Source organism: Kitasatospora sp. NPDC004745, assembly GCF_042873275.1.
Classification (GTDB): domain Bacteria; phylum Actinomycetota; class Actinomycetes; order Streptomycetales; family Streptomycetaceae; genus Kitasatospora.
Genome location: NZ_JBIALK010000007.1, coordinates 1 through 54470 on the forward strand (window position 1 = coordinate 1; position 54470 = coordinate 54470).

At 74.8% G+C, this 54470-nt stretch carries 53 protein-coding genes, 1 pseudogene and 1 riboswitch (1 of these 55 running past the window's edge); of the genes and pseudogenes, 27 read left to right on the top strand and 27 right to left on the bottom strand.

Annotation, left to right across the window (positions count from 1 at the left end; genetic code table 11):
• Positions 1–239, bottom strand: a pseudogene (locus ACFYUY_RS14825) (N-acetylglucosamine-6-phosphate deacetylase); the annotation flags it as partial.
• Positions 236–1183: an ROK family protein gene (locus tag ACFYUY_RS14830; protein ID WP_360222952.1), complete on the bottom strand. Its 948-nt coding sequence runs from the start codon at positions 1181–1183 to the stop codon at positions 236–238. The gene ACFYUY_RS14830 and the pseudogene ACFYUY_RS14825, both read right to left, overlap by 4 nt.
• Before the next feature lie 294 nt (positions 1184–1477).
• Between ACFYUY_RS14830 and ACFYUY_RS14835 the strand changes: the two genes are divergently transcribed.
• A complete protein-coding gene (locus ACFYUY_RS14835) occupies positions 1478–2758 on the top strand; it encodes an extracellular solute-binding protein (protein ID WP_360222949.1) in 1281 nt (426 codons plus the stop codon).
• Between the two features lie 51 nt (positions 2759–2809).
• Here the strand turns inward: ACFYUY_RS14835 and ACFYUY_RS14840 are convergent, their stop codons facing one another.
• On the bottom strand, positions 2810–3160 hold the full coding sequence (locus ACFYUY_RS14840) for a cupin domain-containing protein (RefSeq protein WP_360222946.1): 351 nt from the start codon (positions 3158–3160) through the stop codon (positions 2810–2812).
• A gap of 67 nt (positions 3161–3227) precedes the next feature.
• Here ACFYUY_RS14840 and ACFYUY_RS14845 point away from each other — a divergent pair, with 67 nt between their 5' ends.
• A complete protein-coding gene (locus ACFYUY_RS14845; RefSeq protein ID WP_360222943.1) occupies positions 3228–3488 on the top strand; it encodes a DUF3263 domain-containing protein in 261 nt (86 codons plus the stop codon).
• Between the two features lie 118 nt (positions 3489–3606).
• The gene (otsB, locus tag ACFYUY_RS14850; protein WP_360222940.1) at positions 3607–4446 is read left to right on the top strand and encodes a trehalose-phosphatase; all 840 of its coding nucleotides are present in this window, start codon (positions 3607–3609) and stop codon (positions 4444–4446) included.
• A gap of 32 nt (positions 4447–4478) precedes the next feature.
• Here the strand turns inward: otsB and ACFYUY_RS14855 are convergent, their stop codons facing one another.
• Positions 4479–5963, bottom strand: coding sequence for a trehalose-6-phosphate synthase (locus tag ACFYUY_RS14855; RefSeq protein ID WP_387900774.1), 1485 nt, complete (start codon positions 5961–5963; stop codon positions 4479–4481).
• Positions 5964–6001: 38 nt separating this feature from the next.
• Positions 6002–7027, bottom strand: coding sequence for a glucosyl-3-phosphoglycerate synthase (locus ACFYUY_RS14860; protein ID WP_360222934.1), 1026 nt, complete (start codon positions 7025–7027; stop codon positions 6002–6004).
• Between the two features lie 148 nt (positions 7028–7175).
• Positions 7176–7312, top strand: a riboswitch (SAM riboswitch).
• Positions 7313–7328: 16 nt separating this feature from the next.
• On the opposite strand from ACFYUY_RS14860, the gene thrC reads away from it, so the two are divergent.
• The 5 genes from thrC (at position 7329) to ACFYUY_RS14885 (ending at position 12111) form a co-directional block, all read left to right on the top strand.
• Positions 7329–8609 (top strand): threonine synthase, encoded by a 1281-nt coding sequence (gene thrC / locus ACFYUY_RS14865; protein WP_387900776.1) that lies wholly within the window; start codon positions 7329–7331, stop codon positions 8607–8609.
• 41 nt (positions 8610–8650) lie between these two features.
• On the top strand, positions 8651–8929 hold the full coding sequence (locus ACFYUY_RS14870; protein WP_387900778.1) for a ubiquitin-like small modifier protein 1: 279 nt from the start codon (positions 8651–8653) through the stop codon (positions 8927–8929).
• 550 nt (positions 8930–9479) lie between these two features.
• The gene (locus ACFYUY_RS14875) at positions 9480–9680 is read left to right on the top strand and encodes a cold-shock protein (protein ID WP_360222925.1); all 201 of its coding nucleotides are present in this window, start codon (positions 9480–9482) and stop codon (positions 9678–9680) included.
• A gap of 344 nt (positions 9681–10024) precedes the next feature.
• A complete protein-coding gene (gene groL / locus ACFYUY_RS14880; protein ID WP_045692318.1) occupies positions 10025–11647 on the top strand; it encodes a chaperonin GroEL in 1623 nt (540 codons plus the stop codon).
• 107 nt (positions 11648–11754) lie between these two features.
• Positions 11755–12111 (top strand): hypothetical protein, encoded by a 357-nt coding sequence (locus tag ACFYUY_RS14885; protein ID WP_360222922.1) that lies wholly within the window; start codon positions 11755–11757, stop codon positions 12109–12111.
• Positions 12112–12341: 230 nt separating this feature from the next.
• Here ACFYUY_RS14885 and ACFYUY_RS14890 read toward each other — a convergent pair whose 3' ends face one another.
• Positions 12342–13022 carry a hypothetical protein gene (locus tag ACFYUY_RS14890; protein WP_387900780.1) on the bottom strand — a complete coding sequence of 227 codons (681 nt, stop codon included), beginning with the start codon at positions 13020–13022 and terminating at the stop codon, positions 12342–12344.
• Between the two features lie 64 nt (positions 13023–13086).
• Here ACFYUY_RS14890 and ACFYUY_RS14895 point away from each other — a divergent pair, with 64 nt between their 5' ends.
• From ACFYUY_RS14895 to ACFYUY_RS14905, 3 genes are all read left to right on the top strand, one after another.
• A complete protein-coding gene (locus ACFYUY_RS14895) occupies positions 13087–13473 on the top strand; it encodes a PadR family transcriptional regulator (RefSeq protein ID WP_387900782.1) in 387 nt (128 codons plus the stop codon).
• Complete coding sequence (locus ACFYUY_RS14900; protein ID WP_360212646.1) at positions 13470–14477, top strand: hypothetical protein; 1008 nt, start codon at positions 13470–13472, stop codon at positions 14475–14477. Before ACFYUY_RS14895 ends, ACFYUY_RS14900 begins: the two co-directional genes overlap by 4 nt.
• 101 nt (positions 14478–14578) lie before the next feature.
• The gene (locus ACFYUY_RS14905) at positions 14579–15265 is read left to right on the top strand and encodes a copper homeostasis protein CutC (protein WP_387900784.1); all 687 of its coding nucleotides are present in this window, start codon (positions 14579–14581) and stop codon (positions 15263–15265) included.
• 91 nt (positions 15266–15356) lie between these two features.
• Here ACFYUY_RS14905 and ACFYUY_RS14910 read toward each other — a convergent pair whose 3' ends face one another.
• On the bottom strand, positions 15357–17408 hold the full coding sequence (locus ACFYUY_RS14910; protein WP_387900786.1) for a HelD family protein: 2052 nt from the start codon (positions 17406–17408) through the stop codon (positions 15357–15359).
• 400 nt (positions 17409–17808) lie between these two features.
• Between ACFYUY_RS14910 and ACFYUY_RS14915 the strand changes: the two genes are divergently transcribed.
• The gene (locus tag ACFYUY_RS14915) at positions 17809–17967 is read left to right on the top strand and encodes a hypothetical protein (RefSeq protein WP_360212640.1); all 159 of its coding nucleotides are present in this window, start codon (positions 17809–17811) and stop codon (positions 17965–17967) included.
• Between the two features lie 26 nt (positions 17968–17993).
• Here ACFYUY_RS14915 and ACFYUY_RS14920 read toward each other — a convergent pair whose 3' ends face one another.
• Complete coding sequence (locus ACFYUY_RS14920; RefSeq protein ID WP_360212638.1) at positions 17994–19631, bottom strand: DNA repair helicase XPB; 1638 nt, start codon at positions 19629–19631, stop codon at positions 17994–17996.
• Positions 19632–19713: 82 nt separating this feature from the next.
• A complete protein-coding gene (locus tag ACFYUY_RS14925; RefSeq protein WP_360212636.1) occupies positions 19714–20115 on the bottom strand; it encodes a hypothetical protein in 402 nt (133 codons plus the stop codon).
• A 101-nt stretch (positions 20116–20216) separates the two neighbouring features.
• Between ACFYUY_RS14925 and ACFYUY_RS14930 the strand changes: the two genes are divergently transcribed.
• The gene (locus tag ACFYUY_RS14930; protein ID WP_360212634.1) at positions 20217–20468 is read left to right on the top strand and encodes a hypothetical protein; all 252 of its coding nucleotides are present in this window, start codon (positions 20217–20219) and stop codon (positions 20466–20468) included.
• Positions 20469–20708: 240 nt separating this feature from the next.
• On the opposite strand, the gene ACFYUY_RS14935 is transcribed toward ACFYUY_RS14930, so the two are convergent.
• Entirely contained in the window at positions 20709–23210 is a 2502-nt protein-coding gene (locus ACFYUY_RS14935) for a helicase-associated domain-containing protein (RefSeq protein ID WP_387900789.1), read from the bottom strand.
• 287 nt (positions 23211–23497) lie between these two features.
• On the opposite strand from ACFYUY_RS14935, the gene ACFYUY_RS14940 reads away from it, so the two are divergent.
• Positions 23498–24430, top strand: a complete 933-nt coding sequence (locus ACFYUY_RS14940) for a hypothetical protein (RefSeq protein WP_360212630.1) — start codon at positions 23498–23500, stop codon at positions 24428–24430.
• A gap of 45 nt (positions 24431–24475) precedes the next feature.
• On the opposite strand, the gene ACFYUY_RS14945 is transcribed toward ACFYUY_RS14940, so the two are convergent.
• Positions 24476–25126, bottom strand: a complete 651-nt coding sequence (locus tag ACFYUY_RS14945) for a TetR/AcrR family transcriptional regulator (RefSeq protein ID WP_387900791.1) — start codon at positions 25124–25126, stop codon at positions 24476–24478.
• 110 nt (positions 25127–25236) lie between these two features.
• Between ACFYUY_RS14945 and ACFYUY_RS14950 the strand changes: the two genes are divergently transcribed.
• Positions 25237–25929 carry a hypothetical protein gene (locus ACFYUY_RS14950; protein WP_387900793.1) on the top strand — a complete coding sequence of 231 codons (693 nt, stop codon included), beginning with the start codon at positions 25237–25239 and terminating at the stop codon, positions 25927–25929.
• Positions 25930–25986: 57 nt separating this feature from the next.
• On the opposite strand, the gene ACFYUY_RS14955 is transcribed toward ACFYUY_RS14950, so the two are convergent.
• Positions 25987–27192, bottom strand: coding sequence for a PD-(D/E)XK nuclease family protein (locus tag ACFYUY_RS14955; RefSeq protein ID WP_387900794.1), 1206 nt, complete (start codon positions 27190–27192; stop codon positions 25987–25989).
• A gap of 211 nt (positions 27193–27403) precedes the next feature.
• Between ACFYUY_RS14955 and ACFYUY_RS14960 the strand changes: the two genes are divergently transcribed.
• The gene (locus ACFYUY_RS14960; protein WP_387900796.1) at positions 27404–27931 is read left to right on the top strand and encodes a hypothetical protein; all 528 of its coding nucleotides are present in this window, start codon (positions 27404–27406) and stop codon (positions 27929–27931) included.
• An 18-nt stretch (positions 27932–27949) separates the two neighbouring features.
• Here the strand turns inward: ACFYUY_RS14960 and ACFYUY_RS14965 are convergent, their stop codons facing one another.
• Positions 27950–28816 (bottom strand): alpha/beta fold hydrolase, encoded by an 867-nt coding sequence (locus tag ACFYUY_RS14965; RefSeq protein WP_387900797.1) that lies wholly within the window; start codon positions 28814–28816, stop codon positions 27950–27952.
• Positions 28817–28878: 62 nt separating this feature from the next.
• Between ACFYUY_RS14965 and ACFYUY_RS14970 the strand changes: the two genes are divergently transcribed.
• Positions 28879–29493 (top strand): TetR/AcrR family transcriptional regulator, encoded by a 615-nt coding sequence (locus ACFYUY_RS14970; RefSeq protein ID WP_387900799.1) that lies wholly within the window; start codon positions 28879–28881, stop codon positions 29491–29493.
• 105 nt (positions 29494–29598) lie between these two features.
• On the opposite strand, the gene ACFYUY_RS14975 is transcribed toward ACFYUY_RS14970, so the two are convergent.
• Both ACFYUY_RS14975 and ACFYUY_RS14980 read right to left on the bottom strand, forming a co-directional pair.
• Complete coding sequence (locus ACFYUY_RS14975) at positions 29599–30309, bottom strand: VC0807 family protein (RefSeq protein WP_360212616.1); 711 nt, start codon at positions 30307–30309, stop codon at positions 29599–29601.
• Between the two features lie 205 nt (positions 30310–30514).
• Positions 30515–30877, bottom strand: a complete 363-nt coding sequence (locus ACFYUY_RS14980; protein ID WP_360212614.1) for a nuclear transport factor 2 family protein — start codon at positions 30875–30877, stop codon at positions 30515–30517.
• Between the two features lie 70 nt (positions 30878–30947).
• Here ACFYUY_RS14980 and ACFYUY_RS14985 point away from each other — a divergent pair, with 70 nt between their 5' ends.
• A complete protein-coding gene (locus ACFYUY_RS14985) occupies positions 30948–31844 on the top strand; it encodes a LysR family transcriptional regulator (protein ID WP_387900800.1) in 897 nt (298 codons plus the stop codon).
• Between the two features lie 62 nt (positions 31845–31906).
• On the opposite strand, the gene ACFYUY_RS14990 is transcribed toward ACFYUY_RS14985, so the two are convergent.
• The 4 genes from ACFYUY_RS14990 to ACFYUY_RS15005 form a co-directional block, all read right to left on the bottom strand.
• Entirely contained in the window at positions 31907–32899 is a 993-nt protein-coding gene (locus ACFYUY_RS14990) for an ABC transporter substrate-binding protein (RefSeq protein ID WP_387900802.1), read from the bottom strand.
• A 180-nt stretch (positions 32900–33079) separates the two neighbouring features.
• Positions 33080–33886 (bottom strand): ABC transporter ATP-binding protein, encoded by an 807-nt coding sequence (locus ACFYUY_RS14995; RefSeq protein WP_387900804.1) that lies wholly within the window; start codon positions 33884–33886, stop codon positions 33080–33082.
• Positions 33886–34932, bottom strand: a complete 1047-nt coding sequence (locus tag ACFYUY_RS15000) for a FecCD family ABC transporter permease (RefSeq protein WP_387900806.1) — start codon at positions 34930–34932, stop codon at positions 33886–33888. The genes ACFYUY_RS14995 and ACFYUY_RS15000 overlap by 1 nt, the downstream gene beginning before the upstream one ends.
• Positions 34929–35978, bottom strand: a complete 1050-nt coding sequence (locus tag ACFYUY_RS15005; protein ID WP_387900807.1) for a FecCD family ABC transporter permease — start codon at positions 35976–35978, stop codon at positions 34929–34931. Before ACFYUY_RS15005 ends, ACFYUY_RS15000 begins: the two co-directional genes overlap by 4 nt.
• Before the next feature lie 99 nt (positions 35979–36077).
• On the opposite strand from ACFYUY_RS15005, the gene ACFYUY_RS15010 reads away from it, so the two are divergent.
• Positions 36078–36710 (top strand): HAD family hydrolase, encoded by a 633-nt coding sequence (locus ACFYUY_RS15010; RefSeq protein ID WP_387900809.1) that lies wholly within the window; start codon positions 36078–36080, stop codon positions 36708–36710.
• Here the strand turns inward: ACFYUY_RS15010 and ACFYUY_RS15015 are convergent.
• The gene (locus tag ACFYUY_RS15015) at positions 36707–36943 is read right to left on the bottom strand and encodes a hypothetical protein (protein ID WP_360212600.1); all 237 of its coding nucleotides are present in this window, start codon (positions 36941–36943) and stop codon (positions 36707–36709) included. The genes ACFYUY_RS15010 and ACFYUY_RS15015 overlap by 4 nt on opposite strands.
• Before the next feature lie 483 nt (positions 36944–37426).
• On the opposite strand from ACFYUY_RS15015, the gene ACFYUY_RS15020 reads away from it, so the two are divergent.
• On the top strand, positions 37427–37810 hold the full coding sequence (locus tag ACFYUY_RS15020) for a cold-shock protein (protein ID WP_360212598.1): 384 nt from the start codon (positions 37427–37429) through the stop codon (positions 37808–37810).
• A gap of 31 nt (positions 37811–37841) precedes the next feature.
• Here ACFYUY_RS15020 and ACFYUY_RS15025 read toward each other — a convergent pair whose 3' ends face one another.
• From ACFYUY_RS15025 to ACFYUY_RS15040, 4 genes are all read right to left on the bottom strand, one after another.
• Positions 37842–38693: a 1,4-dihydroxy-6-naphthoate synthase gene (locus ACFYUY_RS15025; RefSeq protein WP_360212596.1), complete on the bottom strand. Its 852-nt coding sequence runs from the start codon at positions 38691–38693 to the stop codon at positions 37842–37844.
• On the bottom strand, positions 38686–39435 hold the full coding sequence (locus ACFYUY_RS15030) for a futalosine hydrolase (protein WP_360212594.1): 750 nt from the start codon (positions 39433–39435) through the stop codon (positions 38686–38688). Before ACFYUY_RS15030 ends, ACFYUY_RS15025 begins: the two co-directional genes overlap by 8 nt.
• A 10-nt stretch (positions 39436–39445) precedes the next feature.
• The gene (locus ACFYUY_RS15035) at positions 39446–39976 is read right to left on the bottom strand and encodes a hypothetical protein (RefSeq protein ID WP_360212592.1); all 531 of its coding nucleotides are present in this window, start codon (positions 39974–39976) and stop codon (positions 39446–39448) included.
• A gap of 72 nt (positions 39977–40048) precedes the next feature.
• The gene (locus ACFYUY_RS15040) at positions 40049–41395 is read right to left on the bottom strand and encodes an MFS transporter (protein ID WP_387901038.1); all 1347 of its coding nucleotides are present in this window, start codon (positions 41393–41395) and stop codon (positions 40049–40051) included.
• 618 nt (positions 41396–42013) lie between these two features.
• Between ACFYUY_RS15040 and ACFYUY_RS15045 the strand changes: the two genes are divergently transcribed.
• Both ACFYUY_RS15045 and ACFYUY_RS15050 read left to right on the top strand, forming a co-directional pair.
• Positions 42014–42895, top strand: coding sequence for a DUF3027 domain-containing protein (locus tag ACFYUY_RS15045; RefSeq protein WP_360212590.1), 882 nt, complete (start codon positions 42014–42016; stop codon positions 42893–42895).
• Positions 42896–43073: 178 nt separating this feature from the next.
• Positions 43074–46370: a sacsin N-terminal ATP-binding-like domain-containing protein gene (locus ACFYUY_RS15050; protein WP_360212588.1), complete on the top strand. Its 3297-nt coding sequence runs from the start codon at positions 43074–43076 to the stop codon at positions 46368–46370.
• A gap of 114 nt (positions 46371–46484) precedes the next feature.
• Here the strand turns inward: ACFYUY_RS15050 and ACFYUY_RS15055 are convergent, their stop codons facing one another.
• Positions 46485–48935: an HAD-IC family P-type ATPase gene (locus ACFYUY_RS15055; RefSeq protein WP_360212586.1), complete on the bottom strand. Its 2451-nt coding sequence runs from the start codon at positions 48933–48935 to the stop codon at positions 46485–46487.
• A gap of 52 nt (positions 48936–48987) precedes the next feature.
• A complete protein-coding gene (locus ACFYUY_RS15060; protein ID WP_387900813.1) occupies positions 48988–49290 on the bottom strand; it encodes a DUF2530 domain-containing protein in 303 nt (100 codons plus the stop codon).
• 326 nt (positions 49291–49616) lie between these two features.
• Between ACFYUY_RS15060 and ACFYUY_RS15065 the strand changes: the two genes are divergently transcribed.
• From ACFYUY_RS15065 to ACFYUY_RS15075, 3 genes are all read left to right on the top strand, one after another.
• Complete coding sequence (locus ACFYUY_RS15065) at positions 49617–51077, top strand: NCS2 family permease (RefSeq protein WP_387900815.1); 1461 nt, start codon at positions 49617–49619, stop codon at positions 51075–51077.
• A gap of 114 nt (positions 51078–51191) precedes the next feature.
• A complete protein-coding gene (locus tag ACFYUY_RS15070) occupies positions 51192–51392 on the top strand; it encodes a type II toxin-antitoxin system VapB family antitoxin (RefSeq protein WP_360212580.1) in 201 nt (66 codons plus the stop codon).
• Positions 51389–51808 (top strand): PIN domain nuclease, encoded by a 420-nt coding sequence (locus tag ACFYUY_RS15075; RefSeq protein WP_360212578.1) that lies wholly within the window; start codon positions 51389–51391, stop codon positions 51806–51808. Before ACFYUY_RS15070 ends, ACFYUY_RS15075 begins: the two co-directional genes overlap by 4 nt.
• Before the next feature lie 25 nt (positions 51809–51833).
• Here the strand turns inward: ACFYUY_RS15075 and ACFYUY_RS15080 are convergent, their stop codons facing one another.
• The gene (locus ACFYUY_RS15080) at positions 51834–52283 is read right to left on the bottom strand and encodes a VOC family protein (protein WP_360212576.1); all 450 of its coding nucleotides are present in this window, start codon (positions 52281–52283) and stop codon (positions 51834–51836) included.
• Between the two features lie 128 nt (positions 52284–52411).
• Between ACFYUY_RS15080 and ACFYUY_RS15085 the strand changes: the two genes are divergently transcribed.
• A complete protein-coding gene (locus tag ACFYUY_RS15085) occupies positions 52412–53335 on the top strand; it encodes a DUF4231 domain-containing protein (RefSeq protein WP_387900818.1) in 924 nt (307 codons plus the stop codon).
• 181 nt (positions 53336–53516) lie between these two features.
• On the top strand, positions 53517–54470 hold the 5' portion of the coding sequence (locus ACFYUY_RS15090) for a hydrogenase maturation protein (RefSeq protein WP_387900820.1). 759 nt of this gene lie beyond the right edge of the window; only the first 954 of its 1713 coding nucleotides appear in the window; its start codon is at positions 53517–53519; the stop codon falls past the right edge of the window.

The window sequence follows — 54470 nt, forward strand, 5'->3', positions numbered from 1 at the left end:
GCGGCGTGCAGGGCCTCCTCGGCGATGCCGGAGGCGTAGGAGGCGCCGCCGCCGCCGTGGACGTGCAGGTCGACGAAGCCGGGGACGAGGGTGTGCCCGGTGAGGTCGAGGTCGCCGGGCTCGGGCTCGCCGCCGAGGCCGGCGATGGCGGTGCCCTCGACCGTGAGTCGGCCGCCCTCGACGACGCCGCCGGGCAGGACCAGCCGGGCGCCGGCCAGAGTGATGCGGTCCGCGGTCACGCGGTCACCTCCAAGGTGAGCAGATCCCAGGCGAGCAGGCCGGCGCCCAGGGACGCGGCGGTGTCTTTGAGCATGGCCGGTACGACCTTCGGGGGCATCTGGAAGGTCAGGCGCTCGGTGACCGCCGCGCGCAGTGGGGTGAGGAGGGTGTCGCCGGCCTCGGCCAGCCCGCCGCCGACGATCACCGTGGACGGGTCGAGCAGGCTCTGGGCGAGCACGATGCCGTCGGCGAGGGCGTCGACGGCGCGCTGCCAGACCGCGAGCGCGCGGGGGTCCCCGGCGTCCACCGCGGCGGCGCAGGATGCCGCGTCGGCGTCGGGGTCGCCGCAGGCCTCGGCCCAGGCGCGGGAGACGGCGGAGGCGGAGGCGAGCGTCTCCAGGCAGCCGCGGGCGCCGCAGCCGCACTGCGGTCCGCCGGGGCGGACCACGACGTGGCCGATCTCGCCGCCGTAGCCGTGCGCGCCGGCCTCGATCCGGCCGCCGATGCCGATGGCGCCGGCGATGCCGGTGCCCAGGGCGATGAACAGGAAGCGGTCGACACCGCGGCCGGCGCCGATCCGGCCCTCGGCGAGGCCGCCGGAGCGCACGTCGTGGCCGAGCGCGACGGGCATCGCGGAGCCGTCGGGGCCGGCCAGCCGCTCGCCCAGCAGGCTGCGCAGCGGGAGGTCCCGCCAACCGAGGTTGGCGGAGTAGACGGCGATCCCGTTCCTCTCGTCGATCGTGCCCGGGACGGCGACGCCGGCGGCGAGCGGGGCGACGCCGAAGCGGCTGCGCCCCTCGTCCGCGAGGTCGGCGGCGAAGTCGAGGATGGCGGCGACCACGGCGTCCGTGCCGTGCTCCCGCCCGGTCGGTCGGCGTGCTTCGAACAGCACGGAGCCGTCCTGGGCGAGCAGCGCGGCCTTCATGCCGGTGCCGCCTACATCGAGTGCGATGACGTGCTTCACGGAGGACAGTTTCCCCTGGCTGGTAGAAGAGGTCTAGTCCAGTTGTCGGATTGGTCTGGTCCAGAACGGGTGAGCTTTGTCGCAGCTGCGGGCGGTGTGCGGGGCTTTGCGCCGGGCGGCGCGCGGTCACCTCCTGTTGCGCATCGTGCAACGACCTCCGCACTTCGATAACTACTCGGCGGGCTCGGGGTAGTGGTGTGGACCACCGCCCGCTCGATTTGGCAGTGTTGCCGCCTCCCCCCTGCCGGATTCCCCCGTTCGGCCGCAGTCCTCCCCCCGAAGGCGGTACCCGCGTTGAACAGGCGCGCCCACGTTCCCACCCGTGTCCTCGGCACCGCGCTGGCCGGCGCGCTGGTGCTCACCGCGGTCAGCGCGTGCGGCGGGCAGGGCGACGGGACGGTCACCCTCAAGCTGGTCGCCGCCGACTACGGGGAGAACGCCGACACCGGCTCCAAGCGGTACTGGGACGAGGTCGCGCGCGGCTTCGAGGCGGCGAACCCCGGGATCAAGGTCGACGTCGAGGTCGACAGCTGGACCGACATCGGCAAGAAGGTCGACGACATGATCGCGGCCGGCAAGTCCCCCGACCTGCTGCAGACCGGCGGCTTCGCCGACCAGGTCGCCGCGGACCGGCTCTACCCGGCCGGCGACGTGCTCTCGATGGACACCCAGGCCAAGTTCCTGGACACCTTCTCGCACGCCGGCCAGGTGCTCGGCACCCAGTACGGCATCCCGTTCGTCTCGTCCTCCCGGGTGCTCTTCTACAACAAGGCGGTCTTCCGCCAGGCCGGCATCACCCAGCCGCCGGCCACCTGGAACGAGCTGCGCCAGGCCGCCGAGAAGATCAAGGCCAAGGTGCCGGGCGTGACCCCGTACGGGCTGCCGCTCGGACCGGAGGAGGCCCCGGCCGAGTCCATGCTGTGGACGCTCAGCGGCGGCGGCAGCCTCTCCGACGACGTCGGCAACTACACCATCGACAGCAACCAGAACCAGGCCACCTTCGGCTGGCTGAAGAGCAACCTGGTGGCCACCGGGCTGACCTACGCCGACCCGGGCAGGATGAACCGCACCCCGGTGTTCCAGGACTTCGCGGCGGGGAAGGTCGCGATGCTGAACGGGCACCCGACGCTGCTGCGGATGGCGACCGCCGGGAAGATCGACTTCGGCACCGCGCCGATCCCGAAGAAGGACGGCGTGACCAAGACCGGGAGCCTCGGCGTCGCGGACTGGATGATGGCGTTCAAGGCCAACGGGCACAAGAACGAGATCAAGAAGTTCCTGTCCTTCGCCTACACCCGCGAGTACCAGCTGAAGTTCGACGAGCAGTACAACCTGCTGCCGGTCACCCAGGACGCGTTCGCGCAGATGACCTCGGACCCGAAGCACGAGGACCTGAAGCAGTTCGCCGCCGGGCTCGGCAACGCCAGCTTCTACCCCTTCGGGGACCCGGCCTGGGGCGACGTCAGCAACCGGATCAAGGCCGGCATCGGGCAGGCCGTCACCGGGGACCCGAAGCAGGTGCTCACCGGTCTGCAGGACGCGGCGGTCAAGGAGGCGGCCCGGGTCCGCAAGTGAACCCGGGCCGGTGGGGGAACCGCCCCGCGGGCGCGGGTTCGAGGACGGGCCCTACGGGAGCGTGATGGCGTAGGCCTTCCGGAGGGTCTCGTGGACGGTCCAGGTGGTCCGGTCGCCCTCGCGCAGCACCGCACAGTCGCCCGGGCCGACCTCCAGGGTCGGGCCGCCCTCGACCTCGATGGTGGCCCGGCCGCTGAGCACCACGAACATCTCGTCGGCCTCGACGTCGGTGACCACGCCCGGGGTGATCTGCCAGATGCCGCGCAGCTGGCGGCCGTCGGGGGACTCGGCGAGGACCCTCCCGGAGACCTCCGGGGAGCCGGAGACGATCTGCGCGGGGTCGAGCGGGTCGGGTTCGAGGTCGGCGGTGGGGATGTGCACGGCGAAGCTGGGCGTGGTCATGGTGCCGACGCTATCCGGGGTGCGGGGTGCGCGGAGGACGCAGAGTGTGTCGGGGTTCCGCGCGAGAATGACACTCCGTAGTGAGGGCGGAGGTGTCCTGGTGGGCGAGCTGAGTGAGCGGGACGTGGCGGTGCTGGCGCTGGAGGGGCGGCAGTGGCGCACGGCCGGGGCGAAGGAGCGGGCGATCCGGGAGGAGCTGGGGATCTCCTCCACCCGGTACTACCAGCTGTTGAACGCGATGCTGGACCGGCCGGAGGCCCTGGCGCACGCGCCGGTGCTGGTGAACCGGCTGCGGCGGATCCGGGAGGCCCGCCGGGCCGCGCGCTGAACCTTGCGGGCCGGGCCGGGCCGCGCCGCGTCGCGCCGCGCCGGTCGCGTCGCGCCGCTCGCGGTGGGTGCCGCCGGACGGGTTGGGTGGGAGTCGGGCAGCGGGGTATGGCTCGGGCATGGGCTTCGAAGAGACGTGGACGCCGGTCACTGCGGCCGGGCGGGACGGAGTGCGGGCGATCCTGGAGGCGCCCGGGGGCGCGGTGATCGCCCTGGACTTCGACGGGACCTTGGCGCCGATCGTGCCGGACCCGGACCGGGCCAGGGCGCATCCCGGCGTGGTGGCCGCCCTGCGGGCCCTGGGCCCGCAGGTGCGGGCCGTGGTGGTGGTGACCGGCCGCCCGGCCGCCCTGGCGGTGGAGTACGGGGGCCTGGCCGGGCTCCCCGGGGTGGTGGTGCTCGGGCACTACGGCGCCGAGCGCTGGGAGGACGGCGAGGTGAGCGCGCCGCCGGTGCACCCCGGGGTGGTGCGGGCCAGGGCGGCGCTGCCCGGACTGCTGGCGGAGACGGGGGCGCCCGATGGGACGTGGGTGGAGGACAAGGGGCGCTCGCTGGCGGTGCACACCCGGCGCACGGACGCGCCCGAGGAGGCGCTGGAGCTGCTGCGCGGGCCGGTCGGCGAGCTCGCGGCGGGGCTCGGGCTGGTGGTGGAGCCCGGGCGGCTGGTGCTGGAGCTGCGGCCGCCCGGGGTCGACAAGGGGGCGGCGCTGACCGGCTTCCTGCGTGAGCGCGCGGCGCGGTCGGTGCTGTACGCGGGCGACGACCTCGGGGACGTGGCGGCCTTCGCGGCGGTGGAGGAGCTGCGCGGCGAGGGTCTGGCGGGCCTGCTGGTGTGCAGCGGCGCGGTGGGGGACGCGCCGGTGCGCGAACTCGCCGACCGGGCGGACCTGGTGGTCCCGGGCCCGGCCGGCGTGGTGGAGCTGCTCGAAGGGTTGGCCCTGGCGCTCACGGCGCACTGAGCCGGTCGCTCACGGCGCGTCGAGCCGGTCGCTCACAGCGCGCTGAGCTGGTCCAGGAACCACTGCTGCGGGGGGAGTGCGGTGGCCGCCGCCGCGAGGCGCTTGGTGCGGTCGGCGCGCTCCTCCTCCGCCATGGTGAGGCCCGCGTGCAGGGCGTCCGCGGTGGCGATGACGTCGTAGGGGTTCACCGTCAGGGCGTCCTCGGCGAGCTCGGCGTGCGCGCCGGCCTCGCGGGAGAGCACCAGGGCGCAGCCGTGGTCGGAGACCACCGGGACCTCCTTGGCGACCAGGTTCATGCCGTCCCGGATCGGGTTGACCAGGGCGACGTCGGCGAGCCGGTAGGCGGCCAGGGAGCGCGGGAAGTCGTCGTCGACGTGCAGGATCAGCGGCTTCCAGGTGTCGGTGGCGAACTCGGCGTCGATCTCTCCGGCGAGCCGCCGGACCTCGGCGGTGTAGGCCCGGTACTCGGCGAGGTCGGTGCGGGACGGGTAGGCGAAGGCGATGTGCACCACCCGGTCGTGCCACTCGGGGCGGGTCCGCAGCAGGTGCCGGTAGGCCTGGAGGCCGCGGACGATGTTCTTGCTCAGCTCGGTGCGGTCGACCCGGACGATGGTGCGGCGCCCGCCGACGGCCTCCCGCAGGACGGCCAGGCGCTCGTCCACGTCGGGGCGGTGGGCGCGCTCGCGCAGGAAGTCGGCGTCGGCGCCCAGCGCGTGGACGCCGAGCCGGGTGGTGCGGGTCTCCCCGGCCGAGGGCCCGGTGAGGGTGACGGTGAGGGCCTCGCGGTCGACGACGGCGCCCAGCAGCTCCTCGCAGCAGTCGGCGAAGGCGAGCGCCCAGCGCCGGGTGAGGAAGCCGGCCCGGTCGGCGCCCAGGATGCCGGTCAGGACGGCCCGGGCGACGTCGTCGGGCAGCAGCCGGTAGTAGTCCGGCGGCGCCCAGGGGGTGTGCGAGAAGTGGCCGATCCGCAGGTCGGGGCGGGCGGCGCGGAGCAGGGCCGGGGTCAGCGACAGGTGGTAGTCCTGGACGAGGACGGCGGCGCCGGGGGCCGCCTCGGCGGCGAGGGCCTCGGCGAAGGCGGTGTTGTACGCCGTGTAGGCGGCCCACTCGGTGCGGAAGTCCGCGTCGAAGGAGGGGGCGGTCGGGGTCGCGTACAGCAGGTGGTGGACGAACCAGAGGGTGGAGTTGGCGACGCCGTTGTAGGCGCAGGCGAAGGTGTCCGGGTCGATGTCGAGCATCCGGACGGCCTGTCCGCCGACGTCGTGCCCGGCGCGGTCGAGGCGGCCGTCCGGGGCCTCGGCGGCTGCTCTGCGGTCGGCCGCGCCGAGGGCGGCGCAGACCCAGACGGCGTTCGGGTCGTCGATGGCGGAGAGGCCGGAGACCAGGCCCCCGCCACCGCGCCGGAGGGTCAGCGTGCCGTCGTCAGCGGTTCCGAACGACACCGGTCCCCGGTTGGAGGCCACCAGGACGGGGGCGGTGCCGGTCGCGCTCGAACGTTCGGTCGTGAGATCGCCCATGGTTGGTACGTTGCCGTGGCCCCGGGGCGGCAAACCCCTCAGTGCCGGGTCGCGTACTCGGGCACGGTGTGCATCGGGGGGCGCTCGACAGCCGTCACCGGGTGGGTGTGGGCGGTGAACTCCCGGGTCCGCGGGTCCCGGGTGAACTGGGTCAGCAGCGGGTGGACCAGGTCGGCGGAGGCCTTCAGCCGGTGGGTGCGGTCGAGCCGTTCCAGGGCGGTGCGGTAGATGGTGGCGGCCATCCGGCCCAGCGCCTGGCCGTCCTGGTGCCGGTGGTGCCGGACCCCGACGTCCACCTGGGCGAGGGCGTCCAGTCCGACCGCCTCCAGTGCGTCCACCAGGAGTCCGAGCTCGACGCCGTAGCCGGTCGGGAAGGGGAGCCGTTCGAGCAGCGAGCGGCGCGCGGCGTACTCGCCGCCCAGCGGCTGGACGAAACCGGCGAGTTCCGGCCAGTGCAGGTTCAGCAGCGGGCGGGCGACCAGTTCGGTGACCCGGCCGCCGCCGGACGGCACGACGGCGCCGCCGCCCGTGGCCGAGCCGTCGAGCGACACCTCCAGCGGGCGGTCGTACATGGCCTTGACCAGCTGGATGTCCGGTTCGGTGAGCAGCGGGCCGAGGATGCCGGAGACGAAGGCCGGGTCGAACTCGCGCAGGTCGGCGTCGACGAAGCAGACGATGTCGCCGCGGGTCACCAGCAGTGAGCGCCAGAGCACCTCGCCCTTGCCGGGGACGGCCGGGATCCGCGGCAGGACGGCGTCGCGGTGCACCACCCGGGCGCCCGCCCCCGCCGCGACGGCGGCGGTGGCGTCGGTGGAGCCGGAGTCGACCACGACGAGCTCGTCGACCAGCGGGACGCGCTCCATCAGCTCGCGCCGGACGGTCCGGACGATGTCGCCGACGGTGGCCTCCTCGTCCAGGGCGGGGAGCACCACGCTGACCGTGTGACCGGTGCGGCGCTTGGCCTCCAGCAGGGTGCGCACCGGCCGGTCGGCCGCGCTCCACGAGCGGCGGCGCAGCCAGGACGCCGCCTGCGGGAGGAGCGCGGGGATCGGTTCGGCGGGCACGTGACTCTCCTCGGCGGGATCGGGTGGGACGCGTCATCTCGCGTGGCGGACGGTCCCGTTCGGCGTTGACGCCTTCGGATACAGTCTTCGTACAGCGGTCGGACCTTTGCACGCCGGGGTCACCGTTGAGCGCCACCACAATTTCACAAGCTCATCCAGAGGGACTGAGGGAACGGCCCGTTGACGTCCCGGCAACCTTCTCGCTCGGCTGTCGTCGTACAGGCCCCGGCGGGACAGGTGCCAATTCCGGCCTGTGGCGCGACCGCGCCACGGGGAAGATGAGGAGAGAGGCCTCGCCATCATGGCTATCGACACCGTCGCACCCGCATCCGTGGACCTCGGCCCCGCCGCCGCGCTGTCCTGTCGGGAGTGCGGCACCCGCTTCCCGCTCGGTCCGAGCTTCGCCTGCCTGGAGTGCTTCGGCCCGCTGGAGATCGCCTACGAGTTCGGCGGCGAGCGGGCCGAGGAGCTGCGCAAGCGGATCGAGGCCGGCCCCACCTCGATCTGGCGCTACGCCCCGCTGCTGCCGGTGCCGGCCGACGTCGCCTCGAAGCCCAACCTGAACCCCGGCTGGACCCCGCTGGTGAAGGCGGACAACCTGGGCCGCGAGCTCGGCTTCACCGCCCCGCTGCACGTCAAGGACGACTCGGGCAACCCCACCCACTCCTTCAAGGACCGGGTGGTGGCCTGCGCCATCGAGGCCGCCCGGGCCTTCGGCTACACCACGCTGTCCTGCTCGTCGACCGGCAACCTGGCCGGTGCGGTGGGTGCGGCGGCGGCCCGGGCCGGGTTCCGGTCCTGCGTGTTCATCCCGCACGACCTGGAGCAGGGCAAGGTCGTCATGGCCGGGGTGTACGGCGGCGAGCTGGTCGGCATCGAGGGCAACTACGACGACGTGAACCGCTTCTGCTCGGAGCTGATCGGCGACCCGGCCGGTGAGGGCTGGGGCTTCGTCAACGTCAACCTGCGCCCCTACTACGGGGAGGGTTCCAAGACGCTGGCGTACGAGATCTGCGAGCAGCTCGGCTGGCGGCTGCCGGAGCAGATCGTGATCCCGATCGCCTCGGGCTCCCAGCTGACCAAGATCGACAAGGGTCTGCAGGAGCTGATCAGGCTCGGCCTGGTCGAGGACCGGCCGTACAAGGTCTTCGGCGCCCAGGCGGCGGGCTGCTCGCCGGTGTCGGCCGCGTTCAAGGCCGCCCAGGACGTGATCCGGCCGGTCAAGCCGGACACCATCGCCAAGTCGCTGGCGATCGGCAACCCGGCGGACGGCCCGTACGTGCTGGACATCGCCCGGCGCACCGGCGGCGCCGTCGAGGACGTCACCGACGCCGAGGTGGTGGACGCCATCCGGCTGCTGGCCCGGACCGAGGGCATCTTCGCCGAGACCGCGGGCGGGGTCACCGTCGGCGTGCTGAAGAAGCTGGTGGAGACCGGCCAGCTCGACCCGGCCAAGGAGACCGTCGCGATCAACACCGGCGACGGCCTGAAGACCCTGGACGCCGTCGCCGGGTCCGGCATGACCGCCGTCATCCGCCCGACCCTGGCGTCCTTCCGCGACGCCGGCCTCGCGTCCGCCTGAACCACCCCCACCCGCTGGGCCGCACCCCCGCTAGGAGAGCCATGAGCGTCAACGTCCGCATCCCCACCATCCTGCGCACCTACACCGGCGGCGCCGCCGAGGTGAGCGCCGAGGGCGCCACCCTCGGCGAGGTCATCGCCGACCTGGAGAAGAACCACGCGGGCATCTCCGCCCGCATCCTGGACGACACCGGCAAGCTGCGCCGCTTCGTCAACGTCTACGTGAACGACGACGACGTGCGCTTCGCCGACGGCCTGGCGACGGAGGTCTCGGACGGGGCCGGCATCTCGATCATCCCGGCGGTGGCCGGCGGCTGCTGAGCCGCACCCGCCCGGGCCGGCCGCCCGCGCGCACGGAATTCCGCTCTCCGTGCGCGTGGGCGGCCGTGCGCATTTCGGCGGGAATATATCCCGGTGGAGTCGGAGTAGAGTGTGGCTCGGCTGGGAACAGGGATTCTCTTCATCCTCCCCCGCGATTCGCCGGACCGCCGTCCGGCCGTTGAGACCCGCTGAGCCCCGGCGCTGCGAAACATGTCAGGCCGATGTCAGAATTCGCGCGGTGATCTGTAGTAATTCGTCCGCTATGTCCGGCGTCAAATGCCGAGTTCATTCCGATTCCGCCCGCAGTGTCCCCTGGTGCGCACCCGGAATTCCCCGCAGTTGACCCTGTTGCAGAGGGCGTCGATCCGGATACATTCAGCGGCGGTCGACGTAGTCAGCCGCTCACAGGATGCCGTCAGGCGCCCCGGCGGAGGATTGCGGCGTGCACGGCTGCGCCCAGGGGGGGTTCCCCGGGCCGGCCTCCAAACCAGACCCGGGCCCGCGACCTGCGGGCGCGTGAAGGGCCAGCACAGCACTAGGGGAGTTCGGAATGGCTCAGGGCACCGTCAAGTGGTTCAACGCGGAGAAGGGCTACGGCTTCATCGCGGTCGACGGTGGTGCGGACGTCTTCGTCCACTACAGCGCGATCCAGATGGACGGCTACCGCACCCTCGAGGAGGGCCAGCGGGTCGAGTTCGAGATCTCCCAGGGACAGAAGGGCCCGCAGGCGGACATGGTCCGCTCGGTCTGACCTCTTCGGCTCCAGGAGCTCGGCGCGGCCCACGGCTGGTGACCACTCGCTTCTCGGCGGGCCCGTACGACACGCGTCGTGCGGGCCCGTCGGCGTTCCCGGGCGGGGAGTTGCGGGGGCCCCCGGGATCGCGCCGGACGGCTCGCGGGATCGCGATTGGGCTTGCACTCGACCACCCGGAGTGCTAATCATTGGCGTTAGCACTCACAGCGTGAGAGTGACAGCGGACCGGGTCGGTGAGGCCCCCGGGAGCGGTAGGGGAAAAGACCCCCGCACACCAGGGCCGTCCGTCGCGGGCACCCCTTGGTCCGAGCAGTCGACCGTGTCCCGGAGGACCACTTCTGATGGCCAAGATCATCGCCTTTGATGAGGAAGCTCGCCGCGGCCTTGAGCGTGGCATGAACCAGCTCGCCGACGCAGTGAAGGTCACGCTCGGCCCCAAGGGCCGCAACGTCGTGCTGGAGAAGAAGTGGGGCGCCCCCACGATCACCAACGACGGTGTCTCCATCGCCAAGGAGATCGAGCTCGAGGACCCGTACGAGAAGATCGGCGCGGAGCTCGTCAAGGAGGTCGCCAAGAAGACCGACGACGTCGCGGGTGACGGCACCACCACCGCCACCGTGCTCGCCCAGGCCCTGGTTCGCGAGGGTCTGCGCAACGTCGCCGCCGGCGCCAACCCGATGGCCCTGAAGCGCGGCATCGAGAAGGCCGTCGCCGCCGTCTCCGACCAGCTGCTGGCCCAGGCCAAGGACGTGGAGACCAAGGAGCAGATCGCCTCCACCGCCTCCATCTCGGCCGCCGACACCCAGATCGGCGAGCTGATCGCCGAGGCCATGGACAAGGTCGGCAAGGAAGGCGTCATCACCGTCGAGGAGAGCAACACCTTCGGTCTGGAGCTCGAGCTCACCGAGGGCATGCGCTTCGACAAGGGCTACATCTCCGCCTACTTCGCGACCGACCTGGAGCGCATGGAGGCGACCTTCGAGGACCCGTACATCCTCATCGCCAACTCCAAGATCGGCTCGGTCAAGGACCTGCTGCCGCTGCTGGAGAAGGTCATGCAGAGCGGCAAGCCGCTCGTCATCATCGCCGAGGACGTCGAGGGCGAGGCCCTGTCGACCCTGGTCGTGAACAAGATCCGCGGCACCTTCAAGTCCGTCGCCGTCAAGGCCCCGGGCTTCGGCGACCGCCGCAAGGCCATGCTCGGCGACATCGCCATCCTCACCGGTGGCACCGTGATCTCCGAGGAGGTCGGCCTCAAGCTGGAGAACGCCGGCATCGACCTGCTGGGCACCGCCCGCAAGGTGGTCATCACCAAGGACGAGACCACCATCGTCGACGGTGGCGGCGACAGCGAGCAGGTCGCGGGCCGCGTGAACCAGATCCGCGCCGAGATCGAGAACAGCGACTCGGACTACGACCGCGAGAAGCTCCAGGAGCGCCTCGCCAAGCTGGCCGGCGGCGTGGCCGTCATCAAGGCCGGCGCGGCCACCGAGGTGGAGCTCAAGGAGCGCAAGCACCGCATCGAGGACGCCGTCCGCAACGCCAAGGCCGCCGTCGAGGAGGGCATCGTCGCCGGTGGTGGCGTCGCGCTGCTGCAGGCCGGTGTCGCCTTCGACAAGCTGGAGCTGGACGGCGACGAGGCCACCGGTGCCAACATCGTGAAGGTCGCGCTCGAGGCCCCGATCAAGCAGATCGCGACCAACGCCGGCCTCGAGGGCGGCGTCGTGGTGGAGAAGGTGCGCAACCTCCCCGCCGGTCACGGCCTGAACGCCGCCACCAACGAGTACGTCGACCTGGTCGCCGCGGGCATCATCGACCCGGCCAAGGTCACCCGCTCCGCGCTGCAGAACGCCGCCTCCATCGCGGCGCTGTTCCTCACCACCGAGGCCGTCATCGCCGACAAGCCGGAGAAGGCCGCCGCGGCCGCCGGCGGCGGCATGCCGGGCGGTGACATGGACTTCTGATCCTGATCTCCTGAGATCGGATCGGTCGAATCCCGATCGTGTGGGCGGTCCCCTTCGGGGGGCCGCCCACACGGCGTTCCAGCGGCGCACTACCGGAGAATGGACAGATGGCTTCCGACGACATCGAGACCGCCCTGCACAACGCGCGGGCCCTGATCCTGGCCGACCTCACCGCGCGGGACGTGGCGGACGCCGCCGTCGTCTCCCTGGTGGAACAGGCGGTGACCCACCGCCGCTGGTGGCTCGAGCAGTGGCCGGACGGCACCGAGTACGTGCTCGGGCTGGTCGCCCAGGACGTCCAGGACGCGCTGCTGGAGGCCTACGGCCGCTGGCCGCTGTGCGCCGACTGCGCCGCCGACGGCGACCCGCACGCGCTCAGCGTGGAGCCCGAGCTGGGGCCGGAGCCGCACTGGGTGTGCGGCAAGCACGGTGCGGTGGTCGCGCCGGTCGGGGGACTCGCCTAGGGCGTGTCTTTCGGATCACGCCAGGCGGTCGCCGCCGGGGCACGCACTCCCCCAGCCTTCGGCCGGGGGTACCCCCACGCCGGCTTCTCGTCAGTCGCCGATGCTCCGCATGGACTCCCTCCTCGGCGCCGCCGATGCACGCACCCCAACGACGCCCGCTGATCCGACGTGATCCGAAAGACACGCCCTGGGGCGTGTCTTGTCGGACACGCCGTGGCCGGGTGCCGTTCTCAGGCCCCGCCGGACGCCAGCCGGTCCAGTTCGGCCGCCAGGTTGGCGCGGGCCGGGGCGTCGAAGCGGGCCAGGGCGGCCGGGGTGCGGTAGAGCGCGGGCAGCGCGAGGAGCCGGCGCAGGACGTCCGCCCGGCCGGCGCGGAAGTCGGGCTCCGGGACGAAGGCGTACTCCTCCCGGACGGCGGCCGCGTACGCGGCGTACGCCCCGGGGCTGCCGCCGAGCACGGCGAGGTCCGCGTCGCAGAGCACCTCGCCGTCGCGGTCGCCCGGCTCGGGGCGGTGCGTGACGGTGAGCAGGACCAGCCGTTCGACCTCGGCCACCCGCGCGGCGGGCAGGCCGGCGGCGGTGAGCGCGCGGACCGCCAGGGCGGCGCTGCGCTCCTCGTTCTCGGAGCGGTCGGGCCGGTAGACGGCGTCGTGGAACCAGGCCGCGAGCCGGACGGCGTCCGGGTCGGCGGCGTGCCCGGCGAGCTCGTCGACGTGCCGCAGCACGGCCCGCAGGTGCTCGGGGGTGTGGTAGCGGCGCTGCGGTTCGGCCCAGCGGCGCAGCAGCTCCCGGCCGTACGGCTCGGGGTCCTCGGTCGCGGCGCAGCGGTGCAGCAGCGCGGTCCAGTCGGCGAGCAGGGCGTCCGCGCGGTCGTCGGTGTGGTCCCCGGCGCGTTCCTCGGTGATGGGCATGGGGGCCATTCTCGCGGCGCCGTCGCACTGGACCGATAGGTAGATCGACGATATATGTAGTCACATGACTGAACGCTCGATGCAGGAGCCCACGCTGCTGCTGCTCACCGCACTCGCCGACGCCCCCAGACACGGCTACGCGCTCATCCAGGAGATCGCCGCCATCTCGGACGGCCGGGTCACGATGCGCACCGGCACGCTCTACGGCGCGCTCGACCGCCTGCTGCAGCAGGGGCTCATCGAGGTCGCGGCCGAGGAGGTGGTGGACGGCCGGGCCCGGCGCAGCTACGCCCTGACCGCCGCCGGTCGGACCGCGCTCGCCACCGAGGCCGAGCGGCTGCGGGCGGTGGCCACCGAGGCGGAGCGCCGGCTCTCGGCGGTCCGCTCGATGCTGCAGGGGAAGCCGGCGGAGTCGCCGGGGAGGTCCACGAAGAGGGGGCGTTTCGCATGACCACACCGATCCTGGGGGCGCCCTCGGCGGCGCTGCGGGCCGCGCTGCAGCTCTACCCGGCGCACTACCGCCGGGAGCGCGGCGAGGAGATGGCCGCGGTCTTCGCCGACACCACGGCGGAGGCCGGCCGCTCCGCCGTCGCCCGCGAGGTGTTCGACCTCGCGCTGTACGGACTGCGGGTGCGGCTCGGGCTCACCGGCTCCTCGGTGCTGGGGCGGGTGCTCGCGCTGGCCGCGCCGATGGTCGCCGGCGCGCTGGCCGGGGCCGGGCTGGTGCCGTGGGTGCTCGACCCGGACCGGGCCGCCTGGAAGCTGACCTGGGACCACTCGTACGGCACCTACGCCCAGACGATCGCGCCGCCGGTGGTCGCGCTGCTGCTCGCGGTGGCGGCGCTGCTGGGGCGCTGGACGGCGGTGCGGGTCATCGCGGTGGTGCAGGCCGTCATGGGGCTGGGCGTCCTGGCGCAGGCGCTCGTCCGGCCGGCGTTCGACCTCTGGTGGGCCGGGTACGTCGGGATGGCGACCCTGCCGGCCGCGGTGGCCGCGGTGCTGCTGCTGGCGGCGCCGACCGCGCTGCTGCCCGCACCCGACTGGCGCACCCGGGGCGTGGTGCTGGCCTCGGTGGCCGGGGGAGGTCTGCTGGTCGCGCTGCAGCGCTGGGACGACACGAACTTCCCGCTGGACGTCCAGTGGTTCGTGCTGCTGCTGCTCGTGCCGCTGCTGCTGACGTTCACCGTGCTGCGCGGCCGGGTGGTGCCGGCCGCGATCGGGGTCGCGGTGCTGTCGCTGACCACCTTCGCGGGCCTGTTCAACATCTGGCGCGAGGGCCGCGGGATCTCGCAGGTGCTGCCGGTCGTGGCGCCGGCGGCGGGCCTGCTGGTGCTGGTGGCGGTGGCCGTGCGTGCGGCCGGCCGTGGTGGTGGCCGGGGCGCCGGCCCCGGTGACGGCGAGGGTGGCGGCGTGGGTGGTGGCGACGGGGTCGAGGAGCGGCCCGGCCTGGCGTGACCACCGGGGGCCGGGCGGCCCCGGAGGGGGCGCCCCGGTCCCGTCGCAGGGAGGGTGCCCGGGTCTCGCCGGGGGCCGGGCGATGTGGCAGGCTGTCCGGCATGTCTAGACCAATTTTCGAAGTCATCGCGCTGACGCCCCAGGACGCCCAGGCCGCCGAGTCGGGCGGCGCCGACCGCCTCGAACTGGTCACCGACATGGCCGCGGACGGGCTCACCCCGTCCGTCGAGGACTTCGCCCGGATCCGGTCCGCGGTCGGCATCCCGCTGCGGGTCATGCTCCGGATCAGGGACGGCTTCGCCCCGGGCGACCTCGACGCGCTGGCCGCCCGGGCCGCCGCACTGCGCGCCGAGGGTGCCGAGGAGTTCGTCTTCGGCTTCCTCGACGCCGACGGCGCCGTCGACCGGGCTGCCACCGAGGCCGTCGCGGAGGCCGTCGCCGGTTGCCGCTGGACCTTCCACCGGGCGATCGACCACAGCGCCGACCGGGCCGCCCTGCGGGCCGCCGTCGGCTCGCTGCCCGGACTGGACACCTTCCTGACCTCCGGCGCGGCCGCCGGGGTGGACGCCGGGCGGGAGGTGCTGCGGGCCGAAGCCGCCCGGGCCGGCGAGCCCGGGTACGGGCAGCGGATCCTGATCGGCGGCGGCCTGCGCGCCGAGCACCTCAAGGGCCTGCGGGCCGAGGGCTTCGACGCCTTCCACGTCGGCGGCGCGGTACGGGTCGCCGGCTGGGACACGCCGGTCGACGCCGCCAAGGTGGCCGAGTGGCGGGCGCTGATCGACGCCTGAGCGGGCACCGGGTGCCCGCCGCGCGCGGGGCCGGTCCGACCGGGCGCGCACGGGGCCGGACCCGGTGGGTACCGGGGCCGACCCCGCCCCGTCAGCGCAGCTGCTCGGGCAGCGGCTCGCTGTGCAGCACCGTCAGGCCGGAGACGGCACGGGTCAGCGCCACGTACAGCCGGCGCAGTCCGGTCCGCTCGTCCGGCTCGCCGGCGACCACCGCGGCCGGTTCGTCCAGCACCACGTAGTCGTACTCCAGACCCTTGGCGAGCGAGGCCGGCACGAGGGTCAGCCGGGCCTGCTCGCTGGTCTCCTCACCGGGGGAGAGGTGCGGCAGCCCGGCCGCGGTCAGCGCCTCGGCCAGCCGCGGGATCCGGGCGTCGGCGGCGATCAGCCCGGTCGAGCCCTCGTGCTCCAGCGCCTCCCGGCAGGCCGCGAGCACGGCCTCCGTCGAGCCGTCCTCCTCGACGCGGCGCACCGCGAGGGAGCCCGGAGCCTCGCGGACGGAGGACGCCGGGGCCAGCCCCGGGGCGATCGCCGGGAGCAGCCGCGAGGCGTACGCGATGACCTCCTCGGGCACCCGGAAGCCCTTGGTCAGCTCCTCGACGTGGGCGTCCGGCTTGCCCAGGTGGCGCAGCGCGTCCGGCCAGCTCGCCGTCGCCCACGGGGTGGTGCCCTGGGCGAGGTCGCCGAGGACGGTCGCCGAGCCGGTGGTGCAGCGGCGGCCGACCGCGCGGTACTGCATCGGGGAGAGGTCCTGCGCCTCGTCCAGCACCACGTGGCCGAGCGAGGGCGTGCGCTGCACCAGGTCCGTCGCCTCGTCGACCAGGACGGCGTCGGCCGGCGTCCAGCGGGCGGTCCGCACCGAGCGGCCCGGCTTGGGCCAGAGCACCGCCAGCTGCTCCTCGGGGGTCAGCAGGCCCTCCGCGCACTCGGCCAGGAACGCCGGCTCGGAGAGGAGCCGCAGCACCAGCTTGGCCGGGTCGACGGCCGGCCAGCACTCCTTCACCACCGCCTTGACCGCGGCGTTGCGGGCCACCGCGTCCTGCACCCGGTCGTCCGGCGCCTCGCCGCCCTGCTCCATCTTCAGCAGCACCGCGTGCGCGATCCGCTGCGGCAGGGCGTCCCTGGCGGCGCCGTAGCGGATCTCGCGGCCCTTCAACTCCTCGATGATCTCCACGAGTTCGTACGCCGGGACGCGCCAGCGGCGGGAGCCGCGGACCACCACGCAGGGCTCGGTGGGCAGCGTGATCCCGGCCCGCACCGCCCGGCGCAGCACCTCGGCCAGCCGCGCGTCGCCCTTGAGCCGGGCCGCCTCCGGGGTGTCCTCGCCCCGGACCTCGACGTGCCCGACCAGCTGCTGCACGGTGGCCTGGGCGACGTCCAGCTCGCCCAGCGCCGGCAGCACCTGCTCGATGTAGGAGAGGAACGCGTTGTTCGGCCCGATCACCAGCGTGCCGGTGCGGGCCAGCCGCTCGCGGTGCGCGTACAGCAGGAACGCGACGCGGTGCAGGCCGACGGCCGTCTTCCCGGTGCCCGGGGCGCCCTGGACGCAGATGGTCCCCGTGACGTCCGAGCGGACGATCTCGTCCTGCTCCGGCTGGATGGTGGCCACGATGTCGCGCATCGGGCCCACGCGGGGCTTCTCGATCTCGGCCGCGAGCAGGGCGGAGGCCGTGTCCGTCTCGGCCGGGTCGCTCAGGTGCTCGTCCTCGTACGCGGTGAGCTCGCCGCCGGTGTAGCCGAAGCGGCGGCGGCGCTCGACGTCCAGGGGCTCCGTGCGGCTGGCCCGGTAGAACGGCTGGGAGACCGGCGCGCGCCAGTCGATCACCATCGGGTCGCCGTCGGCGTCGTGGACGTGCCGGCGGCCGATGTAGAAGCTCTCCCCGCCGCCGCCCTCGCTCAGCTCCTCGCTGATCGCGTGCAGGTAGTCCAGGCGGCCGAAGAACAGCGGGGTGTGCGCGAGGTCGGCCAGGGCGGCGATCCGGGCCTCGATCTGGTTCTGGAGGACGACGGCGGACACCCAGGTGCCGGTCACGTCGCGCAGGTCCAGTGCCTGGACGTCCTCGCGCATCGCGCGCAGCGCGGACCGGGACGCGGCCAGGTGGTCGCGTTCGCGCTGGAGGGGGTCGGTGGTGGGGGTGGCGGGCACGGCGAACCTTCCCGGCTGGCCCCGGACGGGCACAGCGGATCGATGGAGCTCACGGTGGGGACAGCCGACCGTCCCTCCTTGCCCGGCGACGGGCAAGGAGGGGCCCTTCGGACGGTCGGCGCCTCCCCCGGCTGCCTGCGCGACTTCAGCAGGTACCACGGTTCGGGAGGGGGCAGACGGACGATCTTAGACCCGCGCGCCCCGGGGTTCCAGCCCCGCAGGTCCCGGGGGTCCCAGGGGCCCCGGACCGGCGGTACCCGGGGGGCGACCCCGCCGGGTCTCAGGGGTCCGCCCCCGCAGGTCTCGGGGGCGGCCGTACACCCGCAGGACGACCCGTGACCCGGCGGATGCGGCCTTTGGAGTGATGACCTCGGCCGTTCGGGTGCCTACCGTGGAACACATGAGCACAGCGAACCGAACCCCCGCCTCCCCCGCCGGCGCGACCGCCGTCCCCGGCCGGCACCGCAACCCGCTGGCCACCGCCGTCCGCAACCTCGGCATCGCCCTGGACACCGCCGCGCGCGTGGTCTTCCTCGGGCGCGACGGTGTCCGTTACTGAGTCCCGCGGGCCCCGAGGGGCCCCGGCTACAGCACGTCGTCCGCGTCGATGATGCGGTACGCGTAGCCCTGCTCGGCCAGGAAGCGCTGCCGGTGGGCCGCGAAGTCCTGGTCCACGGTGTCCCGGGCGACCACCGAGTAGAAGTGCGCCGCGTGGCCGTCCGCCTTGGGGCGCAGCACCCGGCCCAGCCGCTGGGCCTCCTCCTGGCGGGAGCCGAACGTCCCGGAGACCTGGATGGCCACCGTGGCCTCCGGCAGGTCGATCGAGAAGTTGGCGACCTTGGAGACCACCAGCACGCCGATCTCCTTGTTGCGGAACGCGTCGAACAGCTTCTCGCGCTGGGCGTTGCTGGTCTCGCCCTTGATCACCGGCGCGTCCAGGACCTCGCCGAGCTCGTCCAGCTGGTCGATGTACTGGCCGATGATCAGCGTCTGGTCCTTCTCGTGCTTCTTCACCAGCGCCTCCACCACCCGGCGCTTGGTCGCCGTGGTGGCGCAGAAGCGGTACCGCTCCTCGGGCTCGGCGGTCGCGTAGGCCAGCCGCTCCGAGTCGGTCAGGGTGACCCGCACCTCGCAGCAGTCGGCGGGCGCGATGTAGCCCTGCGCCTCGATCTCCTTCCACGGCGCGTCGAAGCGCTTGGGGCCGATCAGGCTGAACACGTCGCCCTCGCGGCCGTCCTCGCGCACCAGCGTCGCGGTCAGGCCGAGCCTGCGGCGGGCCTGCAGGTCGGCGGTGAACTTGAACACCGGCGCCGGCAGCAGGTGCACCTCGTCGTAGACCACCAGGCCCCAGTTGCGGGCGTCGAACAGCTCCAGGTGCGCGTAGACGCCCTTCCGCTTGGTCGTCATCACCTGGTACGTGGCGATGGTGACCGGGCGGATCTCCTTCCGCGTGCCGCTGTACTCGCCGATCTCGTCCTCGGTGAGCGAGGTGCGCTTGACCAGCTCGTGCTTCCACTGCCGGGCCGACACCGTGTTGGTCACCAGGATCAGCGTGGTCGACTTGGCGTGCGCCATCGCGGCCGCGCCGACCAGCGTCTTGCCGGCGCCGCAGGGCAGCACCACGACGCCCGAACCGCCGTGCCAGAAGCCCTCGACGGCCTGCGCCTGGTACGGGCGCAGCTGCCAGCCGTCCTCGTCCAGGTCGATCGGGTGTGCCTCACCGTCCACGTAGCCGGCGAAGTCCTCGGCGGGCCAGCCGAGTTTGAGCAGCACCTGCTTGATCTGGCCGCGCTCGGACGGGTGCACCACCACGGTGTCCGGGTCCACCCGGGCCCCCACCAGCGGGGCGATCTTCTTCGAGCGCAGCACCTCCTCCAGCACCGGCCGGTCGGTGGTGGCGAGCACCAGCCCGTGCGTCGGGTGCTTGAGCAGCTGGAGCCGCCCGTACCGCCCCATCGTGTCGGCCACGTCCACCAGCAGCGCGTGCGGCACCGGGTAGCGCGAGTACGTCACCAGGGCGTCCACCACCTGCTCGGCGTCGTGCCCCGCCGCGCGGGCGTTCCACAGCCCGAGCGGCGTCACCCGGTAGGTGTGCACGTGCTCGGGCGCGCGCTCCAGCTCGGCGAACGGCGCGATCGCACGGCGGCAGTCGGCGGCCCTGGGGTGGTCGATCTCCAGGAGAAGAGTTTTGTCGCTCTGGACGATGAGCGGTCCGTCGTTCACGCGGGGGTGCCCTCCACTGGCTGACAGGCTGGACTGACGCAGACCCTCCAGTGTCGCGCATTCCGCGCGGAACGGGGACGGGCTACTTCCACTCGTACAGCACGGACCGGCCCGCGCCGGTGGGGTCGTTCTCGAACTCGAAGACGCCGACGAGGTCGTTGAGGCGCTGGAAGGTGTCGGCGCCGCTCTCGAAGTAGATGCTGCCGCGCCACCTGACGGCGCCGCCCTCGGTGAAGTGGCCGATGCCGTTGCCGTGCCAGCTGTAGGTCTCGCCCTTCTCGGTCATGCCGACGCCCTGGCCCTCGCCGAACAGCGAGCCGTCCGGCCGCAGTTCCGACTCGTAGGTGACGAACTCCCGGACCGGGACGCCCAGCAGCTGTCCCGTGCCGGTCATCGAGACCTCGACGGCGGGGCCGCCGACGGTCGCCAGGACGCGCCGGCCGGTCTCGGTGGTGGTCAACTCCGCTATCTGCTCGCCGAGCATGATGCCTCCTCTCGCCATCCCCCGGTTCCAGCCTGCGCCGGGTGTGCGCGGTGGGCAATCGCGCCGGGTGACCCGCCCGCGCATCGCTCGTTGAGCCGGTCATGAACAAGTCGAAGCGTGTCCTCACCGCCCTCGCCCTGATGGGCTCGGCCCTCGCGGCCACCGCCTCCTCCGCCGGCTCCGCGCACGCCCTCGCGGGGATCGGGGAGGGGCCCGGCGGGCCGTTGGCGGCGCCCGGCTTCCTGCTTGCGGACGTGGTCAGCGGCGGGGAGCTGCCGGTCGGGCAGGGGCAGATCGGCACCCTGGCGGACCAGGCCGTCAAGGAGAAGGTGAAGGAGGCGAAGGGGCACTAGGGCGTGTCTTTCGGATCACGCCAGGCGATCGCCGCCGGGGCACGCACTCCCCCAGCCTTCGGCCGGGGGTACCCCCACGCCGGCTTCTCGTCAGTCGCCGATGGCCCCCAGCCTGGCGGCCGGGAGGTGCCCCCACCGCATGGACTCCCTCCTCGGCGCCGCCGATGCACGCACCCCAACGACGCCCGCTGATCCGACGTGATCCGAAAGACACGCCCTAGCGTGGGGCGCCCGCCGGGCCTACTCGTCCAGCTCGGCGACGCCGGTGATGCGGTGGAGGGCGAAGGTGCGGAGCTCGTCGGCGTGGTGGTCGAAGGCGGTGACGAAGCCGCCCTCGACCTTGACCGGGTCGATGATGCGCTGGCTCGCGATGCCCTCGGCGTTGAGGTAGCCGATCCACATCCGCTCGCCGAGCAGGACGGCGGTCTGCAGGGCGGCCAGCGTCTCGGCGGCGGCGGTGCGCGGCAGCTGGCGCGGGTCGGGGGCGGGTTCGCGACGGTTGGCGGTGGCGGCCCGGTCGCCGGCCCGGACGGCCTTGATGGCGGCGGCGAGCAGCACGTCGTCCGGGGTGGGCGGGCCGTCCGGGACGGGGGTCGGGGCGGTGCGCGGCGGCGTGCGGTGGCTGTCCGGGCGGGTGATCAGGACGTCTCCCTCCGCGGACTCGGCGGCCGGGGCGTAGCCCATCGTCCGCAGGGCGGCGAGCAGGACGTCCGGGGCGGCCTGGGCGGCCAGGACGGTGGGCGCGAGCAGCCGCAGGCGCAGGTCGGCGGAGCGGCGGTCGGCGAGGACCTCGTTCAGCAGGGACGGGTCGTCGCAGCGCAGGTAGGACGAGGCGGCGCCGACGCGCAGGACGCCGTGCCGGCGGGCGACGTCGTCGATCAGGTAGCCGAGCGGCTGCGGGACGGGCGTGCGGCTGTGCTGCTCCAGGAAGGCCCGCAGGTCGGCGGCGGTGCGGCCGGCGTCCAGGGCGCGGCGCACCGAGACCGGGGTGAACCGGTAGACGGTGGCGCCGCCCTTGGACTCGATGTCGGCGCAGAGGGCGAGCGCCTGCGCGAGCGGGGTCAGCAGCGGGCCGGGGGCGATCGCGGTGAGGTCCGGCTGGAGGATCACGTGGTCGAGCGGGCGCGGCAGCAGCGGGGCGAGCACCTCGGCCGGGTCGGACTCGGCCGTGAGCAGCGCACGGGCCGGGGCGGCGAGCGCGCCGCGGCCGGTGATGCCGAGGAGTTCGGCCTCGGCGAGGGTCCAGGTGGTGAGGTCCTCGCGCAGCTCGTGGCCGTCCGGGCCGGTCGGTCCGCCGCGCAGCGGCCGCTGCCAGCGCAGGGTGGGCAGCAGTTCGGCCGCGGTGGCGGGGGTGCCGGGCGGGAGTTCGGCGAGCAGGGCGAGGGCGGCGCGGCGGACGGAGGGGGCGAGCGTGCGGTCGAGTTCGGGGCCGAGCGCGGCCCGGGGCTTGCCCTTGCCGTCGGGGGTGCCGGTCAGGGCGGGGACGCGGGTGGCGGCGAGCCAGGCTCCGGCGAGCAGGGACCAGCGCTCGGCGGTGTCCTGCTGGAGCCAGGTGTCGTAGGCCGGGGTCGGGGCCCAGCGTTCGTCGGCGTCGCCGTCGGGGGCCAGCAGCCCGGCGGTGTAGGCGAGTTCGAGCCAGAAGGCGGCCTGCTGCTCGGTGGTCTCCAGGGTCTGGGCGGTCCGCTTGAGGTCGCGGACGCCGAGGCCGCCGGCGCGCAGGGTGGGCGGCGGGGTGAGGCCCCAGCCGTCGAGCAGCTCCTCGACGGTCCTGACGGCGGTGTGGGCCTGGCCGGCGGCGGCGTTGTCCACAGCCTGTGGATCGCGCGCGGGGGCGGCCGGCGCGGGCTCGGGCTGGACCGGTTCGACGGTGCGGTGGGTGCGGCCGCCGCGCAGGTGCAGGGCCAGCTCGCGCGGCAGCACCACGCTGCCGGGGCCGCTGGGCAGCAGCAGGCCGCGGGCCAGCAGCCATTCGACCGGGCTCTGCGCGTCCGCCGCGGTGACCGGGCGGGTGGCGTCCGGGACGGTGCCGGTCGGCGGGCCCCAGACCAGCCGTTCCAGCAGCCGCAGTGCGGGTTCGGGGGCGGTCTCCAGCAGCGCCGAGCAGCGGGCGCGGTCGCTCAGCAGCGCGGTGAGCGCGGCGACGGCGGTGACCGGGTCCGGCGTGGCGGGCTGCCCGGCGGAGGCGAGCAACTGCTGCAGCCGGGCCGGGGACATGCCGATGGTGGCGTCGGCGAGGGTCGGGCCGAGGCCGGTGCGGCCGGGGTTGGCGGCGGTCGGGGCGAGCGCCTCGCGCACCGCGAGGACCAGCCGCAGGCCGTTGTCCGGGCCCCAGAGCAGGGCCCGGTCGCGCAGGGTGGCGACCGCCCGGGGCAGGGCGGCGGCCACCGCGGACCGGTCGGCGGGGGTCAGCGGGGTCGCGCCGGGGTGCGGCCGGACCTTCGCCGGGCCGGTCAGCAGGGTGCGCACGGCGGCCAGGCCGGTGCCGTCCGGTGCGGTGGCCAGGGCCTCGGCGACCTGCAGGGTGAAGCGGTCCAGGCGCTCCAGGGCGCGCAGGGCCGAGGCCCGGGAGGAGAGCCGGGCGGACAGCTGGGTGAGGTCGCCGGGGACGGGGTTGAGCAGGTCGGGGCGGGAGCGGAGCAGGGTGGCGAGCGCGTCGTCGGGGCGGGCGCGCAGCTCCTCGGCGAGGGTGCGGGGGCCGGCGGCGGACCGCCCCTGGCGTTGAGGTCCCTGCTGTGTGGTCATTCGACCTAGGTTAGTCGGGCGGGCGGGCGGCGGGGTGTCCGTCCGGCGGCCGCGGAGCCGGGGTTGTTCGGTGGGTCAGGCCGGGGGCTGCCGGGCATCCGTCCGGGCGTTGCGGGCCGCCGGTCCGGTCGGGGGGTCGGCCGGGTGCTCCGGTCCGGGGTTCCGCGCGGGGGCTCGGGGCGGGGTTCCGGTCGCGGGGACTCGCGTGGTCGGGGGCGGGGTGGGTAGCGTCACGGCCGAGGGTGGTCCGGTGGGCCGGGGTTCGGGCGCGAGGCGGGGTGTCGGTGATGACGGACGGCGAGTGGTGGCGCAAGAGCGGGCCGTGGAGCGACCGTTCGGGGGGCGGGGCCGGGAGCGGCCCGGCCGTGCCCGGGCCGGCTGACGGCGCCGGTGCCGCCGGGGGAGCCGCCGCGGCGTCCGACGGGGACGGCGTCTACGACGTGCCGGCCACCGGGGGCGCGGGCGGCGCGACCCCGTCGGTGCCGCTGGACCCGCCGCGGACGGCCGCGAGCTCCCCGGTGTCGATGGACAAGCCCCGCTTCGAGGCGGCGGCCGAGCAGGACCCGGACGCCCTCCCGCCACCGCAGGTGTACAGCTCGGGGGCCAACGGCTGGGACCTGGTGCTGCTCAACTTCTCGGACGCGCCGCCGGCTCCGCCGAAGGCCGTCCCCGAGCAGCGGGCCGGCGCCGAGCCCGCGGCGGGGGCCGGGGCGGCCGCCGGGACGGCCGACGCGGCCGCGGGGAAGGGGCGGAAGCAGCGGAAGGCCCGGGCGAAGGCGGCCGCCGCGGAGCAGGCCAAGGCCAAGCCGGCCGCGGGCCCGGCACCCGCCGACCAGCCGGGTGCGGGCGCCGCGGCGGGGGTGCGCCGGCCGTCGCTGCTGATCCTGCTCTCCTGCGGGATGCTGGTCGGCGGTGCGGTGTCGAGCTTCTTCCCGGCCATGCTGGTGGGGTGGGCGCTGGGTTACCTGTCCAGGCAACTCTCGGATCTGATGCGCAAGTTCGCCATCCTCGGGGTGCCGCTGATCACCATGAGCGCGGCCACCCTGCACGCCATGCAGGCCAAGCAGGGCGCCCAGGGCGGTGCCGGTGTGCAGGCGGGCTCCCAGCTGACCCAGATCAGCTGGTCGGCGGCGCCGGGAGTGCTGCGGCTGGCGGCGGTGCTGTCGGCGGTGGTCCTGCTGCTGCTCAGCCTGCGGCGCCGGCCGCCGCAGCAGGGCTGACGGGCAGCCGTCCGCAGGCTGGCTCGTCAGCCGGGGGCCCGGCGGTCACCCGTCGGCCGCGCCGTCCTTCGGCACGAGGGCGGCGAAGCCGGTGCAGAGCTGGCGGATGCTCCGGGTGAACTTCTCGTCCTGGGTCAGCCGGGGCATCGCCCCGCCCATGATCAGCGGGAACCGCGCGCACAGGTCGGCGTAGCGCTCGGCGGTGACGGCGGGCGGCGAGGCCGGCTGGTTCTGCTCCTGGAGGACGAAGCCGGTCGCGTGGCTGAGCAGGGTGTCGGCGGCGATGCCGCAGTGGGCTTCGGGCAGGCCGGCGTCGAGGAGGGTGCGCAGCAGGCGCTCCATCAGGGACAGGCCGCCGGTGCTGAGGACGCCGGGGCTCTCGGCGAGCAGCAGCGCGCCGCCCGGGTGCCGGCGGATGGCGTGGCGCAGGGTGGTGGCCTGGGCCTCGATCCGGTCCTGCCAGGTGGCGGTGGGCGGGAGGGAGGTCAGGGCCTCGGTGCCGGCGTCGTAGGCCTGTCGGCAGACCCGGTCGGCCATCAGCGCGAGCAGTTCGTCCTTGCCGCGCACGTGGTAGTAGAGGCTTCCGGCGTGGGCGTCGAGGCGGTCGGCGACCTGACGCATGGACAGGTTGTGGTATCCGACCTCGGCGAAGACGGCCATGCCCGCGGCGACGATGCGCTCTTTGGTGAGCTTCATGGGGACCACCGTACAGCCTTTTCCAACACCGTTCGAAAACTGTGCTAGCTTTGCGCCAGCAGGTTTCGAACGGTGTTGGAAAACGCCGCAACCGGGGGGAGGGCCAGGACATGGAGGCGATCGTCTTCAACGTGACCACGGCCGCACTGATGGTCATGATGGTCAACTGCGGGCTCGGCGTCGTCGGCCGCGACGCCCTGCGCGGGCGGCCCGTCCCCTGGGCGGCCGTCGCGCTGACGGCGATCGCCGTCGGCGGCGTCCTGCTCCAGCTGCTCTGGTCCGGTGCCATGGACGCGCTCGACGCGGACCCCGCCAAGTCCGGCTGGTGGCGCGAGTTCACCTCGGTGTTCATGCAGAACGGCGGCCTCGGCGGCGGCCTCTGGAACCTCGCCACCCTCGCCGCCGTCGCCGCGCTCGCCCAGTGGTACTGGGGCGGCCCGCTCACCCTCGCCTTCTTCCTCGCCGGCATCCTGCTGCCCGGCCGGATCGACGACCTGCTCGGCTTCGGCGACGGCCCCAGCACCGACCCGCGCAACTTCGCCGGCAGCTCCGGTGCCACCTACTTCCTCGGCGCCACCCTCGCCCTCGCGCTGCTCACCCGCACGGGCCTCGCCAAGGAGCGCGCCCTGGCGGTCGGCGTCCCGGTGCTCGGCCTGGCCATGTGGCTCGCCCAGGACAACGGCCACGGCCTGGTGGCGGTCTACGGCTTCGCGCTCGCCGCGGCGGTCCACGCCGCCCGCGGCCTGGTCACCCGCCCGAAGGCGGACCGGACGGCCGACCTGGCCGAGCACGACGCGGCCTGACGGAGCGCGCTGCGCCCGAGCGCGACGCGGCCCGACCGACCACGACCCGACCGGGCGCTACGCCGGCCCCGCCGCCCGCAGCGCCCGGTCCACCAGCGCGTGGTGGCGCTCCCACCAGTCCGCGATGCGGACGGCCGCCCGCATCGCGTAGGCCTCGACCAGGTCCTCGTCGTCCGCCGGCAGCGCGAGGTCGAGGTACTCCCAGCGCGGCCACCAGTCCCAGGGCGCCTCCCCCACGAGGGGCTCGCAGGCGTCGTCCAGGTGGTCGTAGACGGCCGGATCCGTCGCCCGGATCCCCAGGAACGGGCGCAACTGCCCCCGCTTCTCGAAGGGGTCGGGCTTGGCCCGGGAGCCGAGGCCGATGCCCGCGCGCGGCCTCCCGTCGGCGGTGCACCAGGTGGGTCTGGTCAGCAGGACGGCGCGTTCGGGGTAGGTCTCGGGCTCGCCGCCGGTCCTGGTGCGGCCCTCGGCCCGGTAGTCGAACGGGGCGACGACCCGCACCGGCCCGGCCAGGCCGAGCCCGCCGAGCGCGGTGCCGACGGCGGCGGGCAGTCGGGTGAGCACGTCGCGGGCCGCCGCCCGGGCGTCGAGCAGGTGCTCGCCGTGACCGAGCCAGAGCCGGGCTGCCGCCTGGTTCGCCGGAGCCATGCCGGTCATCCTCTCCAAGGTCTCCAGGAGGTCCGCGGCGGTCGCCCGGCCGCGGTGGGCGTGCGCGGGGCGCGGGGTGTCGGCGAGGGCGCGGCGGAGCACCCGCGCGAAGGTGCGCAGCGACACCGCGGTGAAGCGGCCGTCGGCGGGAGCGTCGCCGTCGAGCGTGAGGAACAGCAGGACGAGCGGCTGCGGTTGGGCGTGGTCGTCGGCGAGGCGTTCGGTCTGCCGGGGGCCCTCGGCGGCGTCCACCTTCAGCTCGATCACCAGCTTGAACGCGGGCGCGGTGACGACGATGTCCGCGCGCGACCGCGCCCGCACCACCTCCAGCTCGACCCGGGCCCGGTGGAGCCCGTCGGCGGCGGCGAGGTCCGCGCGTCCCGCGGTGGCGAGCAGCCCGGCGAGGACGGCGGTGCCGAGGCCGTGCGGGCGGCGGGGGTCGAGCAGCCAGCCGATCAGCAGCTGGTGCGAGCGTTCCCTGCGGTCGGTCCCCAGGACGTCCAGCACGGTGGTGGGGCCGGGCATCCAGAGCCCGGCGGTGTTCAGGCGGGTGATCTCCGCCTCGGCGGCCGACCACCGGTCGGCGTCCGCCGGCGTTCCGTTCGGTGCGGCCACCGTCCCCTCCCCGGTCGTGTTCCCGACCGATCCTCGCAGCCCGGGCGTGCGCCGGGCGGCCCGTCGGCGCTGCCGATGCGCAGTCGTGACGCGGGGCCGGCCGGGGTGTCGGCGGGCCGGTGTGTACTGGCTCCGCACCGGTGTCGGCACCCGCCCGTGCCGACGGTGGCCCGCACCGGTCCGAACCGCTCCCGTGCCGTGGAGGTGGCCGATGGCCCGACTGTCCGTCCGTTCCGGCCTGTACCCCGACGCACCGCTGGTGCCGGTGGCCGTGCTGCTCGTCGACCCGGAGGGCGGCCCCGGCGAGCGCGCCCTGAACCGGCTGGGGTCGTACTGCCACGAGGGCGACGGGGTGTTCCACCTGGTGCAGACCGACGGCTGGGCCGAGCACGCGTGGGCGGGGGGCCGGTTGGCCGTGGACGTCGCGGTGTACCCGTTCGCGCTGGAGCAGGTGGGTGTCGATCCGGCCGGTTTCCCCGTCCGGTCGGCCGTCGACCCGCGGGCCGTCGTGGTGCTGCGCGTCGAGGCGGCCGTCGGGCCGGAGCTCGCCGCCCGGCTCTGGGAGGGCACGCTGGTGGTCAGGGCCGCGGCCGGCACCCCGGTCGAGGAGGCGCTCGCCGCCGGGGACGACCGGCCGATCGTCCTCGCGCCGCCGCCGGAGGACGACGCGGAGGACGATGACGAGGGCCCCGACGAGGAACCCGACGAGCGAGGCGGTGACGGTCCGGGGGAGGGCTGAGGCGGGGACGGCGCGGGGTCAGGCGGCCTGCCCGGCGGCCGAGGTGAGGATCCGGGAGACGACGAGCCCGGGCGCGTCGGTGGGGAGGGCGTGGCCGGCGCCGGGGACGATCTCGACCCGCGCGTGCGGGGCGAGCCGGGCGGCCGCCCGGTGGGCGTCGTGCAGGGCGCTGCGTTCGCCGAGCAGGACGAGGGTCGGGAGGCCGGCGAGCCGGGCGAGCTCCCGGTCGTCGAGGGTGGTGGCCGGGGGGAGTGCGCGGCGGAAGCCGAGGGAGGCGCGGACGAGGGTCATCAGCTCGGTCTCCAGGATGGTGCTGTTGTCGACGAGGCGGGCCAGTCGGGGGCGCAGGGGCCGCGGGGCGGTGGCGGCGAGGCCGCCGGCGATCAGCCAGGTGTAGAAGCGTCGGCCGGGGTCGGCGAGGCCGGCCGGGTCGACGAGGGTGAGGCCGGCGGTGCGGCCGGGGTGGTGGAGCCGGTGCTGGAGCGCCAGCCAGCCGCCGTAGGAGCAGCCGACCAGGTGGGGGTCGGACAGCCCCAGGGCGGTGAGGAGTTCGTCGAGCCAGGCGGCTCCGTCGCGGCCGTCGCGGACGGGGGCGGTCTGGATGCTGGCGCCGGGTTCGCCGACGGTGTCGACGGCGATGACGGGGTGGTGCTCGGCGAGCGGCGCGACGTAGCGGTGCCACATCAGGGCGTTGCCGCCGGAGCCGGGGAGCAGCACGAGCGGCCGTCCGCGGTCGGGGCCGGTGCGGTAGACGCGGGTGGTGCCGAAGGCGGTCGGCAGGTCGAGGGTCGTGCGGTGGCCCGGCCAGAGCTGGGTCAGGGCGCGTTCGTAGGCGGCGCGGAAGCGGTCTTCGGTCTTGGTGTTCCGGAACTCGCTGATTCGCATGGTACAGATGTATCACAGGCATGATACGGATGTACCAGGAGTCGGTGAGCGGAGGCCGCACCATGACCACGAAGCCCGACCACGAGGAGCGCCGGCGGCAGATCGCCGAGGCGCTGCTGCGGATCGCGGCCACCGACGGCCTGAAGTCGGCCAGCATGCGGGCCGTCGCGACGGAGGCCGGCGTCTCGCTGCGCCTCGTGCAGTACTACTTCACGACGAAGGAGGGGCTGCTGCTCGACGCCTTCGCCCGGCTCGGCACCCAGCTCCAGGCCCGCATGCAGCGGTGGATCGGCGACGCGCGCGCCCCGCGGGAGGTGGTGACGGCGATCCTGTCGAGCATCCTGCCGACGGACGAGGAGAGCCGCCGGATCACCCGGACCTACACCGCCTACTACGCGCTGGTGCTCGACGACCCCGAGGTGATGGGCCGTACCGGGGCCGGTCAGCCCGACCTGCTGGAGGGCTTCCTCGCCCGGCAGCTCCGGGCGGCGCAGGAGAGCGGCGGGATCGACCGGGAGCGGGACGCCGCGATGACGGCCGCCGGACTGCTGGCGATGGTCAACGGCCTGGGGTCGAGCGTGCTCGGCGGTCAGCGCGACGGCCGCGCCGCGCTGGCCGTCCTCACCCACCACCTGGACGAGCTCTTCCGCCCGTCCGCGCCCGGCGGCCGGCTCTAGCCCGGCCGTCCGGCTCCGGGCCGGACGCCCGCGCCCGGACCGTCCGATGCGCGCAGCGCCCCGCCCGGCGCGGGCCGGGGAGGCGCTGCGGGTCGTCCGTCGTGATCAGGCCGCGGCGGGGGCTGCGGCCGCCCGGGCCTGGGCCTCGGCCTCGGCCTGGGCCCGGCCGCGGGCGCCGGCCCGCTTGGCGTAGGCGATCGTGAAGTAGACCAGACCGCCGAGCACCGCGTACGGGAGGATGCTGTTGACGGTCACCACGGTGCCGTGCGACATCGTGTAGACGAGCGCGATCCGCAGGACCGCCTCCAGGACGAAGGCGGTGCCCCACACGATGGTCAGGTTGCGCTGGACGCGGCGGAAGCCCGGGTACTGCCACATGCCGTTCCACCAGGAGACCATCTCCGGGGTGCCGTCGGTGGCGAACTTGCGGCCGAAGTAGAACATGATCGGCCGGGGCGCGGCGAGCGAGGCGAGGTAGAACACCCCGAGCAGGCCCGAGACGAACGAGTCCTTGGCCAGCAGCATCTTCGGGTCCTGCGGCCCGATCAGCGCGACGACGAGCGAGAGCCCGACGAAGACCAGCGAGACCACGGCGAACTCGTCGATCCGGCGGTGCCAGGCGAGGTAGATGACGGTGTCCAGCACCGGTCCGAGGCCCGAGAGCAGGATGGCGGCGGACTCGCTGTAGCCGTGGTCGTGCAGCTGGTTGTAGATGAGGATCGGCGCCGCGACGTTGAAGGTGAGACTGACCAGCCAACCGAGCGCGGCGGCCTTGCCCTTGCGCGCGGGAGCGGCCGGGGCGATGGAAGTTGACACTCTGTTGATTCCCCCGAGGTGGTGCGGATGGAGCGCGCCCATTGTGGCGGACCGGCCGGTCGGTCGCCTAGCTGGGGCGCGCCTCGTGGATCACTGCCGGGGTCGCGATCCCGGGCCCGCACCGCGGAGGCCGGTGCCCGCCCCCGTGGGGCACCGGCCTCCGCAGCCTCCTCCGCCCGCCGCTCCGCCCGCCGCCGCGGCCCGGTCAGCGGTCGAAGCCCGCCAGCAGTCCGCGCGGGTCGAAGGTGACGCGGATCCGGGCGATCCGCCCGTTCTCCACGTGCGTCCAGTTCGCCGTCGTCGTCGGGTCCGCGACGGAGGTGTGCAGGTCGAACCAGGTGATCACGTCGTCGCCTTCCGCCACCCGGCCGTGCACCTCGATCCGCTCCAGCACCTGTCCGAGCCGCCGCAGCCCGTTCAGCGCCTCCTCCGCCCCGGAGGCGGTGCCCAGTGTCCCCACGAAGTCGACGTCCTCCGCCAGCAGCCCGCGCAGCGTCTCGAAGTCGCCCGCCTCCCAGGCCGCGAAGTAGGTCTCGGAAATCTCGCGTGCAGTCCTCGTCGTCGTCATGGATCCATCCTCTGCCCGCCCGATCGATCCGTCCAACAGATGGATCAGATGCCGACTATCGTTCCTGATTATGGAGATGCATCAGCTGCGCTACTTCGCCGCCGTCGTCGACGAGGGATCGTTCACGGCCGCCGCGATGCGTCTGCACGTCAGCCAGTCCGGGGTCAGCACCCAGGTCGCCAAGCTCGAACGCGAGCTGGGCCAGCAGCTCGTCGACCGCTCCGGGCGGGGTCGCGTCCGTCTCACCCCGGCCGGGGAGGCGGTCCTCCCGCTGGCCAAGGACGCGCTCGCCACCCTGGACGCCATCCGGCACACCGCCGCCGAGTTCGCCGACGCCGTCCGCGGCCGGGTCCGGCTCGGGATGATCATGGGCTGCTCGATCCCGCCGTTCCTCGACGTCGTCGCCGACCTCGGCCGCACCCATCCCGGCATCGAACTGAGCCTGCACGAGGGCCACTCGGAGCGCCTCCAGGCGCAGGTGCTGGCCGGCGCCCTCGACCTGGCCCTGATCGGCTTCGCCGGCGACCCCGCCCCCGGCCTGGACGTCACCGTCGTCCTCGACGAGCCGGTCGCCGCCGTCGTCCCGGTCGGCCACCGCCTGGACCGGGACGGGCTGACGCTCGCCGACCTGCGCGACGAGAAGATCCTCTGCCTCTCCCCGGGCACCGGCATCCGTGCCGCCTACGAGCACTCCTGCGGACTGCTCGGCCTGGAGCCGCGGGTGGACATCGACGCCAGTTCCCCGGCCACCCTGCTCCTGCTCGCCCGGCGCGGCGCGGGCGTCGCCGTCCTGAGCCCGTCCTCCATGGACGGCGAGGGCCTGCGGGCCGTCCCCGTCGTCGACGCGGCGACGCGCTCCCGCCTCGGCCTGGCCGCCCGCCCCGACCAGCACTCGCCGGCCGTCCGGCTGCTGTACGCGAGGCTGCGCGCGGCGCTGGCCGGCCCCGCCGGGGAACCGCCGCGCTGAACGGCCGCACTCGACCGCGGCGCTGGACCGCCGCGCGTCGCCGCCCCGCGCCAGGGCGCGGCTCAGGCCCCCAGGAAGCGCTGCAGCTCGTCCAGCACGAAGTTGGCGCCGGTGTAGCCGATGCCCTGGAACCACAGCTGGTCGTCCACCGGGAAGGCCCGGTGCGCCCGCACCGCCCCGAGCGCCTGCCAGCCGGGGCTGGCCAGCGCCGCGGCGGTGCCCGCCCGCTCCGGGTCGCCGTACGTGGCGTAGAGCAGCAGGTCGCCGTCCGCCCGCCCGATCTGGTCCAGCGGGACCTCGACGTCGGACTGGTCGACGTTCTGGGCGTCCGGTCGCGCCACCTGGGCGTCGGCCAGCACCGTCCCGGGGAAGCTCTGCCGCCCGAACATCCGGATCCCGCCGCCCTCGACGAACCGCACCAGGCTCACCCGGCGGCCCGACAGCTTCGCCTCCGACAGCGACTGCGCCACCTGCCCGGCGTGCTTCTGGTAGGCGCCGGCGAAGGCCGCCGCCGCGTCCTCCCGGCTCAGCGCCTGGGCGTGCAGCTGGACGTTCGCCTTCCACGGCGCGCCGCTGGTCTGGGTGAGGACGGTCGGTGCGATCTCCCGCAGCCGGTCGTACCGGTCGCCGTCACGGGTCTGGTTGGACAGCAGGAGGTCCGGCCGCAGCGCCCGGACCGCGGTCAGGTCCGGTGCGCCGGCCGGGCCGATCAGGCGGATCCCGGCGACCCGGGAGTCCGGCCAGTACTCCGGGAACCGGGTGTCGGCGGCGGGGAGCGCGGCGCCGACCGGGGTGATGCCGAGGGTCAGGGCCGAGTCCAGTGCGTCCGTGTCCAGGACGACCACCCGCAGCGGAGCGCCCGGCACCACCACCGGGCCGGTGGCGGTGTTCACCGTGACGGGTGGCGGCGGGGTCGGGGAGGCGGAGGGGTCGGTGCCGACGCTGTCGGTGGTGGGCGGGGCCGGCCGGCCCGTCGTGCAGGCCGTCAGGCCGGTCGCGCCGACGGCGGCCCCGCCGAGGCCGGTGAGGAACGAACGGCGGGTGATCCGGTGCATCGGCGGTCCTCGGACGGTCGGACTTCGGGGGCGCGTCGATTATGTCCGGGTTGGTGGCTGGATTTCCGTTAAGTACCCGCGCCGTGCCGATGGCGTGCCCGCCGTCCCCCCGCCGTGTCCCCCGCCGTCCCCCCGCCACGAACGGGCCGCCCGACCGCCCCCGGGCCCTGCGCCGGTCGGTCAGGCGTCCACCGTCGCCGCCCAGGGGGCGCCCGGGACGACCAGCGGCGTGCCCGTCACCGGATCCGGCACCACCACCGAGTCCAGCCCGAAGACCTCCCGCACCAGCCCGGCCGTCACCACCTCCCCGGGCGGGCCCTGCGCCACCACCCGGCCGTCCCGCATCGCCACCAGGTGGTCCGCGTACCGCGCGGCCTGGTTGAGGTCGTGCAGCACCGCCACCACCGTCCGGCCGCGTTCGACGTTCAGCCGGCGGACCAGGTCCAGCACCTCCACCTGGTGCGCGATGTCCAGGTAGGTGGTCGGCTCGTCGAGGAGCAGGATGTCGGTGCCCTGGGCCAGTGCCATCGCGATCCAGGCGCGCTGGCGCTGGCCGCCGGAGAGCTCGTCCATGCTGCGCGCGGCCAGGTCCGCCGTCGACGTCCGCTCCAGCGCCTCCGCGACGGCCGCCTCGTCCTCGGCCGACCACTGCCGCCACCAGCTCTGGTGCGGTTGCCGGCCGCGGGCGACCAGGTCCGCCACCGAGATGCCCTCCGGGGCGGTCGGCGACTGCGGCAGCAGGCCGAGCCGCTGGGCGATCCGCTTGGTCGGGATCCGCGCCAGCTCCTCGCCGTCCAGCAGCACCGTGCCCCGGACCGGCTTGAGCAGCCGGCCCAGCGCGCGCAGCAGGGTCGACTTGCCGCAGGCGTTCGGGCCGACGATCACGGTCACCCGGCCGTCCGGGATCCGCACGTCCAGGCCGTCGACGACCGTGCGCGCCTCGTAGGCCAGGGTGAGGCCCCGGGCCTCCAGGCGGTGTGCGGTCATCAGGAACCTCCACGACGGGATCGGATCAGCAGCCACATCAGGTAGGGCGCGCCGACCAGCCCGGTCACCACGCCCACCGGCAGTTCGGTGGGTGCCAGCAGCCGCCGGGCGATCAGGTCGGCCAGCACCACCACCAGCGCGCCGGTCAGCGCCGAGCAGAACAGCGGGACCTGCGCGGACCGGGCCAGCCGCAGCGCGATCTGCGGGGCCATCAGGGCCACGAAGTCGACCGGGCCGGCGGCGCCCGCCGCGCAGGAGGCCAGCACGACGCCCAGCAGTGCCGTGCCGAGCCGGATCCGGTCCAGCCGCAGGCCCAGGCCGACGGCCGTCGCGTCGTCGAAGGAGATCGAGCGCTGGGCGCGCGCCGCCCACAGGGCGACCGGGACGGCCGCCAGCAGCACCCGCGCCAGCCAGCCGGCCTGGTCGTAGCCGGCGCCGTTCAGACTGCCCGTCATCCAGACCTTCGCGGCCTGTGCCTGGAAGGCGTCTCCCTTGGTCAGGAAGACCGAGGTGAGCGAGGAGAGCGCCACGCTGATCCCGATGCCGATCAGGACGAGCCGCTGCGCGTGCAGGCCGCGCCGCCAGGCCAGCGCGTAGACCAGGGAGCCGGCCGCCAGGCCGCCGGCCACCGCCGCGTACGGCGCCTGCCCGGTCGAGCCGACCACGCCGTAGGCCGTCAGGCCGACCACGGTGGCGGTCGCGCCCCAGGTCACGCCCACCACGTCGGGGCTGGCCAGCGGGTTCCGGGCGACGGTCTGGATCAGCGCCCCGGCCAGCCCGAACGCCGTGCCGACCAGCAGCCCGACCACCACCCGCGGCAGCCGGAACTCGCCCACCACCAGCTCGTGCGGACTCGGCCGGCCCAGCACCACCTTCACCACCTCGACCGGCGACACGGCGGACTCGCCGAGGCAGAGCGAGGCCACCGCGGCCGCCGCCAGGGCGACCAGCAGGCCCAGCGCCACCGCCGCCGAGCGGCGGTGCAGCAGGACGGAGGCCCGTCCGGCCCGCAGCGCGGTGTACCCCGGCAGGGAGACGGAGCTCATGCGGCGACCACCTTCCGCCGCCGGACCAGGGCCACCAGGACGGGTACGCCGACCAGCGCCGTCATCACGCCGGCCGGGACCTCGGACGGCGGGAAGAGCACCCGCCCGAGCGTGTCCGCGAGCAGCAGCAGGGCCGGGCCGAGCACGGCCGAGAAGGCGAGGACCCAGCGGTGGTCCGCCCCGGCGACGGCCCGGGCCGCGTGCGGGACGGCGAGGCCGACGAAGGCGATCGGCCCGGCCGCGGCGACGGCCGAGCCGGTCAGCACCGTCGCCCCGAGCGCGCCGACCGCCCGGACCAGGCCGGTCCTGGCGCCCAGCCCCTTGGCGGTGTCCTCGCCGAGCGCCAGCGCGTCCAGACCGCGCGCGACCGCGACCACCAGCACCGTGCCGACCGCCAGGAACGGCAGCAGCTGCCAGGCGACGTCCGAGGTCCGCCCGGAGAGCGAGCCGACGTGCCAGAAGCGGAACCGGTCCATGGTGGCGGCGTCGGTGGTCAGCACCAGGGTGTTGAGCGAGGCGATGAAGGCGGACGCCGCCGAGCCGGCCAGCGCCAGTTTGACCGGGGTGGCCCCGCCCCGGCCGCGCCCGGCCAGGCCGTACACCAGCACGGTGGCGACGACGGCCCCGGCGAAGCCGAACCACACGTACCCGGTCAGGGTGGAGACGCCGAACCCGGAGATGGCGACGACCACGCCGGCGGCCGCGCCCTGGGAGACCCCGAGGATGCCGGGGTCGGCGATCGGGTTGCGGGTGAGGCCCTGCATGACGGCGCCGGCGAGGCCGAGCGCGGCGCCGACGGCCAGTCCGACGACGGTGCGCGGCAGCCGCAGTTCGCGCACGACGACGGCGTCTGCCGTGCCGCCGCCGTGCAGCAGGGCGTCGACGGTGTCACCGAGCGGGACGGTGCGGCTGCCGACCGCCAGGCTCAGCAGCACCGCGACGGCCAGCACCGCCAGTGCGGCGGCGAGCCACGGTATTCGCCGGTGCGGCGTCCGTCCTGCGCCGGGCGGCGCGGTGGTGTCGGTGGTGTCGGTGGTGTCGGTCATGAGGCCTCTCCGCAGACAACTCAGGCAAACCTAAGTTCCGTCGCGAAGCCGGGGCAAATCCCCTCGTCGGGGGCGCCGGCGGTTGGATAGCCTGGCGGCATGCCCGAGACCTCCGCCGCCCCGCTCACCGTCGGTTTCGACCTCGACATGACGCTGCTGGACACCCGGCCGGGTATCCACGCGACCTATCTGGCGCTCTCGGCCGAGACCGGCACCCCCATCGACGCCGACCTCGTGGTCACCCGGCTCGGCCCGCCGCTGCTGGACGAGATCCGCAACTGGTTCCCGGAGGAGGAGGTGGAGCGCGCCGCCGCCCGCTACCGCGAGCTCTACCGCGACCACGCCTTCGCCCCGACCGTCGCCCTGCCCGGCGCGCACGCCGCCGTCGAGGCGGTCCGCAGCCACGGCGGCCGGGTCGCGGTGATCACCGGCAAGTACGAGCCGAACGCCCGGCTCCACCTGGAGCACGCCGGCCTGCACGCGGACGCGCTGGTCGGCGACCTGTGGGCGGAGACCAAGGGCGACGCGCTGCGCGAGCACGGTGCGAGCGTCTACGTCGGAGACCACCTCGGCGACATCCGGGGCGCCCGGCACGCGGACGCCGTCGCGGTCGGCGTGGCCACCGGCCCCTACGGCGCGGACGAGCTGCGCGCGGCGGGCGCGGACGTGGTCCTGGCGGACCTCACCGGGTTCCCGGCCTGGCTCGCCGCCCACCTCGCGGGAACGCGCTAGGCGGCGGACTCCGCCCGCCGGCGCTGGGCCCGCGCGTTGCGCAGCAGACCGACCAGCGCGGACAGGAACCCGGCCGGCATCAGCATGCTCAGCCAGTACGCGGCCGTCGGCAGCGGCGTCAGGTGCAGGAACAGCGGGACGAAGGTGACCAGGGTGGCGAGCGCGCCCAGGCCGAACACCACGGTGCCGGCCTTGACGTACACGTCGCCGGGGTCGGCGCTCTGGCTGCTCACGTCTGCTCGCTCCTCGGGGCTGGCGGGCACGGTGCCCGGCGGGGCGTCCAGTCTGGCAGAGCGGCGGCCGGGCCCGCCCACCGGAGCGGTCCGGTCACGTTGCGCAGTTTCTCGGAAGCTGAACGTTTTGATCCCTGCTGAGCGGGGGTATGCAGGGGGTGCCGAGGGGTGCGACAGGTGCGCCCCGTGTCCTCAGACCCGGGGGTGTGAGCCGATGGACCGCGCCGAGTCGCGCCGCGGCCGTGCCAGGGCCGGGTCGCCCGCGACAGCGAGATCGCCGCGTCCGCACCGCCCGCTCCGGGCCCCGGTCGCGGATCTTCCGCGGAACGCGGATGAGGCAGTGACGGACCGTTAGTCTGCTCCTGACAGCGTGCCGACCGTGAGCGCCCGCGGGCGCCGAGCCGAGGTCGTCCGCCTTTCCCACCACCCAGTGATCCCCGGCCAGGGCCGGGATCCCTCACACCCATTCGAGGACTGTTCGAGATGCCCACCGGCCAGGTCAAGTGGTTCAACGAGACGAAGGGCTTCGGCTTCCTGTCGCGCGACGACGGCGGCGACGTCTTCGTCCACACCAAGGCGCTGCCCGCCGGTGTCACCGTGCTCAAGCCCGGCCAGCGGGTCGAGTTCGGTGTGGTCGCCGGCCACCGCGGCGACCAGGCGATGGCCGTGCAGCTGCTGGAGGCGCTGCCGTCGGTGGCCGCCGCCCAGCGCAAGAGCGCCGACGACATGGCGCCGATCGTCCAGGACCTGATCACCACGCTGGACGCGGTGCTGCCGGGCCTGCAGCACGGCCGCTACCCGGCCAAGCCGACGGGCCAGAAGCTGGCCGGCCTGCTGCGCGCGGTGGCCGACCAGTTCGACGTCTGAGGCCCGCGGGCCCCGGCCGTGGCGGCCGGGTTCAGAACGCCAGCGCACCCGGGTCGAGCGGGGGCACCAGCCCCTCCGCGGCGGCCCGGGTGAGCAGCGCGCGCACGGCCGCGTACCCCTCCTCGCCGAGGTCCGCGGTGAACTCGTTCACGTAGAGGCCGATGTGCTGGTCCGCGACGGCCGGGTCCATCTCCTGGGCGTGCGCCAGCACGTACCCGCGGCTGGCCGCCGGGTCGTCCCAGGCCTGCCGGACGGAGGCGCGGATCGTCCCGGCCAGCTCGCGCAGCCGTTCGGCGCCCAGCGAGCGCCGCGCGACGATCGCGCCGAGCGGGATCGGCAGCCCGGTCTCCCGCTCCCAGGCCTCGCCCATGTCGGCCAGGCTGTGCAGCCCGTACTGCCGGTAGGTGAAGCGGGCCTCGTGGATCACCAGGCCGGCGTCCACCCGGCCGTCCCGGACGGCGGGCATGATCTCGTGGAACGGCAGGACGACGATCTCGCCGAACCCGCCGGGCACCGCCCCGGCCGCCCAGAGCCGGAACAGCAGGTAGGCGGTGGACCGCTCGGACGGCACCGCCACGGTCCTCCCGGTGAGGTCCGCTGGCGCGGCGGTCCCGGGCCGGGTGAGCACCAGCGGGCCGCAGCCGCGCCCCAGCGCGCCGCCGCAGGGCAGCAGGGCGTACTCGTCGAGGACCCAGGGCAGCGCGCCGTAGCTGATCTTCAGCACGTCCAGTTCGCCGCGTTCGGCCAGGCCGTTGGTGACGTCGATGTCCGCGAAGGTCACCTCGGGGGCGTCCGCGCCGGCCACCAGGCCGTGCGCCCACGCATGGAAGACGAAGGTGTCGTTCGGGCAGGGCGAGTACGCGATGCTCAGCCGTTCAGCCACGGCCGGCCTCCTCGATCAGTTCGGTGACGGGCAGCGCGGCGAAGGCCGCCTCCAGGGCGCCCAGGGCCTGGCCGATCCGCCAGGCGGCCCGGTCGCGCGGGCCCACCGGGTTGGAGACGGTCCGCAGCTCCAGCACCGGCACGCCGTGCCGGGCGGCGGCCTCGGCCACGCCGAAGCCCTCCATCGCCTCGGCGAGGGCGCCCGGGTGGCGGGCGGCCAGTTCGGCGGCCCGCCGCGCGCTGCCGGTGACGGTGGAGACGGTCAGCACCGGGCCGGTGAGGGCGCCGAGCGCCCCGGCGGCGCGGGCGACGGCCGCCGCGGGAGGGGTGTGCCGGACGGTGCCGAAGCCGAGCTCGGTGACGTCGGCGAAGCCGTCCCCGGTCTCGGCTCCGAGGTCGGCGGCGACGATCGCCGAAGCCAGCACGGTGGCGCCGACCGGGGCGTGCGGGGCGAAGCCGCCGGCGATGCCGGCGGAGACGACCAGGGCGAAGTCGTGCGCCCCCAGCGCGGCGGCGGTGGCGGCCGCGGAGGCCGCCGGGCCGACCCCGCCGGCCAGCACGTCGACCGGGGCGTCCTGGGCGCGGTGCAGGCCCCCGCCGGGCAGCGGCAGCGCGGCGGCCGTGCCGCCCAGCCCGCGCAGGACGGCCTCGGCCTCGGCGGGCACCGCGACGACGACGAGCAGCCGGGCCCGCCCGGGGCCCGACTGCTCGTTCCGCCCGTCGGCGGGCGCGTGCGCGGTCATCGCAGGACCGTCAGTTGTCCTGGGTGTTCAGCTGGAAGTACCAGACGGCGACCGGGTTGTCCGAGTTCTTGTCGCCCTCGACGACGGTGACCAGGGTCTTGCCGGAGGCGTTCAGCAGCTTGGCGGCCTGCTGGGAGCCGGAGTAGGTCGCGCCCTTGGCGTACGAGAACAGGCTGTAGCGCCCGCCCTGGCCCTGCGAGCCGCCGTTGGTGAAGGCCCACCAGCCGCGGTCGGCCACGTTCGGGGAGACGCCGACGCCCACGTTGTCGCTGACCACGACGTCGGAGGTCGGCAGGGTGCCGTCCTTGAGGGCCTGGGTGGCCTTGTCCTGGCACTCCTGCTGCAGGTCCTCGGTGATCGGGCTGCCGCCGTTGAAGCAGAGCGGGTCCGCGGCGATCGAGGAGTTGCCGACCGTGATGGTCGCGCGGTGGGAGCTGTGCTCGGTCTGGTCGCTCGCGATGGCGACGGAGGTGCCGACCGTGGCGACACCGACCACGACGACGGCGCCGAGGGCGGCGATGACACGGGTATTGAGGCTCATGCGTCAGAATCTACCGGGCTTCGCCGATCACGCTACGCGGGGGTCGGCCACCGCGTGTTGCCCGGAGCCCGGTCACGCCACCCGGGGTGCCGCCGGGCGCCGGCGCAGGCCCACCCGGAAGAGCGAGTGGACCGTCCACAGCAGCATCAGGCCGACCACCCCGGCGGCCACCGACAGCCCCAGCGTCCCGTTCAGCGGCAGCACGATGCCGACCGCGCCGCCCGCCACCCAGGACAGCTGCAGGACCGTCTCCGAACGGGCGAAGGCCGAGGTCCGCACCGCCTCCGGGACGTCCCGCTGGATCAGCGCGTCCAGCGCCAGCTTGCCCAGCGAGGCCGCCACCCCGGCGACGCCGGCGACCAGGATCACCGTCACCGCGCCGTACCAGAGCGCGGCCGCCGCGGTGGCGCAGGTCGCCAGCAGCAGCATCGCGGTGACCGTCGCCTCCGGGCCGCGGGTGCGCAGCCAGGAGCCCAGCACCGAGCCCAGCGCGTTGCCCGTCCCCGCGGCGAGCGCCACCAGGCCGAGCGCCAGCGTCGGCTGCAGGCCGCCGATCGGCTCGTCCCGCAGCAGGAACGCCAGGAACATCACCAGGAAGCCGACCAGCCAGCGCAGCGCCGACATCGCCCGCAGCGCCAGGATCACCGACGGGCCGACCGTGCGCAGCGAGGCCTTCGGGGCCTTGGCTCCCGGCCGGGCGTGCTCGCCGTGGACCTCGGCGTGCAGGACGGCCCGCTGCTCGCCCTTCGCCGAGTCCACCTCGTGCGGCAGGTGGAAGGCCATCAGGGTGCCGATCACGAAGACCAGGAAGGCCCCGCGCAGCGGCCAGCCCGGCCCGATCAGGTGCAGCAGGCCGCCCACTCCGGCGGCCACCCCGGTGGCCAGCAGCCCGGCCAGGGTGACCCGGGAGTTCGCCTTCACGAGCGACAGCTGCTTCGGCAGCAGCCGGGGCACCACGACGCTGCGCACCACCCCGTAGGCCTTGGACGCCACCAGCACGCCCAGGGCCTCCGGGTACAGCGCCAGGCCGCCGCCCGCGATCACCCCCGCCATCGTCCAGGCCAGCACCGCCCGGGCCAGCATCGACATCGCCATCGCCGCCCGGCGGCCGTGCGGCAGCCGGTCCAGCAGCGGGCCGATCACCGGGGCGAGGATTGCGAACGGGGCCATCGTGATCAGCAGGTAGAGCGCGACCCGGCCGCGGGCCTCGCCGGTCGGCACGGAGAAGAAGATGGTCGAGGCCAGCGCGATGGTGATCAGCATGTCGCCGAAGGAGTTCAGCGCGTGCAGCTCGATCAGCTTCGCCAGGCCGGACTCGCCGGCGCCCTCGGCGGAGGTCGCCTTGCGGATCCGGCGGCCGGTGCCGTGCACCACCCGGCCGGTGCGCGCGCCGGCCGCGGAGGCGGTGCGGACCAGCAGGTTGCGGTGCGGCTCGGCGGCCTCCTCGGCGAGGTCCTCGTCGAGGGCGGTGAGGTGCCGGGTGTGCACCGCCGTGTCGTCCGCGTCGTCCGCGGGGTGTCCGGCGGGCCCGTCGCCCCGGCCGGGGCCGGGGTCGGGAGCGGTCTTCAGGAGGCTCACGACGGCGGTGGGCGGCGCGGGACGGCCCCCCGGCTGCGGTTCGCCCGCAGCGAGGACCTGGGGCTGCTGTCGCGGCACGGCGGTCGCCTCGTCGGGGCTGCCGGCCTGCGAGGCGCGCAGTGGGTGCTGCGACGGGTTCTCGTCCGCCACATTGCCCATCCTGCCCCAGAATCGCCGTGGTGACGCGGGATTCGACCCCGTTCGGCGCGGCCCGGCACGCTCTCCGGAACGGCCGGTACCGCCCCGGACTGTGCCGCGGCACCGACCGACGGGTAGCCTGCCCAGGGTCCGGTCATCGGGCGCCAGGGCCCCTGCAGGCCCGGACGGGCGGCGCGGCCGGTACCCGCGGCGGCCTCCGGTCGCGCAGAATGGACGAGGGACTACCGAGCCGCGACGGGACAGGCAACACGCCGTGGGCGACAGAAGAACTGGGAGAGAATCGACGCCGTGAGTGCTGCGATGCGAAGCCGTACCCCCGACCGGCTCTGTGCCGACGCCGTCGAACTCGCCCGTCAGGCAGCCGAGGAGGCCGTCGGACCGGAGACCGTCGGGCCGCACCTCGGTGCCCAGGCGGACGCCGAGCGCGTCGTCACCCACACCTTCGAGTGCCTCGACGCGGCCTACCGCGGCTGGCACTGGGCGGTGACCGTCGCCCGCGCCCCGCGCGCCAAGAACGTCACGCTCGACGAGGTCGTGCTGCTGCCCGGCCCCGATGCCGTCCTCGCCCCCGAGTGGGTGCCGTGGAGCGAGCGGCTGCGCCCCGGCGACATGGGCCCCGGCGACCTGCTGCCGACCGGCGCCGACGACGCCCGTCTGGAGCCCGGCTGGAGCGGCGAGGACGAGCCCGCGCCGAACTCCGCGGTCGTCCTGGCGGCCGAGGAGGACCTGGTCGTCACCGACCCGGGCATCCAGCCCGCGCCGGCCCGCGCGCAGATCAACTCCGTCGCCGAGGAGCTCGGCATGGGCCGCAGCCGGGTGCTCTCCCGGCTCGGGCTGCACCTGGCCGCCGACCGCTGGGAGAAGGCCCACGGCCCGCAGACCCCGATGGCGCAGGCCGCGCCCGCCGCGTGCGGCAGCTGCGGCTTCCTGATCCCGATCGGCGGCTCGCTCGGTCAGGCCTTCGGCGTGTGCGGCAACGAGTTCGGCCCGGCCGACGGCCAGATCGTCTCCTTCGCCTACGGCTGCGGCGGGCACTCCGAGGCGGCCGTCATCCCGGCCCCGCCGGCGCCGTCCGAGCTGATCCTGGACGAGCTGGTGGTCGAGCCGCTGCAGCTGCACCCGGACCGGGCCTCCGGCTCGGTCGAGCCGGACGCCCCGGCGGAGGAGCTCGGGCACTCCTGAGCACGCGGTCCGCGGCCCGCCCCACCGAACCGGTGGGGCGGGCCGCTCCGTTTCCGGAGGTGGGAGGCCCGCGGGCCGGACCGGGCGGCGCGGGCGGGGGCGCGGTCCGGAGCAGGGGGCGCGGCGGGGGAGAATGCCCCCCGTACGAAGTACAGGGCGGCGGAAGGCGGCGGGTCCAGTGGAACCTCGGATCATCGGCAGCGGCACGGACGAGCACCTCGCGGACCCCTTCGGGAGCGCCGCGCTGCGCCGACGGGTGCTGGACGCCTGGGCCGCCTCGCCGGCCCGGTTCCGGGAGGACGCCAACGCCGAGGAGGAGCTCGCCCTCGGCGGCTACCGCGACCGCCTGGTCGTCGAGTTGGCGCAGAACGCCGCCGACGCGGCGGTCCGGGCCGGGCGCGGTCCCGGCCGGCTGCGGCTCACCCTCGCGGACGGCGTGCTGGCCGCCGCGAACACCGGGGCCCCGCTGGACGCGGCCGCCGTCGAGTCGCTGTCCACCCTGCGCGCCTCCTCCAAGCGCGGCGAGGCACCCGCCGTCGGCCGGTTCGGCGTCGGCTTCGCCGCCGTCCTCGCCGTCACCGACGAGCCGGCCGTGCTCGGTGCCGCCGGCGGGGTGCGCTGGTCGCTCGGCGAGGCCCGCTCGCTGGCCGACGCGCAGCCCGCGCTGGCCGACGAACTGCGCCGCCGGGACGGCCACGTCCCGCTGCTGCGGCTGCCGTTCGCGGCCGAGGGCCCGGCCCCGGACGGCTACGACACGGTGGTGGTCCTGCCGCTGCGCGACGCCGCCGCCGAGGACCTGACCCGCCGTCTGCTGGCCGGCGTCGACGACGCCCTGCTGCTGACCCTGCCCGGCCTCGCCGAGGTCGTCGTGGAGACCCCGGAGGGCACCCGGACGCTCACCCGGGCCGCCGCCGAGCCGCGCCCCGACGGCGTCACCGAGGTCACCGTCACCGACGACGCGGGCGGCCGGCTGCGGCAGACCGTCTGGCAGACCGCCGGCGCCACCGGGACCCTGGCCCCCGAACTGCTCGCCGACCGCCCGACGGAGGAGCGCGCCCGCCCGTACTGGACGGTCACCTGGGCCGTGCCGGTCGCCGCGGACGGCACCCCGCAGCCGCCCGGCATCGCCGCGGTGCTGCACGCCCCGACCCCCAGCGACGAGCCGATCGGCCTGCCCGCGCTGCTCATCGCCTCCTACCCGCTGGACTCCACCCGCCGGCACGTGGCCGCCGGCCCGCTCGCCGACTTCCTCACCGAGCGCGCCGCCGACAGCTACGCCGACCTGCTGCGGGCCCGCGGCGCCGACCTCGGCTCGCTGGGACTCGTCCCCGGGCCGCTCGGCCGGGGCGCGCTCGACAGCGCGCTGCGGGCGGCCGTCCTCGCCCGGCTGCCCGGCACCCCGTTCCTGCCCCACCCGGCCCCGGTGGAGGAGGGCACGCCCGCGCTGCGGCCCCGGGACGCCACCCTGCTGGAGGGCGCCGACGGCTCGGTGGTCGAGGCGCTCGCGCCGATCTTCCCCGGGCTGCTGCCGGCCGGCCTGGAGCGCCGCACCGAGCTGCGGGTGCTGAACGTGCGCCGGGTGCCGCTCGCCGACGTGGTCGACCAGCTCGGCGGCCTCGACCGCGAGCCCGCCTGGTGGCGCAACCTGTACGCGGCGCTGGGCGCGGCCGACCCGGAGGCGCTCGGCGCGCTGCCCGTGCCGCTCGCCGACGGCCGCACCGTCACCGGCCCCCGGAGGGTCCTGCTGCCCTCGGAGGACGCGGACTGGGCGGCCTTCCCCGGCTACCCCGAGTCGCTGGCCGGCGCGCTCGCCGCCCTCGACCTGCGGCTGGCCCACCCGGAGGCCGCCCACCCGCTGCTGGCCCGGCTCGGCGCCGGCACCGCCACCCCGGCCGGTGTCCTCGACACCCCCGAGGTGCGCGCCGCCGTCGCCCGCTCGCACGACCTGGCCGAGGACGACCCGGACGCCGCCGCGGACCTTGCCGACGCCGTCCTGGCGCTGGTCAGGGCCGCCGCCCCGGCCCCCGGCGAGCACCCCTGGCTGGCCCGGCTGGCCCTGCTCGACGACGAGGGCGAGCCCGCCCGGGCCGGTGAACTCGTCCTGCCCGGAAGCCCGTTCGCCGCCCTCGCCCGGGAGGAGGACGCCGGCTGGGTGGACGACGAGCTGCTGGACCGGTGGGGCCCGGAGGTGCTGACCGCCGTCGGCGTGCTGGCCGACTTCGTGCTGGTCCGCGCCGAGGACGTGGTGCTCGACCCGGACGACCTGGAGCGCCTCGACCCCACCGCCCCCGCCGACCGCGCGGCCGGCGGCCACCCCACCGGACTGCTCGACGAGGCGCCCGACGGCCTGGCCGAGTGGGCCGAGGAGGTGCTGGAGACCCTGCACGCCGACGACGCGGTGGGCGTGCCGCCGGTGGCCGCCGAACTGCTGGCCGTGCGCGACCTCGATCTGGTCGACGACGACGCGTGGCCCGAGGCGCTCGCCGCCCTCGCCCGCCCGCCGTACCGGGACGCCGTGGTCAACCCCGTCCGCACCCTGCTGCCCGACGGCTCCTACGCCGACCTGCCGCCCTACACCGCCTGGTGGCTGCGCGACCACCCGGTGCTCGACGGCCGCGAGCCCGCCGGGCTGCGCGCCGCCGGGGCCGACCCGCTGCTGCGCGGCCTCTACGACGAGGCCCGCACCACGCTGGACGAGCAGTTCCTGCACGCGCTGGGCGTGCGCACCACGCTGGCGGCGCTGCTGGCCGAGCCGCACGGCCCCGACGAGGTGCTGGACCGGCTCACCGACCCGGCGTCCGAGATCGGGCACCGCCAACTGCACGGCGTGCACAGTGCGCTGGCCCGGGTCGACGCGGAGCGGATCGAACCGCTGGACGTGGTGCGGGCGCTGCCGCCGCTGGACCGGGACACCGGCCGCCGCCCGGCCCACACGGTGATCGTCGACGCCACCGAGGCGGTCGTCGCGGACGCCCCCGACCTGGTCCAGCTGCTGCACGGCTACCCGCTGCTGCCGGTCGCCCCGGCGCTCGCCGCCGACCTGGCCGAGCGGCTGCACGTCTCGCTCGCCAGCGAGGTGGCCGGCGGGCGGGTGCTCTCGGAGGGGACGCTGCACCGGGTGCCCGCGGTGGTGCGGGAGCTGCTCCCCGGCTGCCCGGTCGCCTACGAGGAGCACGAGGAGCTGCTGGTGGTCGGGCCGGACGGCGCCGAGGCCGCGGTGGACTGGCGCTGGGACACCGGGGCGGACGCGCCGGAGGCGCCGTACGACCCGGACACGGCCGAGGCCGCCGACGAGGACGACGAGTTCGAGCTCCCGCCGGTGCCCGGACTGCTGCACGCGGCCACCCCGGAGGGCCTGGCGGCCGGGCTGGCCTGGTCGGTCGGGCAGTGGCACCGCCGCTTCGAGGTGCTGGCCGCGCTCAGCGAGCCGGACCGGGCCTACGAGCTGTCGGCGGCGCGGGACTTCGAGGGCTGACCGGGCCGAACGGGCTGACCGGACTGACCGGGCGGGGCCGGCTGAGCAGGCGGGGCGGCCGCCCGGTCCGGTCCGGTCCCGGTCGTGGGGCGGGCCGGTCCGGCCCCGCGCCGGTCAGTCGTCCGCCCGGCGCTGCACGAAGTGCCAGGTGATCTCCAGGAGCACCCCGCAGACCAGGGCGACGCCGACGCCGATCCACGGGTCCCGGGTGCCGACCAGGGAGAGCTGGAAGAAGTCCGACAGCCAGGGCACCAGCAGGACCAGGGCGAAGGCGCCGCCCATGCAGCCGATCAGCAGCAGCCGCCACCAGTTGTACGGGCGGGCGACGATGGCGAGCACCCAGAGGGCGATCAGGAAGAGCGTCAGGGTGGCCACGCTGGTGTCGGCCTTGAGGTCGGTGGCGTGGTCGGCACGGGCCAGCGAGTAGGCGACGAAGGTGCCCGTCCCGGCGATGACGCCGCCGGGGACGGCGAGCCTGAGCACGCGCCGGACGAAGCCGGTGCGGGCCCGTTCGTTGTTGGGGGCGAGGGCGAGGAAGAAGGCCGGCACACCGATGGTGAGCGTGGAGAGCACGGTGGAGTGCCGGGGCAGGAACGGGTACGGCGAGTGGGTGAAGATCACCAGCAGCGCCAGCAGCACCGAGTAGACCGTCTTGACCAGGAACAGGCCGGCGACCCGCTCGATGTTGCCGATCACCCGGCGGCCCTCGGCGACCACCGAGGGCAGGGTGGCGAAGGAGTCGTTCAGCAGCACGATCTGGGCGACGGCCCGGGTGGCGTCGCTGCCGGTGCCCATGGCCACGCCGATGTCGGCGTCCTTGAGCGCGAGCACGTCGTTGACGCCGTCGCCGGTCATCGCCACGGTGTGGCCGCGGGACTGCAGGGCGCCGACCAGCTGGCGCTTCTGCTGCGGGGTGACCCGGCCGAAGACGGTGGTCCGCTCGGCGGTGTCCGCGAGGGCCTCCGGCTCGGTGGGCAGGGTCCGGGCGTCCAGCGGGTGGTCGGCGCCGGGCAGGCCGAGGTGGGCGGCGACCGCGCCGACCGCGACGGCCGCGTCGCCGGAGATGACCTTGGCCTGGACCCGCTGGCCCTCGAAGTAGCGCAGGGTGTCGGCCGCGTCGTGGCGCAGCCGCTGCTGGAGCACCACCAGGGCGAGCGGGACGAGCCCGGCCGCCGGGTCCGGGGAGTCGAGCGGGGCCGGTGAGCGGCCGAGCAGCAGCACCCGCAGGCCCCTGGCCCCGAGCTCGTCGACCTCGGCGAGCGCGGGGTGCCCCGCGGGCAGCAGGACGTCCGGGGCGCCGAGCAGCCAGCTGGCCTCGCCGCCGTGCGGTTCCAGCAGCTGCACGCCGCTCCACTTGCGGGCGGAGGAGAACGGCATCGCCTCGATCACCCGCCAGCCGTCCCCCCGGCCGTCGTCGCCGCGCCCGTAGGCGTCGATGACGGCCTGCATGGAGGGGTTGGGGCGGGCGTCGGCGCCGGCCATCACGCCGAGCGCGTGCTCAACGGCGGCCGGGGCGGGCGTTCCGGGAGCGCCGTCGGAGAGGATCCGCAGGTCGACGACGTCCATGCCGCCCTCGGTGAGGGTGCCGGTCTTGTCGAGGCAGACGGTGTCCACCCGGGCCAGGCCCTCGATCGCGGGGAGCTCCTGGACCAGGCACTGCTTGCGGCCGAGCCGGACCACGCCGATCGCGAAGGCGACCGAGGTCAGCAGGACGAGGCCCTCGGGGACCATCGGGACGATGCCGGCCACCATCCGGCGCACCGCCTCGCGCCAGTCGCGGCCCTCGACGGCCAGCTGGCTGATGATCAGACCGATGGCGGTGGGGATCAGCAGGTAGGTGATGAACCGCAGGATGCTGTCGATGCCGCTGCGCAGCTCCGACTTGACCAGGGTGAACCGGCTGGCCTCCTCGGCGAGCTGTGCGGCGTACGCCTCGCGGCCGACCTTGGTGGCGGTGAACGCGCCCGCCCCGGCCACCACGAAGCTGCCGGACATCACCTGGTCGCCGGGCTGCTTGAGGACCGGGTCGGGCTCGCCGGTGAGCAGCGACTCGTCGATCTCCAGGCCGTCCGCCTCGGTGACCTCGCCGTCGACGATGACCTTGTCGCCGATGCCCAGCAGCACGGTGTCGTCGAGCACGATCCCGCCGACGGCGATCTGCTCGACGGCGCCGTCGCGGCGCACCTGGGGGCGGGCCTCGCCGATCAGGGCCAGGCTGTCCAGGGTCTTCTTCGCGCGCAGCTCCTGGACGATGCCGATCGCCGTGTTGGCGACGATGACCAGGCCGAACAGACCGTCCTGGATCGGACCGACGACCAGGATGATCCCGAACATCACGCCGATGATCGCGTTGAAGCGGGTGAAGACGTTCGCCCGGACGATCTCCTTGGTGGAGCGGCTGGACCGGACGGGAACGTCGTTGACCTGGCCCCGCGCGACGCGCTCGGCGACCTCGGCGGCGGTCAGGCCGCCGCGTCGGCCGGGCAGCAGGCCGAGCGGGTGCGCACCGTCGGGGCGGGCGCCGTCCGCGGGCTGCTCTTCCGAGGAGTGGGCAGGCTGCGTCATGGCACCGACTCTACGGGTGCCTTATGTCCGATGCGTGCTACTAAAGGACTATTCAGTCCGACTGGGTGGCCGGGTCCTGGCCGCCGTCCCCGACCGCCCCCGCGGCGGCCGCGGCGGCGCGGTCGCGGGCGATCGCGTCCCGGCGGGCGCGGCAGTACCAGAGGCCGATCAGGCCGAGCAGGCCCCCGGACAGGCAGATCCACGGCCAGGTGCCGTGGCCGTGGTCGGAGAGGGTGCCCTGGAAGGGGAGGAGGGCCAGGAAGGCGACGAACCACAGCACCGTGCCACCGCCGACGATGGCGACGTCGTTGGCCTCCAGCGGAGGGGGCGAGGGGTGCAGCGGCGTCTTGGGCATGGGGCCTAGCGTACGGTGCGGCGGGTGGTCGGCCGCCCCGGGACGGGGAGCCGCTCGCCGGGCGGTCGGCGGATCCGTGCCCGGCACCCGCCGGATCCGTGCCCGGCACCCGCCGGATCCGTGCCGGGCGCTCGTCGGAGCCGTGCCGCGCGCACCGGATTCCGGCGGTCGGCGCGCCGGATCTCCGCGGATTCCTGCCCCAAGTGTCTTTCTACGCGCGAAGATAGCGCGTGTGCGATCGGGAAACCATACTTGAAGTTCCGCGCCCGGCCACCGTCGCCACGGGCGTTCTCCCCCTCCTCAGCTCCCCCACAGAGGACGCACGCATGCCTGTGGTCCAGCCGGCCACCGAGTCGCCCGACCCCTCCTCCAGCACGCCGAATCCCCCCACCGGCGTCCTGGACCGCTTCTTCCGGATCAGCGAGCGCGGCTCCACCCTGCCGCGGGAGATCCGCGGCGGCGTGGCCACCTTCTTCACCATGGCCTACATCCTGGTGCTCAACCCGATCATCCTGGCCAGCGCCACGGACATGACCGGGGCCCACCTGGACAGCGCCCAGCTGGTCACCGCCACCGCCCTCACCGCCGCCCTCACCACCCTGCTGATGGGCGTGATCGGCAACGTCCCGATCGGACTGGCCGCCGGCCTCGGCGTCAACACCATCGTGGCGCTCCAGCTCGCCCCCAGGATGACCTGGCCGGACGCCATGGGCATGGTCGTGCTGGCCGGCTTCGCGATCATGCTGCTGGTCGCCACCGGTCTGCGCGAGCGGGTCATGAACGCGGTGCCGCTCGGCCTGCGCAAGGCCATCGCGATCGGCATCGGCCTGTTCATCACCCTCGTCGGGCTGGTCGACTCCGGCTTCGTCAGCCGCATCCCGGACGCCGCGCACACCACCGTCCCGCTGCAGCTCGGCGCCACCGGCCACCTGCTCGGCTGGCCGGTGCTGGTCTTCGTGTTCGGCCTGGTGCTCACCCTGGTGCTGGTCGTCCGCAAGGTGCCCGGCGCGATCCTGATCAGCATCGTCGCGAGCACCGTGCTCGCCGTGGTGATCGACAAGTTCGCGGACGTCCCGGCGCTCAGCTGGGGCCTGACCGTCCCGGCCTGGCCCGGCAACCCGGTCGCCGCCCCGGACTTCGGCCTGGTCGGCCAGGTCAGCCTGTTCGGAGGCTTCGGCAAGGTCGGCGTGCTGACCGGCGTGCTGTTCGTCTTCACCGTGCTGATGTCCTGCTTCTTCGACGCGATGGGCACCATCCTCGGCGTCGCCGACGAGGCGCACCTGCTCGACGAGAAGGGCGACCTGCCGGGCATCAACCGGATCCTGATGGTCGACGGCATCGCCACCGCGGCCGGCGGCGCCACCTCCTCCTCCGCCAACACCTGCTTTGTCGAGTCCACCGCCGGAGTCGGCGAGGGCGCCCGCACCGGCTTCGCCTCGATCGTCACCGGCCTGCTGTTCGCGGTGGCGCTCTTCCTCACCCCGCTCGCCACCATGGTCCCGGCCCAGGCCGCCACCCCGGCCCTGGTCACCGTCGGCTTCCTGATCCTGGCGAACTCCGTCCAGGAGATCGACTGGGCGGACTACACCATCGCGATCCCGGCCTTCCTGACCATCGTGATGATGCCCTTCACCTACTCGATCACCAACGGCATTGGCTTCGGGTTCATCGCCTTCTGCATCCTGCGGCTGGCGGCCGGCCGGGGCCGCAGCGTGCCCGTCCCGATGTACGCGGTCGCGGCGGTGTTCGCCTTCTACTACCTGATGCCGGCGCTCGGCCTGCTCTGACGGCTCCGGTACGCCCGCGGCCCCGTGCTCCCCGTGGAGCGCGGGGCCGTTCGATATCGCGAAGGCGCCGCGGCTGATATCGTTTTTCTGTTGTCGCCCCAGGGAGGAACGGCCATGACGCGTACGGTGATCGACCTCGACGACGACCTCCTGGCCGAGGCGCAGCGCCTGTTCGGCACGACCACCAAGGTCGCCACGGTCAATGCGGCGCTGCTGGAGGCCGTGAAGCTGGCCCGCCGGATAGAGCTCGCCGACGCCATCGCCAGTGGGGAGTTCGACCTCCTCGCCGAGCCGGGCGAGTCGGCTGCGGCGTGACCCGGGAGCGCTACCTGATCGACAAGTCGGCCCTGGCGCGCTGGGGGAAGCCGACGGTGCGGCCGGTTCTCGACGACCTCTCGCAGCGCGCGCTCCTGGCGGTCAGCGCGGCGGTCGAGATGGAGGTGCTGCACAGCGCCCGGAGCGCGGCGGAGGCGGACCGGCTGAGCCACCTGCTCAGGGGTTTCGACTACCTGCCGTGCACCGACGAGGTCTGGGACCGGGCGAAGGACGTCCAGCGTCGTGCGCTGTTCCGGGGCCACCACCGCGCCCTGTCGATGGCCGACATGCTGATCGCCGCCACGGCCGAGCGGCACGGGGTCACGGTGCTGCACTACGACGGCGACTACGACATGATCGCGTCGATCACCGGGCAGCCCGCTCGCTGGGTCGTGCCGGCCGGATCCGCCGACTGACTTCCCGCCGGGGCGGGTGGCCGGGTCAGTGCACGCAGAACTCGTTGCCCTCGATGTCGGCCATGACCGTCCAGGCGCCGCCCGGTTCCTCGACGTCGCGCAGGACGGTGGCGCCGAGCGCGCTCAGACGGGCGACGGTGGACGCGCGCTCGCCCTGGCCCGGGTGGACGTCGAGGTGGAGGCGGTTCTTGCCCTGCTTGGGCTCGGGGACGGCCTGGAAGAGCACGCGGCGGCCGAGACCGGTGCCGGTCGCGGGGTCGTACGGGTCGTCGGGGTGGCGGACGGCGGCGAGGGAGCGCCAGGCGGGGTGGCCGTCGACCTCGGTGACGGCGTCCGGGGCGACGGCCCCGGCGTCGAGCAGCCGGGTGATCAGGGCGGTGTGCTCCTCGAGGGCGTAGTCGAGGGCGGCGGCCCAGAAGGCGGCGAGCCGGTTCGGGTCGGCGCAGTCGATGACGAGCTTCCAGTGCAGCGGCATGTAACCGGTTCTACCGGTGTCGCGGGGCGCGGGCAACGACCGGCTCGCACAATGTCAAAAAGGCGACTGTTGAGGGCAGTTGGCGGTGGGAATACTGCCTGGACGGACACGGGGAGGGGACGCGACCGATGGTGCAACAGGATCCGCCCGGGGGGGACGAGGCGAAGCTGCTGCCGGACCTGTTCTGGACGGCGGACAAGGCTTCGCTGGACGGCCAGCGCGAGACGCTGCGCTGGTACCGCGGACTGATCGCGATGCTGGTGATCGCGGCCGTGATCGGCTCGTTCCCCGGCCCGGACCACAAGGGCGACAGCGACATCACGCCACTGTTCTCGGTGGCCGCCTTCCTGGTCGCCGGCTACTTCTGGTCGCGGCTGCGCCGCGGCAACCCGCAGGGCCGGTGGTACGAGGCCAGGGCGGCGGCCGAGTCGGTCAAGACGCTGGCCTGGAAGTACACCGTCCGGGCCCGGCCGTTCGACGGCGGGGCGGACTCCGCGGACGTCGACCGCGGCTACCTGCTCCAGCTCGAGGACGTGCTGCGGGCCTTCGAGGACTCGGAGATCGTGCCGCCCGGCTCCGTCCCGGAGATCACCGAGGAGATGCGGCGGGTGCGGGCCGGGAGCCTGACCGCCCGCCGCACGCTCTACCTGCGCACCCGGGTGGAGGGGCAGCGCACCTGGTACCGCGCCCGGGCCGAGGCGTGCGAGACGCAGGCGGTGTCCTGGGGGCTGGGCATCGCCGCGCTGATCATCATCGGTGCGGCGGCGGCCATCGCCCAGGCGACCGGAGCCCTCCAGGTGCACGTGTTCGGGGCCAGTTCGGCCGCGGCGGCCGCCGTCATCGCCTGGACGCAGCTCAAGCAGCTGCGCCCGCTGGCCGCCGCCTACCAGCTGGCCGCGCGCGAGCTGGAGAACGTCGGCAACCAGCTCTCCGACCTCGACCTGCGGGCGCCGGACGCCGAGGCGCGCTGGGCCCGGCTGGCCGCCGAGGCGGAGGACGCGGTGTCCCGCGAGCACACCACCTGGCGGGCCCGCCGGGCGTTCCCGAGGTAGCCGGGAGGCGTCAACTCGGGGGAGGGGCTGGGGAGATCCGGCGAAGCAGGGACCATCCCGGGGGCACAGGTGTGCGGGGTGCGTGAGGGTCGGGCGGGGAGCCGCGGAACGTAATCATTACGTGTCCATGCCCTGGTTTCATCGCCTCCGCGCGACCCCCAGTCCTGCCCGGAGGCCCTTCTTGCGCATTCTCCTGATCACCAGCGCGTTCAACAGCCTGACCCAGCGCGTCCACACCGAGCTGCGCGAGCGCGGCCACCGGGTGGCCGTCCGACTCGCCCTCGACGAGGAGCGGATGCGGGCGGCGGTGGCCGACACCGACCCCGAGCTCATCGTCTGCCCGATGCTCACCAAGGCCGTGCCGGAGGACATCTGGTCCACCCGGACCGTCCTGATCGTGCACCCCGGCCCGCAGGGCGACCGCGGCCCCTCCTCGCTCGACTGGGCGATCACCGAGGGGGCGGAGCGCTGGGGCGTGACCGTCCTGCAGGCCGTCGAGGAGATGGACGCCGGTGACGTCTGGGCGTCCGTCGAGTTCCCCGTCACCGCCTGCGGCAAGAGCGAGCTGTACCGCGGCGAGGTCGCCGACGCCGCCGTCGAGGCCGTCCTGCTCGCCGTCCAGCGCTTCCAGGGCGGGCTGTTCACCCCCGAACCGCTCGACTACGGCCGGCCGGACGTCCACGGGAGGCTGCGGCCGCCGCTCCGGCAGGGGGACCGGCGGATCGACTGGGCCGCGGACGACACCGCGACGGTGCTGCGCAAGCTGCGGGCCGCCGACTCCCAGCCCGGTGTGCTCGACGAGCTGTACGGCCGCGAGTACTTCCTGCACGGCGGCCACCCCGAGGACGAGCTGCGCGGCCCGGTGCCCGGCGCCGTGCTCGCCACCCGCGACGGCGCGATCTGCCGGGCCACCACGGACGGCGCGGTGTGGATCCCGCAGCTGCGCCCGCGCCGCACCCCCGGCGGCCCGGCCACCTTCAAGCTGCCGGCCGCGACGGTGCTCGCCGACCGGCTGCACCGGGTCCGCGAGGTGCCGGTGAGCCCGTCGTCGGCGGCCCGCCGGGACACCTGGTCGGAGCTGCGCTACCGCGAGGAGGGCGACGTCGGCTTCCTGGAGTTCGCCCACGCCGGCGGT

Coding starts and splice junctions, on each gene's coding strand:
- ACFYUY_RS14840 (WP_360222946.1), bottom strand. CDS start 3,160: ATGACCACGCCCAGCTTCGCCGTGCACATCCCCACCGCCGACCTCGAA.
- ACFYUY_RS14845 (WP_360222943.1), top strand. CDS start 3,228: ATGACACTCCGTAGTGAGGGCGGAGGTGTCCTGGTGGGCGAGCTGAGT.
- otsB (WP_360222940.1), top strand. CDS start 3,607: ATGGGCTTCGAAGAGACGTGGACGCCGGTCACTGCGGCCGGGCGGGAC.
- ACFYUY_RS14855 (WP_387900774.1), bottom strand. CDS start 5,963: ATGGGCGATCTCACGACCGAACGTTCGAGCGCGACCGGCACCGCCCCC.
- thrC (WP_387900776.1), top strand. CDS start 7,329: ATGGCTATCGACACCGTCGCACCCGCATCCGTGGACCTCGGCCCCGCC.
- ACFYUY_RS14870 (WP_387900778.1), top strand. CDS start 8,651: ATGAGCGTCAACGTCCGCATCCCCACCATCCTGCGCACCTACACCGGC.
- ACFYUY_RS14875 (WP_360222925.1), top strand. CDS start 9,480: ATGGCTCAGGGCACCGTCAAGTGGTTCAACGCGGAGAAGGGCTACGGC.
- groL (WP_045692318.1), top strand. CDS start 10,025: ATGGCCAAGATCATCGCCTTTGATGAGGAAGCTCGCCGCGGCCTTGAG.
- ACFYUY_RS14885 (WP_360222922.1), top strand. CDS start 11,755: ATGGCTTCCGACGACATCGAGACCGCCCTGCACAACGCGCGGGCCCTG.
- ACFYUY_RS14890 (WP_387900780.1), bottom strand. CDS start 13,022: ATGCCCATCACCGAGGAACGCGCCGGGGACCACACCGACGACCGCGCG.
- ACFYUY_RS14895 (WP_387900782.1), top strand. CDS start 13,087: ATGACTGAACGCTCGATGCAGGAGCCCACGCTGCTGCTGCTCACCGCA.
- ACFYUY_RS14900 (WP_360212646.1), top strand. CDS start 13,470: ATGACCACACCGATCCTGGGGGCGCCCTCGGCGGCGCTGCGGGCCGCG.
- ACFYUY_RS14905 (WP_387900784.1), top strand. CDS start 14,579: ATGTCTAGACCAATTTTCGAAGTCATCGCGCTGACGCCCCAGGACGCC.
- ACFYUY_RS14915 (WP_360212640.1), top strand. CDS start 17,809: ATGAGCACAGCGAACCGAACCCCCGCCTCCCCCGCCGGCGCGACCGCC.
- ACFYUY_RS14925 (WP_360212636.1), bottom strand. CDS start 20,115: ATGCTCGGCGAGCAGATAGCGGAGTTGACCACCACCGAGACCGGCCGG.
- ACFYUY_RS14930 (WP_360212634.1), top strand. CDS start 20,217: ATGAACAAGTCGAAGCGTGTCCTCACCGCCCTCGCCCTGATGGGCTCG.
- ACFYUY_RS14935 (WP_387900789.1), bottom strand. CDS start 23,210: ATGACCACACAGCAGGGACCTCAACGCCAGGGGCGGTCCGCCGCCGGC.
- ACFYUY_RS14940 (WP_360212630.1), top strand. CDS start 23,498: ATGACGGACGGCGAGTGGTGGCGCAAGAGCGGGCCGTGGAGCGACCGT.
- ACFYUY_RS14945 (WP_387900791.1), bottom strand. CDS start 25,126: ATGAAGCTCACCAAAGAGCGCATCGTCGCCGCGGGCATGGCCGTCTTC.
- ACFYUY_RS14950 (WP_387900793.1), top strand. CDS start 25,237: ATGGAGGCGATCGTCTTCAACGTGACCACGGCCGCACTGATGGTCATG.
- ACFYUY_RS14960 (WP_387900796.1), top strand. CDS start 27,404: ATGGCCCGACTGTCCGTCCGTTCCGGCCTGTACCCCGACGCACCGCTG.
- ACFYUY_RS14965 (WP_387900797.1), bottom strand. CDS start 28,816: ATGCGAATCAGCGAGTTCCGGAACACCAAGACCGAAGACCGCTTCCGC.
- ACFYUY_RS14970 (WP_387900799.1), top strand. CDS start 28,879: ATGACCACGAAGCCCGACCACGAGGAGCGCCGGCGGCAGATCGCCGAG.
- ACFYUY_RS14980 (WP_360212614.1), bottom strand. CDS start 30,877: ATGACGACGACGAGGACTGCACGCGAGATTTCCGAGACCTACTTCGCG.
- ACFYUY_RS14985 (WP_387900800.1), top strand. CDS start 30,948: ATGGAGATGCATCAGCTGCGCTACTTCGCCGCCGTCGTCGACGAGGGA.
- ACFYUY_RS14990 (WP_387900802.1), bottom strand. CDS start 32,899: ATGCACCGGATCACCCGCCGTTCGTTCCTCACCGGCCTCGGCGGGGCC.
- ACFYUY_RS14995 (WP_387900804.1), bottom strand. CDS start 33,886: ATGACCGCACACCGCCTGGAGGCCCGGGGCCTCACCCTGGCCTACGAG.
- ACFYUY_RS15000 (WP_387900806.1), bottom strand. CDS start 34,932: ATGAGCTCCGTCTCCCTGCCGGGGTACACCGCGCTGCGGGCCGGACGG.
- ACFYUY_RS15005 (WP_387900807.1), bottom strand. CDS start 35,978: ATGACCGACACCACCGACACCACCGACACCACCGCGCCGCCCGGCGCA.
- ACFYUY_RS15010 (WP_387900809.1), top strand. CDS start 36,078: ATGCCCGAGACCTCCGCCGCCCCGCTCACCGTCGGTTTCGACCTCGAC.
- ACFYUY_RS15020 (WP_360212598.1), top strand. CDS start 37,427: ATGCCCACCGGCCAGGTCAAGTGGTTCAACGAGACGAAGGGCTTCGGC.
- ACFYUY_RS15030 (WP_360212594.1), bottom strand. CDS start 39,435: ATGACCGCGCACGCGCCCGCCGACGGGCGGAACGAGCAGTCGGGCCCC.
- ACFYUY_RS15035 (WP_360212592.1), bottom strand. CDS start 39,976: ATGAGCCTCAATACCCGTGTCATCGCCGCCCTCGGCGCCGTCGTCGTG.
- ACFYUY_RS15045 (WP_360212590.1), top strand. CDS start 42,014: ATGCGAAGCCGTACCCCCGACCGGCTCTGTGCCGACGCCGTCGAACTC.
- ACFYUY_RS15055 (WP_360212586.1), bottom strand. CDS start 48,935: ATGACGCAGCCTGCCCACTCCTCGGAAGAGCAGCCCGCGGACGGCGCC.
- ACFYUY_RS15060 (WP_387900813.1), bottom strand. CDS start 49,290: ATGCCCAAGACGCCGCTGCACCCCTCGCCCCCTCCGCTGGAGGCCAAC.
- ACFYUY_RS15065 (WP_387900815.1), top strand. CDS start 49,617: ATGCCTGTGGTCCAGCCGGCCACCGAGTCGCCCGACCCCTCCTCCAGC.
- ACFYUY_RS15070 (WP_360212580.1), top strand. CDS start 51,192: ATGACGCGTACGGTGATCGACCTCGACGACGACCTCCTGGCCGAGGCG.
- ACFYUY_RS15080 (WP_360212576.1), bottom strand. CDS start 52,283: ATGCCGCTGCACTGGAAGCTCGTCATCGACTGCGCCGACCCGAACCGG.
- ACFYUY_RS15085 (WP_387900818.1), top strand. CDS start 52,412: ATGGTGCAACAGGATCCGCCCGGGGGGGACGAGGCGAAGCTGCTGCCG.